The 57,671-nt window shown below is 43.5% G+C and carries 53 protein-coding genes, 1 tRNA gene and 1 pseudogene (1 of these 55 running past the window's edge); 26 read left to right on the top strand and 29 right to left on the bottom strand.

Annotation, left to right across the window (positions count from 1 at the left end; all coding sequences use genetic code 11):
* Positions 1-180: 180 nt before the first annotated feature.
* The 3 genes from ACSLP7_RS08420 to ACSLP7_RS08430 form a co-directional block, all read right to left on the bottom strand.
* Complete coding sequence (locus ACSLP7_RS08420; protein WP_435578876.1) at positions 181-1,344, bottom strand: formimidoylglutamase; 1,164 nt, start codon at positions 1,342-1,344, stop codon at positions 181-183.
* Between the two features lies 1 nt (position 1,345).
* On the bottom strand, positions 1,346-3,832 hold the full coding sequence (gene topA, locus ACSLP7_RS08425) for a type I DNA topoisomerase (RefSeq protein WP_435578877.1): 2,487 nt from the start codon (positions 3,830-3,832) through the stop codon (positions 1,346-1,348).
* Positions 3,833-3,941: 109 nt separating this feature from the next.
* Entirely contained in the window at positions 3,942-5,156 is a 1,215-nt protein-coding gene (locus ACSLP7_RS08430) for an LVIVD repeat-containing protein (protein ID WP_435578878.1), read from the bottom strand.
* Between the two features lie 309 nt (positions 5,157-5,465).
* Here ACSLP7_RS08430 and miaB point away from each other — a divergent pair, with 309 nt between their 5' ends.
* The 8 genes from miaB to ACSLP7_RS08470 all read left to right on the top strand — a co-directional run bounded on the left by miaB (position 5,466) and on the right by ACSLP7_RS08470 (position 14,490).
* Entirely contained in the window at positions 5,466-6,911 is a 1,446-nt protein-coding gene (gene miaB / locus ACSLP7_RS08435) for a tRNA (N6-isopentenyl adenosine(37)-C2)-methylthiotransferase MiaB (RefSeq protein WP_435578879.1), read from the top strand.
* Between the two features lie 9 nt (positions 6,912-6,920).
* Positions 6,921-8,201: a sigma-54 interaction domain-containing protein gene (locus ACSLP7_RS08440; protein WP_435578880.1), complete on the top strand. Its 1,281-nt coding sequence runs from the start codon at positions 6,921-6,923 to the stop codon at positions 8,199-8,201.
* A 1-nt stretch (position 8,202) separates the two neighbouring features.
* Positions 8,203-8,706: an LptE family protein gene (locus ACSLP7_RS08445; RefSeq protein WP_435578881.1), complete on the top strand. Its 504-nt coding sequence runs from the start codon at positions 8,203-8,205 to the stop codon at positions 8,704-8,706.
* A 1-nt stretch (position 8,707) separates the two neighbouring features.
* Positions 8,708-9,562, top strand: coding sequence for a hypothetical protein (locus ACSLP7_RS08450; RefSeq protein WP_435578882.1), 855 nt, complete (start codon positions 8,708-8,710; stop codon positions 9,560-9,562).
* Positions 9,549-9,884: a preprotein translocase subunit SecG gene (secG, locus tag ACSLP7_RS08455; RefSeq protein WP_272831585.1), complete on the top strand. Its 336-nt coding sequence runs from the start codon at positions 9,549-9,551 to the stop codon at positions 9,882-9,884. The genes ACSLP7_RS08450 and secG overlap by 14 nt, the downstream gene beginning before the upstream one ends.
* Before the next feature lie 141 nt (positions 9,885-10,025).
* The gene (locus ACSLP7_RS08460) at positions 10,026-10,301 is read left to right on the top strand and encodes a co-chaperone GroES (RefSeq protein ID WP_272831584.1); all 276 of its coding nucleotides are present in this window, start codon (positions 10,026-10,028) and stop codon (positions 10,299-10,301) included.
* A gap of 27 nt (positions 10,302-10,328) precedes the next feature.
* The gene (gene groL, locus ACSLP7_RS08465; RefSeq protein ID WP_435578883.1) at positions 10,329-11,960 is read left to right on the top strand and encodes a chaperonin GroEL; all 1,632 of its coding nucleotides are present in this window, start codon (positions 10,329-10,331) and stop codon (positions 11,958-11,960) included.
* A 163-nt stretch (positions 11,961-12,123) separates the two neighbouring features.
* Positions 12,124-14,490 (top strand): hypothetical protein, encoded by a 2,367-nt coding sequence (locus ACSLP7_RS08470; protein ID WP_435578884.1) that lies wholly within the window; start codon positions 12,124-12,126, stop codon positions 14,488-14,490.
* Here ACSLP7_RS08470 and ACSLP7_RS08475 read toward each other — a convergent pair.
* The 9 genes from ACSLP7_RS08475 to xrtF form a co-directional block, all read right to left on the bottom strand.
* Entirely contained in the window at positions 14,487-14,705 is a 219-nt protein-coding gene (locus tag ACSLP7_RS08475; protein WP_435578885.1) for a hypothetical protein, read from the bottom strand. The two genes, ACSLP7_RS08470 and ACSLP7_RS08475, sit on opposite strands and share 4 nt — an antisense overlap.
* Before the next feature lie 9 nt (positions 14,706-14,714).
* Complete coding sequence (locus ACSLP7_RS08480; protein ID WP_435578886.1) at positions 14,715-15,095, bottom strand: heavy-metal-associated domain-containing protein; 381 nt, start codon at positions 15,093-15,095, stop codon at positions 14,715-14,717.
* Complete coding sequence (locus ACSLP7_RS08485) at positions 15,096-17,330, bottom strand: TonB-dependent receptor (protein WP_435578887.1); 2,235 nt, start codon at positions 17,328-17,330, stop codon at positions 15,096-15,098. It abuts the gene before it with no gap.
* Entirely contained in the window at positions 17,327-18,037 is a 711-nt protein-coding gene (locus ACSLP7_RS08490; RefSeq protein ID WP_435578888.1) for a heavy-metal-associated domain-containing protein, read from the bottom strand. Before ACSLP7_RS08490 ends, ACSLP7_RS08485 begins: the two co-directional genes overlap by 4 nt.
* 69 nt (positions 18,038-18,106) lie before the next feature.
* Positions 18,107-18,511 carry an HYC_CC_PP family protein gene (locus ACSLP7_RS08495; protein ID WP_435578889.1) on the bottom strand — a complete coding sequence of 135 codons (405 nt, stop codon included), beginning with the start codon at positions 18,509-18,511 and terminating at the stop codon, positions 18,107-18,109.
* A 53-nt stretch (positions 18,512-18,564) separates the two neighbouring features.
* Positions 18,565-18,972 carry a hypothetical protein gene (locus ACSLP7_RS08500; RefSeq protein WP_435578890.1) on the bottom strand — a complete coding sequence of 136 codons (408 nt, stop codon included), beginning with the start codon at positions 18,970-18,972 and terminating at the stop codon, positions 18,565-18,567.
* Positions 18,973-18,984: 12 nt separating this feature from the next.
* Positions 18,985-19,557: a DUF3347 domain-containing protein gene (locus ACSLP7_RS08505; RefSeq protein ID WP_435578891.1), complete on the bottom strand. Its 573-nt coding sequence runs from the start codon at positions 19,555-19,557 to the stop codon at positions 18,985-18,987.
* A gap of 29 nt (positions 19,558-19,586) precedes the next feature.
* Complete coding sequence (locus tag ACSLP7_RS08510; RefSeq protein WP_435578892.1) at positions 19,587-20,024, bottom strand: exosortase F system-associated membrane protein; 438 nt, start codon at positions 20,022-20,024, stop codon at positions 19,587-19,589.
* Positions 20,017-20,565 carry an exosortase family protein XrtF gene (xrtF, locus tag ACSLP7_RS08515; RefSeq protein WP_435578893.1) on the bottom strand — a complete coding sequence of 183 codons (549 nt, stop codon included), beginning with the start codon at positions 20,563-20,565 and terminating at the stop codon, positions 20,017-20,019. The genes ACSLP7_RS08510 and xrtF overlap by 8 nt, the downstream gene beginning before the upstream one ends.
* A 121-nt stretch (positions 20,566-20,686) precedes the next feature.
* On the opposite strand from xrtF, the gene ACSLP7_RS08520 reads away from it, so the two are divergent.
* A complete protein-coding gene (locus tag ACSLP7_RS08520; protein ID WP_435578894.1) occupies positions 20,687-21,142 on the top strand; it encodes a GAF domain-containing protein in 456 nt (151 codons plus the stop codon).
* 8 nt (positions 21,143-21,150) lie between these two features.
* Here ACSLP7_RS08520 and ACSLP7_RS08525 read toward each other — a convergent pair whose 3' ends face one another.
* Entirely contained in the window at positions 21,151-22,407 is a 1,257-nt protein-coding gene (locus ACSLP7_RS08525) for an ABC transporter permease (protein WP_435578895.1), read from the bottom strand.
* A gap of 136 nt (positions 22,408-22,543) precedes the next feature.
* Here ACSLP7_RS08525 and purH point away from each other — a divergent pair, with 136 nt between their 5' ends.
* From purH to rodA, 6 genes and pseudogenes are all read left to right on the top strand, one after another.
* Positions 22,544-24,076 carry a bifunctional phosphoribosylaminoimidazolecarboxamide formyltransferase/IMP cyclohydrolase gene (purH, locus tag ACSLP7_RS08530; RefSeq protein WP_435578896.1) on the top strand — a complete coding sequence of 511 codons (1,533 nt, stop codon included), beginning with the start codon at positions 22,544-22,546 and terminating at the stop codon, positions 24,074-24,076.
* 114 nt (positions 24,077-24,190) lie between these two features.
* Positions 24,191-25,219 (top strand): rod shape-determining protein, encoded by a 1,029-nt coding sequence (locus ACSLP7_RS08535; protein ID WP_435578897.1) that lies wholly within the window; start codon positions 24,191-24,193, stop codon positions 25,217-25,219.
* A 12-nt stretch (positions 25,220-25,231) separates the two neighbouring features.
* Positions 25,232-26,056 carry a rod shape-determining protein MreC gene (mreC, locus tag ACSLP7_RS08540; protein ID WP_435578898.1) on the top strand — a complete coding sequence of 275 codons (825 nt, stop codon included), beginning with the start codon at positions 25,232-25,234 and terminating at the stop codon, positions 26,054-26,056.
* Positions 26,046-26,552 carry a rod shape-determining protein MreD gene (gene mreD, locus ACSLP7_RS08545; protein WP_435578899.1) on the top strand — a complete coding sequence of 169 codons (507 nt, stop codon included), beginning with the start codon at positions 26,046-26,048 and terminating at the stop codon, positions 26,550-26,552. The genes mreC and mreD overlap by 11 nt, the downstream gene beginning before the upstream one ends.
* Entirely contained in the window at positions 26,549-28,417 is a 1,869-nt protein-coding gene (gene mrdA / locus ACSLP7_RS08550; protein ID WP_435578900.1) for a penicillin-binding protein 2, read from the top strand. The genes mreD and mrdA overlap by 4 nt, the downstream gene beginning before the upstream one ends.
* Positions 28,417-29,674: pseudogene (gene rodA / locus ACSLP7_RS08555) on the top strand (rod shape-determining protein RodA). The gene mrdA and the pseudogene rodA overlap by 1 nt, the downstream one beginning before the upstream one ends.
* Here rodA and ACSLP7_RS08560 read toward each other — a convergent pair.
* Genes ACSLP7_RS08560 through ACSLP7_RS08580 form a run of 5 tightly spaced genes read right to left on the bottom strand, consistent with a single transcriptional unit; the run spans position 29,671 to position 33,729 of the window.
* Entirely contained in the window at positions 29,671-29,832 is a 162-nt protein-coding gene (locus ACSLP7_RS08560; protein ID WP_435578901.1) for a hypothetical protein, read from the bottom strand. The pseudogene rodA and the gene ACSLP7_RS08560 overlap by 4 nt on opposite strands.
* Entirely contained in the window at positions 29,807-30,370 is a 564-nt protein-coding gene (locus ACSLP7_RS08565) for a DNA/RNA non-specific endonuclease (RefSeq protein WP_435578902.1), read from the bottom strand. Before ACSLP7_RS08565 ends, ACSLP7_RS08560 begins: the two co-directional genes overlap by 26 nt.
* Positions 30,361-30,495, bottom strand: coding sequence for a hypothetical protein (locus ACSLP7_RS08570; protein WP_435578903.1), 135 nt, complete (start codon positions 30,493-30,495; stop codon positions 30,361-30,363). The genes ACSLP7_RS08565 and ACSLP7_RS08570 overlap by 10 nt, the downstream gene beginning before the upstream one ends.
* Positions 30,482-31,588 (bottom strand): ABC transporter permease, encoded by a 1,107-nt coding sequence (locus ACSLP7_RS08575; RefSeq protein WP_435578904.1) that lies wholly within the window; start codon positions 31,586-31,588, stop codon positions 30,482-30,484. The genes ACSLP7_RS08570 and ACSLP7_RS08575 overlap by 14 nt, the downstream gene beginning before the upstream one ends.
* Positions 31,589-31,596: 8 nt before the next feature.
* Positions 31,597-33,729: a carboxy terminal-processing peptidase gene (locus ACSLP7_RS08580; RefSeq protein WP_435578905.1), complete on the bottom strand. Its 2,133-nt coding sequence runs from the start codon at positions 33,727-33,729 to the stop codon at positions 31,597-31,599.
* Between the two features lie 171 nt (positions 33,730-33,900).
* Between ACSLP7_RS08580 and ACSLP7_RS08585 the strand changes: the two genes are divergently transcribed.
* From ACSLP7_RS08585 to ACSLP7_RS08600, 4 genes are read left to right on the top strand one after another with little or no spacing between them, the layout of a single operon-like run.
* Positions 33,901-34,191 carry a hypothetical protein gene (locus ACSLP7_RS08585; protein WP_435578906.1) on the top strand — a complete coding sequence of 97 codons (291 nt, stop codon included), beginning with the start codon at positions 33,901-33,903 and terminating at the stop codon, positions 34,189-34,191.
* A 3-nt stretch (positions 34,192-34,194) separates the two neighbouring features.
* Positions 34,195-35,307 (top strand): lipid-A-disaccharide synthase, encoded by a 1,113-nt coding sequence (lpxB, locus tag ACSLP7_RS08590; protein ID WP_435578907.1) that lies wholly within the window; start codon positions 34,195-34,197, stop codon positions 35,305-35,307.
* A 39-nt stretch (positions 35,308-35,346) separates the two neighbouring features.
* Positions 35,347-35,856 (top strand): C40 family peptidase, encoded by a 510-nt coding sequence (locus tag ACSLP7_RS08595; RefSeq protein WP_435578908.1) that lies wholly within the window; start codon positions 35,347-35,349, stop codon positions 35,854-35,856.
* A gap of 49 nt (positions 35,857-35,905) precedes the next feature.
* Complete coding sequence (locus ACSLP7_RS08600) at positions 35,906-37,918, top strand: ComEC/Rec2 family competence protein (protein WP_435578909.1); 2,013 nt, start codon at positions 35,906-35,908, stop codon at positions 37,916-37,918.
* 22 nt (positions 37,919-37,940) lie between these two features.
* Here ACSLP7_RS08600 and ACSLP7_RS08605 read toward each other — a convergent pair whose 3' ends face one another.
* The 3 genes from ACSLP7_RS08605 to ACSLP7_RS08615 all read right to left on the bottom strand — a co-directional run bounded on the left by ACSLP7_RS08605 (position 37,941) and on the right by ACSLP7_RS08615 (position 42,383).
* Positions 37,941-38,480 (bottom strand): thioredoxin family protein, encoded by a 540-nt coding sequence (locus tag ACSLP7_RS08605; protein WP_435578910.1) that lies wholly within the window; start codon positions 38,478-38,480, stop codon positions 37,941-37,943.
* A gap of 111 nt (positions 38,481-38,591) precedes the next feature.
* The gene (locus tag ACSLP7_RS08610; protein ID WP_435578911.1) at positions 38,592-40,184 is read right to left on the bottom strand and encodes a peptide MFS transporter; all 1,593 of its coding nucleotides are present in this window, start codon (positions 40,182-40,184) and stop codon (positions 38,592-38,594) included.
* A gap of 27 nt (positions 40,185-40,211) precedes the next feature.
* Positions 40,212-42,383 carry a S9 family peptidase gene (locus ACSLP7_RS08615; RefSeq protein WP_435578912.1) on the bottom strand — a complete coding sequence of 724 codons (2,172 nt, stop codon included), beginning with the start codon at positions 42,381-42,383 and terminating at the stop codon, positions 40,212-40,214.
* A gap of 153 nt (positions 42,384-42,536) precedes the next feature.
* On the opposite strand from ACSLP7_RS08615, the gene ACSLP7_RS08620 reads away from it, so the two are divergent.
* Together ACSLP7_RS08620 and ACSLP7_RS08625 are read left to right on the top strand one after the other, a co-directional pair.
* Positions 42,537-43,847 (top strand): hydroxymethylglutaryl-CoA reductase, degradative, encoded by a 1,311-nt coding sequence (locus ACSLP7_RS08620; protein WP_435578913.1) that lies wholly within the window; start codon positions 42,537-42,539, stop codon positions 43,845-43,847.
* Positions 43,848-43,849: 2 nt separating this feature from the next.
* Positions 43,850-44,773: a GYDIA family GHMP kinase gene (locus ACSLP7_RS08625; RefSeq protein WP_435578914.1), complete on the top strand. Its 924-nt coding sequence runs from the start codon at positions 43,850-43,852 to the stop codon at positions 44,771-44,773.
* A 34-nt stretch (positions 44,774-44,807) separates the two neighbouring features.
* On the opposite strand, the gene ACSLP7_RS08630 is transcribed toward ACSLP7_RS08625, so the two are convergent.
* From ACSLP7_RS08630 to ACSLP7_RS08660, 7 genes are all read right to left on the bottom strand, one after another.
* Positions 44,808-46,889 carry a peptidylprolyl isomerase gene (locus ACSLP7_RS08630; protein ID WP_435578915.1) on the bottom strand — a complete coding sequence of 694 codons (2,082 nt, stop codon included), beginning with the start codon at positions 46,887-46,889 and terminating at the stop codon, positions 44,808-44,810.
* Positions 46,890-46,981: 92 nt separating this feature from the next.
* Positions 46,982-48,235 (bottom strand): hemolysin family protein, encoded by a 1,254-nt coding sequence (locus ACSLP7_RS08635; protein ID WP_435578916.1) that lies wholly within the window; start codon positions 48,233-48,235, stop codon positions 46,982-46,984.
* Positions 48,235-48,435 (bottom strand): hypothetical protein, encoded by a 201-nt coding sequence (locus ACSLP7_RS08640; RefSeq protein WP_435578917.1) that lies wholly within the window; start codon positions 48,433-48,435, stop codon positions 48,235-48,237. The genes ACSLP7_RS08635 and ACSLP7_RS08640 overlap by 1 nt, the downstream gene beginning before the upstream one ends.
* Positions 48,425-48,973: an LPS export ABC transporter periplasmic protein LptC gene (gene lptC, locus ACSLP7_RS08645; protein ID WP_435578918.1), complete on the bottom strand. Its 549-nt coding sequence runs from the start codon at positions 48,971-48,973 to the stop codon at positions 48,425-48,427. The genes ACSLP7_RS08640 and lptC overlap by 11 nt, the downstream gene beginning before the upstream one ends.
* A 32-nt stretch (positions 48,974-49,005) precedes the next feature.
* Positions 49,006-50,376, bottom strand: a complete 1,371-nt coding sequence (locus ACSLP7_RS08650; protein ID WP_435578919.1) for a hypothetical protein — start codon at positions 50,374-50,376, stop codon at positions 49,006-49,008.
* Positions 50,377-50,395: 19 nt separating this feature from the next.
* Complete coding sequence (locus ACSLP7_RS08655) at positions 50,396-51,637, bottom strand: hypothetical protein (protein WP_435578920.1); 1,242 nt, start codon at positions 51,635-51,637, stop codon at positions 50,396-50,398.
* Positions 51,630-52,364, bottom strand: coding sequence for a type III pantothenate kinase (locus tag ACSLP7_RS08660; RefSeq protein ID WP_435578921.1), 735 nt, complete (start codon positions 52,362-52,364; stop codon positions 51,630-51,632). Before ACSLP7_RS08660 ends, ACSLP7_RS08655 begins: the two co-directional genes overlap by 8 nt.
* A gap of 150 nt (positions 52,365-52,514) precedes the next feature.
* Between ACSLP7_RS08660 and ACSLP7_RS08665 the strand changes: the two genes are divergently transcribed.
* Positions 52,515-52,587: transfer RNA gene (locus ACSLP7_RS08665), tRNA-Phe, on the top strand.
* Between the two features lie 599 nt (positions 52,588-53,186).
* Entirely contained in the window at positions 53,187-54,221 is a 1,035-nt protein-coding gene (locus tag ACSLP7_RS08670; RefSeq protein WP_435578922.1) for a bestrophin family protein, read from the top strand.
* Between the two features lie 41 nt (positions 54,222-54,262).
* Here the strand turns inward: ACSLP7_RS08670 and ACSLP7_RS08675 are convergent, their stop codons facing one another.
* The gene (locus tag ACSLP7_RS08675; protein WP_435578923.1) at positions 54,263-54,940 is read right to left on the bottom strand and encodes a hypothetical protein; all 678 of its coding nucleotides are present in this window, start codon (positions 54,938-54,940) and stop codon (positions 54,263-54,265) included.
* A 135-nt stretch (positions 54,941-55,075) separates the two neighbouring features.
* On the opposite strand from ACSLP7_RS08675, the gene ACSLP7_RS08680 reads away from it, so the two are divergent.
* The 3 genes from ACSLP7_RS08680 to ACSLP7_RS08690 all read left to right on the top strand — a co-directional run.
* Complete coding sequence (locus ACSLP7_RS08680; RefSeq protein WP_435578924.1) at positions 55,076-55,714, top strand: Crp/Fnr family transcriptional regulator; 639 nt, start codon at positions 55,076-55,078, stop codon at positions 55,712-55,714.
* 55 nt (positions 55,715-55,769) lie between these two features.
* Positions 55,770-56,570: a sulfite exporter TauE/SafE family protein gene (locus ACSLP7_RS08685; protein WP_435578925.1), complete on the top strand. Its 801-nt coding sequence runs from the start codon at positions 55,770-55,772 to the stop codon at positions 56,568-56,570.
* A 128-nt stretch (positions 56,571-56,698) separates the two neighbouring features.
* On the top strand, positions 56,699-57,671 hold the 5' portion of the coding sequence (locus tag ACSLP7_RS08690; protein WP_435578926.1) for an MBL fold metallo-hydrolase. Its footprint extends 443 nt past the window's final position; only the first 973 of its 1,416 coding nucleotides appear in the window; its start codon is at positions 56,699-56,701; the stop codon falls past the right edge of the window.

The following is a 57,671-nucleotide window of genomic DNA, read 5'->3' on the forward strand; positions in this document are numbered from 1 at the left end:
ACGATCGGTTGAATTACAAGATACCAAAAGAACAGCAAATGCAACAATTGCAAATAGCTTTTTCATAGGTGTTTAGGTTAAAAGTTCAAGATTTTAAGGGCGTAAACCTATTTATAATATTTGAAAAATACAACAAAAATGTCAAAAACCCCTAAAATCGCAAAGTCGTTAAATTGTCTGTTATACTTCGTTTTTGCGTCTTGCCTTGTACCAACGTTCAGGGATTTTCTGATTACAGGCGTCCTCATAATCGCGGTACGTGCATGGTAATAACGTATGTCTTTTTAATTTATTATTAACATTTGAAATAAATGGCAATTCTATCCACCATCTACCCGTTTTTTTGCTCTTTTTAAAGCGCAAGGTCTGATCTTCAACAGGAACGGTATAGGTGAGATATTCGCTTTCATTGGTAAAATTCCCGTCATCGATGCGGTAATTCACCCCTTCGGCAAAATACCAGACCATCTGAGCGATGAGCATGGCGGCGCGTTCGGCCTCTCTATTGCCTTCCAATTCATAGATCCCAAAAGAGCTCACCCGATTACTGATTCCGGCATAACGGGCAATGGCGCAAATTTCACGTCCGTCAAAACCATTAGGCATATAGCCATAGTCGTGAGTGAGTTCTGTACTTTTTATCGCAGAGATATCTATCGCTACGATATCGGCATCACGCATAATGGGTTCCACCGATGATATATCCGCAGCGACAGATCCCAAACGATAGGCTTCAAAATAAAGTCGCTCGATAAGATCGATTTCATCCGCAGAATTAAAATAGGTTTGATACCCTATATTGGCGTAATTGAATAAGTTATACGGTTTGTCTACCACCATCTTACCTATATATGAGGTATTGCTAATGGGCAGGTCTGCATCACCCAGATCAAATCGGGAGTCCACATTGACCATATTGACCATGGCACCGCGATCGTCATAAGCGCGGTAGTTGGCGTAAACAAGATCCTGGCTTCCACCTAATATAATAGGTATGATGTTTTGCTGATGTAATTCTAAAACTACTTGACGTAGGGCAAAATAAGTATCTTCAACGCTCTCCCCCGGCATAATGTCTCCCAGATCTGCCAGCTGTACGTGCCAGCTACCCGGATAGAGTCCGTAGAGGGCTTTGCGAATATTATCAAAGGATACTGCCCGCCCGACAAAGTCTGTTGAACGACGATTTTCCTGCACCCCGATGATTGCCAGCTCACATCCGCTGAGATCAGGGAAAGCAATTCCGGGACTGTGAATACGCATTTTGGCGCCCAAAGAATTTTCGGGCAACAATTCTCTGTGGGCTAATACGGCTTTACTGACCGGACTTAAAAAATCTGTCATCTTACTTTTTGGCGGCTGCTTTGCGTTTGGTGGTCTTCTTCTTTTTAGGGGCTTGCTTCTCAAGGATAGCTTCTGCCTCTTCCAAGGTCATCTCTTGAGCCTTGGTAGTTTTTGGCAATTCGACCTTGGTTTTCCCTTTGATCAAATTAAAGCGTCCCCAACGGGCCTTCTCTAAACGAATGCCTGCATCTTCCCAATCGTGAATGAGTTTGTCGCGCTCTTTTTGCAACTTGTCTTCTATCAGGGTCTCAATGTCTTCCCCGCTCAGATTGTCAAAGTCGTACTTCTTGTTCACGTTGATAAACATGCCACTCCATTTGATAAACGGCCCAAAGCGACCCTTACCTTTTTGCACAGGCATGTCTTGATACATATATATAGGAGCGTCTGCTTTTTTCTTAGCCTCAATAAGCTCGATAGCATCATCGAGTTTCACATCTAAAGGATCTTGTCCTTTAGGCAAAGAGATGAATTGTTTTCCAAATCGTACATAAGGCCCATAGCGACCATTGTTAACAGTTACATCTTCTCCTTCATATAAACCGAGATCTTTGGGCAACTTGAATAGATCCAAGGTTTCCTCCAAAGTGATGGTGGTTAATTGCTGATCCGGTCTTAGACTGGCAAACTGCTTCTCTTCATCATCCGGAGCTCCGATCTGGGCCATAGGCCCAAATTTGCCCAGGCGTACCAAAATTGTCTTTCCAGTATCTGGATGTGTCCCTAGGATGCGCTCCCCGCTTTCGCGTTCTGCATTCTCTGCCACATCTTTTACCTGCGGATGGAAGGCCTTATAGAAATCACGCATCATTTCTGTCCACTGCTCATCTCCGTCAGCGATCTGGTCAAAGTCCTCCTCTACCTTAGCGGTAAAGTTGTAGTCTACAATATTGTCAAAGTGATCTACCAAAAAGTCGTTTACGATCATTCCGATATCGGTGGGCACCAGCTTACCTTTATCAGAACCGACCATTTCCGAGAGTTCCTTAGAAACAATATTCCCATCCTTTAAGGTGATCTGTTCGTATTTACGTTCGTTGCCATCAACGGTACCTTTCTCCACATAGTTTCTGTTTTGAATGGTCGAGATAGTCGGCGCATAAGTAGAAGGACGACCAATGCCGAGCTCTTCCAACTTCTTCACCAAAGATGCTTCAGTATAGCGATACGGCGGACGCGTAAAGCGTTCGGTAGCCGTAATGTATTTGTTTCCTAAGACATCGCCTTCTGTTAATGCAGGAAGCATTCCGTCTTGTTCTTCCTCATCGTCATCATTACCTTCCAGATACACTTTCAGGAATCCATCAAACTTGATCATCTCCCCATTTGCACTGAAAAGTTCGCTGTGCGTATTGGCAGCGATCTTCACCTGAGTGCGCTCCAATTGGGCATCACTCATCTGAGAAGCAATGGTACGCTTCCAGATTAGCTCGTACAAACGCGCTTGGTCTCTATCAATATCCACCGCATGACGCGACATATCGGTTGGACGAATGGCCTCGTGCGCCTCTTGAGCACCTTTAGCTTTACCTTTATAATTACGCGGCTTGGAATACTCCTCCCCGTATGATTTGCTGATCTCTTGTTGTGCTGCGGACTTGGCTTCCTCAGAAAGGTTTACACTGTCCGTTCTCATATACGTAATAAGCCCTGCCTCATACAAGCGTTGAGCAAGGGTCATGGTTTTACTCACCGAGAAATACAACTTACGCGAAGCTTCCTGTTGTAAGGTCGAGGTGGTGAAAGGAGCTGCTGGAGATTTCTTCGCTGGCTTTTTGGTCAGGCTGGCAATGGAGAAATCTGCATTGAGGTTCTTTTGTAAGAAGGCATTGGCTGCTTCTGAACTGTCAAAGTTCTGCGGCAACTTAGCTTTTACACTTTTACCGTCCGTAGTTTCAAACATGGCATCCACACGATAAGAAGCCACTGGATTGAAATCCATGATCTCACGTTCGCGCTCTACAATGAGTCTTACAGATACAGATTGAACACGTCCCGCAGAAAGTCCGCCTTTTACTTTTCTCCAAAGTACCGGTGAGATCTCATAACCCACCAAACGGTCCAAAACGCGACGCGCCTGTTGTGCGTTTACTAAGTTGTAATCAATGGAACGTGGATTGGCAATTGCCTTTAAAATGGCAGACTTGGTGATCTCATGAAATACGATACGCTTGGTCTTGTCTTCTGTAAGTCCTAAAGATTCAAACAAGTGCCAAGCAATGGCCTCTCCCTCTCGATCCTCATCACTAGCCAGCCATACGATCTCTGCCTTGGCAGCCATATCCTTAAGCTCCTTGACCAGTTTCTTCTTGTCTGATGGAACAACGTATTTCGGCTTAAAATCGCCCTCAACATCTACTCCTAACTCCTTGGACGGAAGGTCCACAATGTGTCCAAAACTCGAAGCTACCTTGTACTCTTTTCCAAGAAACTTCTCAATCGTTTTGGCCTTTGCAGGAGACTCCACAATAACCAAATTCTTCGCCATATATCTTTTTATTTGGGCTACAAAAGTAGCGCAAATTTTTTTTACCCGTATTTCCGCATTAAAAAAGCCCCGTGTAAAACAGGGCTTTTAGAAGGAATTTAAAGCGAACTTAATTTAAACTAAAACTTGCTATAAGACCGATTCCTTCATCGGTGTACTCATAATTATATAAGGTATTATTCCCGATCATAATGATCCATTGTTCCATAGGAATAACATCAAAAATTTCTAAATCGTTATAGGTAATGATACGAGAAGCCTCAAGCGGATCACTGATATCATATACCGCTAAACCAAAGCTCCCATCACTTACGTAAAGGCGATCCCCTTTCACACCGAGACCATAAGGCTCGTTCATGGTTTCTGATTTTAAAATAAAGGGGTTGGAACGATCCGTCACGTCAACCACATCCAACAAACTATCTGGCTGTCCACACCAGTTTCCACCGCGAACAGTCACATAGGCAATATCGTCTTGTACCACTACAGGGTCACAACCGGTAATGTGTGTTACTTGAGAAAGGTATAAAGGATCTCCAGGATTGCTCAAGCCATAAATGAACATTCCAATTGGGCTACCTATATATAGGTAATCTCCATCACTAAAGATGGTTTCCACACCAGCACCTACTGATGTTTCACCTCTCAATTGTGGGTTGTCCAAGTTGCTGATATCAAAAGAGAAGATTCTAAAGGAATCTACCACATAAAGATAATCTCCTGTAATATTAAAACGCGCTAAAGATCCTCCTGTTCCCGTTCCGCCGCCGCTATCGTTAGCAGATTCCAAGACAAAATCATCATTACGTTCAAATTGACGAAGCTCCGTACGGTATTCCCAACCCACAATCACCTCAGAATCTGGATCAAACTCGTTGTAATTTACTTCCCAGATATTTCCTTCAAAATCTGGCGTCCGCTTGGGAAGTACTTCTTCCAATCTATTTATTAAGGTAGGATTTGCTGGATCGGTAAAGTCAAAAACATACAGATCTAGCCAACTATCTACATATAGTATATCATTCTTAACAGCCATGTCTACATTCCCTGGGACATTGATAAAACCGATTTTAGCAGGATTGGCGGGATCACTATTGTCAATAATATGAATCCCTTTGTATTTATCGTTGACCAGTACGTATTCTTGGTACGCATAGATCTTACCAGATTCTGAGATCTGTTGCACTGGCCCAGGACCAACACTGGATCTAAACTCGGCAATAGGAGTGGTCACAGGAGTGGCAATGAGCACTTCTTCTGTATAGGTATCGTCAGAGCAGCTCCACAGCGCTGCAAGAACAAAAATTAAAAGTAACTTTTTCATCTATTTATAAATTTTTATTTATCCGATAATCAAGCAAATAAAAATTATCTGCGTAGATCAACCGCTTCGCTTTCGCACAAAAAATTTAATATTCCGGTTGGTATGCTAGTAATTAAATTTGTTTGTGCTCATTTCATTAGGTGGTGTTTGTTTAGCAGTCAATTTTATTTCTAGACGCGCTTATTGTTAAAACGTTGCGTTTGATTAATGATTATTTATGAAGGATTTAGCACCCTGACACTTTGTCATAATTTGGATTAAATTCTATCTTTGCACACTAATTGATACCCAAAAGGGCCGTACCCAATTATGGAGAAGATCATAGACGAAAACAAGCAGGGAACTACCCTAATGACTGAAGGCACTGCCTCTAACTCGCGTAAATTATTCATTGAGAGCTACGGTTGTCAAATGAATTTTAGCGACAGTGAGATCGTAGCTTCTATTCTTGCCAAAGAAGGATTCAACACCACTCAAAACCTAGAAGATGCTGACTTGGTTTTGGTCAACACGTGTAGTATTAGAGACAAAGCAGAACAAACCGTTCGCAAGCGCTTGGAGAAATACAACGCAGTGAAAAAGATCAACCCAGGCATGAAAGTGGGCGTTTTAGGCTGTATGGCCGAACGCCTCAAAAGCAAGTTCTTGGAAGAAGAGAAAATTGTAGACCTGGTGGTGGGACCGGATGCCTATAAAGACCTGCCCAACCTTATTGCAGAGGTTGATGACGGTCGCGAAGCAGTAAACGTTATCCTTTCTAAAGAGGAGACCTACGGAGACATTACTCCGGTTCGCTTAGGAGGAAACGGAGTGACTGCCTTTGTGAGTATTACCCGAGGCTGTGATAATATGTGCACCTTCTGTGTGGTGCCATTTACCCGTGGACGCGAGCGCAGTAGAGATCCTAAAAGTATTTTAGACGAGGTCAACGATCTTGCAGCTAAAGGTTATAAAGAGATCACCCTCTTGGGGCAGAACGTAGACAGTTACCTTTGGTATGGCGGCGGATTGAAAAAGGATTTCAAAAAGGCCAGTCCCATGCAAAAGGCAACGGCCACAGATTTTGCTAAACTCCTAAGAATGGTGGCGACGGCACAACCTAAATTGCGCATTCGCTTCTCTACTTCCAATCCACAGGATATGACAGAAGATGTGCTCCACGCCATGGCAGCACACCGCAACATCTGTAATTATATTCACCTGCCGGTACAAAGCGGAAGCACCAGAATTTTAAAGGAAATGAACCGTCAGCATACTCGAGAAGAGTATATGGCGCTTATAGATAAGGTACGTGAGATCATTCCGGATTGCGGAATCTCTCAAGACATGATCGCCGGTTTCCCTACGGAGACTGAAGAAGATCATCAGGACACTTTGAGTCTGATGGAATACGTCAAATACGACTTTGGCTTTATGTTCATCTACTCAGAACGCCCGGGCACTATGGCTGCGCGTAAAATGGAGGACGATATCCCTGAAGCGATTAAAAAACGTCGCTTGACGGAGATCATTGATATGCAGCAAAAGCATTCGGCCTACCGCACCAAGAACTTTGTGGGCAAGACCGTTGAGATCCTCATTGAAAAGGAATCTCGCAGAAGCGACGCTCATTGGAGTGGTCGTACCTCACAAAACACCGTTGCAGTATTCCCAAAAGAAGACTATAAGGTCGGGGATTTTGTAATGGTAAAGATCAACGACTGTACCAGCACCACACTATTGGGTGAGGCAGTTGGGTATAGTGAGAATCAATAGAGAATTAATATGGAATCAATTCAAGCCACAAAACAGCGATTTGGGATCATCGGTAACGATGCCAAGCTCAACCGCGCCATTGAAAAGGCCATTCAGGTGGCCCCTACCGACATTTCGGTATTGGTGACGGGAGAAAGTGGTGTTGGTAAAGAGAGTATTCCAAAGATCATACATTCCCTCTCCCATAGAAAGCACGGTAAATACATTGCTGTGAACTGCGGAGCGATCCCGGAAGGAACTATTGACTCTGAACTTTTTGGACACGAAAAAGGAGCCTTTACGGGAGCTACGGCTACCCGCAGCGGTTATTTTGAAGTGGCTGACGGCGGTACCATCTTCTTGGATGAGGTTGGTGAATTGCCCCTGCCCACTCAAGTGCGTCTACTGCGTGTTTTAGAAAATGGAGAGTTCTTAAAAGTAGGATCCTCCAAGACTCAAAAAACCGATGTGCGCATTGTAGCGGCAACCAATGTGGACATGTCTGATGCGATTGCAAAAGGAAAGTTTAGAGAAGACCTTTATTACCGTTTAAGTACGGTAGAGATTGGTTTACCGCCCTTGCGCGAACGCTCAGAGGACATTCATTTGCTCTTTAGAAAGTTTGCTACGGACTTCGCTCAGAAATACAAAATGCCGACCATCCGCTTGGATGAGCACGCCACGCAATTGCTCTTAAAATATCGCTGGGGTGGGAACATCCGTCAATTGAGAAATATTGCAGAACAGATCTCGGTATTGGAGCAAGATCGCGTGATCAGCTATGAAACGCTGAAGAGTTATTTACCAGATGTGGGTAGCAATCTGCCCGCGGTGATCAATACTAAAAAGTCAGAAAGTGATTTTGCCTCTGAACGCGAGATCCTGTACAAAGTACTTTTTGATATGCAGCGCGATGTCAATGACCTTAAAAAATTGACTTTAGAGTTATTGCGCAATGACGACTCAGAAACAGTACAACGCGAACATTCAGGACTAATCAACAAGATCTATTCAGAGGATGAGCCCGAAGAAACCTTTACAGAAGCTGTTCCCGCCAGACGCGAGCTCATTGTTCCAAGTGACGTAGAGGTTATTGGTTACAACGATACTCCTGCGGTGACCAACGTGGAAGACAAATACCACTTTGCCGAGGAAATTCAGGAAGAAGAGACTCTTTCCTTACAGGAAAAGGAGCTGGAACTGATCAAAAAATCATTAGAGAAATACAACGGTAAACGCAAGGCGGCTGCAGAAGAATTGGGCATATCTGAGCGTACCCTCTACCGTAAAATCAAACAATACAATTTATAAGATGCGGATAGTTCAATGGGTATTGCTTTTAGCAGTTAGTCTGAGTTTCAACAGCTGTAAATACTACTCCTTTACGGGGGCGGATGTTGGAAATGCCAAAACCTTTCAGGTGAATTTCTTCCAGAATCAGGCGGCCATTATTGAACCGGGAATTGATTTGAAGTTCACCAATGACCTGCAAGACCTTATTGTAAATCAAACCAGTTTGGAATTGGTTACCTCCAATGCCGATCTGACCTACGAAGGCGAGATTGTGCAGTATTATATTGCACCAATTACAGCTACATCTCAGAATACAGCGGCGCAAAACCGTTTGACCATTTCTGTGCAAGTGCGTTTTTACAATAAATTGGACGATACCAAAGACCTGCAGCAACGTTTTAGTTTCTATTTTGACTTTGATGGAGATGCAAACCTAACCGGGTCCAGACGTGATGATGTGATCGATGAGATCTATTTGCGTTTGACTCAAGATATTTTTAACGCTACCTTGGCGCGTTGGTAATTTGAACACACAGGAATTTACATACCTCACACAGCGCCCTGCAGAAGTTACAGCAGCGCATCAGCAGCAACTCGACGAGTTATTGCAGGACTTCCCGTATTTTCAAGCGGCACGTGCGCTCCAACTCAAAGCCTTAAAGAACAGCGGCAGTTACAAATACAACGATGCCTTAAAACGCACCGCCGCCCATACATCAGATCGTTCCATTTTGTTTGACTACATCACTTCTGAGATATTTAAGCAAGATGAGGTTGCCCATAAGATCAAGCATCAACACACCAATTTGAAGGAGATTGAATTGGTAGATGCCGAGGTGGTCAGCGCCTCACCGCTTGAGCTCGAACAAAAACTCAAAACCGAACTCCAAAAGGCCAAAGCGGTTTTAGATCCCGATCTGTTTTTGAAGATCGGCACTCCAGAACCTATAGAAAAACTTGAAGACCAGCCTTTGGAATTCAAAAAGGAAGACAAACACTCCTTTGCGATTTGGCTGCAACTTTCCCAAGTGGAACCTGTGGAACGCGAAGAAGAATTACCCGCGGCTATCACCCCTGATCCTAAAGAAGAACGCTTTAAACTCATCGATGCCTTTTTGAGCAACAGCCCAAAGATCGATCCGCAGGAAGAAGCACGCTCTTCAAAGAATTTAGCGAAACCATATACAAAGTCTTCAGACGCCTTGATGACAGAGACTTTAGCCAAGGTTTACCTCCAACAGAAAAACTATAAAAAAGCCATTCAAGCTTACAAAATTTTAAGTTTGAAAAATCCCGAAAAAAGTGGTTTCTTTGCAGACCAAATTCGGGCAATAAAGAAAATAATGGCCCAAAACTCAAAAGACAATGACAGCGTTTAATATATTTCTGATCCTGATCATCTTAATTGCATTCCTACTGGTAGTAGTAGTAATGGTACAGAACCCAAAAGGTGGCGGACTTTCTTCAACCTTCGGAGGCGGAGGCGGTCAGCAGATCGGTGGTGTAAAAAAGACCGGAGACTTCCTTGACAAGAGTACTTGGACTTTGGCTGTACTGCTTTTAGCATTGATTCTGCTTTCTAACATTCCAATTGCCGGTGGCGGCGGATTGGGAGAGTCTAAAGCGATTGATGGTGATGCACCTGCACAAACAGAGCTTCCTGCCACAGACGGGTCTCCAGTGCAGACAGATGAGCAGTAAACTCTGATCAACAATATTGAAATGCCAGCTTTTATGACAAGCTGGCATTTTTTTTTGCATTGTGTCAGGGAGAATTCCAATGGCACAATTTCTGCCTTAACGCAAGCGTAATTTTATTAAACCAAAAAAACACAAATAGATATGGGCTTAAATATTCAACCCCTGGCTGACCGGGTTTTGATTGAACCACAAGAGGCCGAGACCAAAACTGCATCGGGTATCTACATTCCTGATTCTGCTAAAGAAAAGCCACAGCAAGGTAAAGTAGTTGCTGTTGGTAAAGGCAAAAAAGATCACGATATGACTGTACAAGTTGGTGATACTGTGCTCTACGGAAAGTATTCGGGTAGTGAACTCAAGTTGGACGGCCGTGATTATTTGATCATGCGTGAGGACGACATTTTAGCAATTATCTAATCCACAATAATCTAAAGAACCAAGACAATGGCAAAAGATATAAAATTTGATATTGAAGCAAGAGACAGCATCAAACGCGGTGTTGACGCGCTAGCCAATGCAGTGAAGGTAACCTTAGGACCAAAAGGTCGTAATGTGATCATCAGCAAGTCCTTTGGCGCTCCACAAGTCACTAAAGACGGAGTAACTGTAGCCAAAGAAGTTGAATTAGAAGATGCTCTTGAGAACATGGGAGCTCAAATGGTAAAAGAGGTTGCCTCTAAAACCAACGATCTAGCCGGCGACGGTACTACTACCGCAACTGTTCTGGCTCAAGCGATCGTAAAAGAAGGTCTAAAGAACGTAGCTGCCGGTGCAAACCCAATGGATCTAAAGCGCGGAATTGACAAGGCTGTTGAAGCTTTGACCGCTGATCTTGAAAAGCAATCTACCAAAGTGGGAAGCTCTAGCGAGAAGATCATGCAAGTAGCATCGATCTCTGCCAATAACGACACTGTGATTGGAGAATTGATCGCTGAGGCTTTTGGAAAAGTAGGTAAAGAAGGTGTGATCACTGTTGAGGAAGCCAAAGGAACGGAAACTTATGTGGACGTTGTAGAAGGTATGCAGTTTGACCGCGGATACCTTTCTCCATACTTTGTAACCAACAGCGACAAAATGAACGCTGAGTTGGAAAACCCAATGATCTTGCTTTGCGACAAGAAGATCTCTTCTATGAAGGATCTACTCCCTGTGTTAGAGCCTATCGCGCAGCAGAGCCGTACCTTATTGATCATCGCAGAAGATGTTGACGGAGAAGCACTAGCTACTCTTGTAGTAAACAAACTGCGCGGATCATTGAAGATCGCTGCTGTTAAAGCTCCAGGTTTTGGAGACCGCAGAAAAGCAATGCTAGAAGATATCGCTATTCTAACGGGAGGAACCGTGATCTCTGAAGAGCGCGGATTCACTCTTGAGAATGCGACTATCGATATGCTAGGTACTGCAGAGACCGTAACTATTGACAAGGACAACACAACCATCGTGAATGGTGCTGGTAAGAAAGCAGACATCAAAGCACGTGTGAATCAGATCAAATCTCAGATCGAAACTACCACAAGTGATTACGACCGTGAGAAACTTCAAGAGCGTTTAGCCAAATTGGCTGGTGGTGTAGCTGTACTTTACGTAGGAGCTGCCTCTGAGGTTGAAATGAAAGAAAAGAAAGATCGCGTTGACGATGCACTTCACGCTACACGCGCAGCAGTAGAAGAAGGAATCGTTGCTGGAGGTGGTGTAGCCTTGGTACGTGCTAAGAAAGTATTGGACAAGCTTACCACAGAGAACTTGGATGAAACTACAGGTATTCAAATCATCGCTCGCGCTATTGAAGAGCCATTGCGTCAGATCGTTGAGAACGCTGGTGGTGAAGGTTCTGTAGTTGTAAGCAAAGTAATGGAAGGTAAAAAAGCCTTTGGTTACAACGCCAAGAATGACACTTACGTGGACATGCTTAAAGAAGGAATCATTGATCCTAAGAAGGTAACGCGTATCGCTTTAGAGAACGCTTCTTCTGTGGCTGGAATGATCCTTACAACAGAATGCGCCTTGGTAGACATCAAAGAAGATGCTCCAGCCATGCCTCCAATGGGCGGTGGCGGAATGCCAGGCATGATGTAAGCAATCACATCGAAAATTTTAAAAAGCGTCTCCATTTGGAGGCGCTTTTTTTGTTTTACTGCGGATGGAATTGAAGCTCAAGTACAAAAATCGAGTTAGCTTTTATAAAGTTTTACGCCTTAAGCGCGATCCGAATCGTATCTTTAAAATAAAACTTCGGGGGATGAGAAACTTTACTTTACTGGCATTACTACTCTGTACCTTATTGAACTTCGGACAGACCCAAGACAGCCAAACGGCAATATCAGGAGCCTTACAAAACTATTTAGCAGAGCGGCAAAATATTCACCTGCATTTAAACAAGAATCTGTACTTCCCAGGAGAAACCATTTGGTTTTCCGCCTACCTCTTTGAGATCAGTGATGGTTCTCTCAGTACCAACGACGCCAACTTAAATGTGATCCTTTACGATCAGCAAGGGCAAGAGCTTAGCAGTATACTCACAGTGACTAAGGACGGTCGTGCCCACGGATCCATCCTGATCGATCAAAAACAAGAAGGCCAATTGTTGTTTATCAAAGCGTTTACCTCTAGAATGAACGGTTACTCAGAGGATAATTCGTTTATGGCTGCCATTGCATTATTGAACCCATCCGAAGAAACCTCAGCAAACCTCAATAGAAGTCAAGTCTTAGACGTTCAGATCTTACCAGAAGGCGGGCACGCCCTAACCAACGCTAGCAATACCTACGGAATCAAGATCATAAACCCAACGGGCCTGGGAGTCGCTGTTAGAGATATTTCCCTAGTAGACGCAAACGGTCAGGTCATGCAGACGGGCTTAAGAACCAATACCGTTGGAATGGGCAAATTTGTATTCAACCCAGAAATTGACCAACAATACAGCCTTCAATTCACTTATAAAGATCAAACCATAAAGCAAGATTTGCCCAAAGCCGATAGAACCGGGATTGGGATGCACCTGCAACAGAACTTTTCAAATTCCAGCGTTCAGTTGACGGTTTACACCAACGAACAATCCTTGAATTTGGTCAATGACAAAGCGTATAAACTCTATATCCACAACGGAGAGAGCTTTAGAGAATACCCAGTTGAATTTGAATCTGGTTATACAGAATTGACCATGGTTTTCCCAGCGACAAAGCTATTTGATGGAGTCAATACCTTCACGCTTTTTACCGCGGATAATCAACCTGTATTGGAACGGCTGATCTACAAACCTGAGACACTTGTGAGTAGCGAGATACAGGCTAACATCAATCGATTTGACCAAGACACGGTCATTGGTAAACTACAAATCAGATTAGATGATTCTATCAAAGTCAAGACAGCGAGTATCACCGTGGTTTCCGATCAGTCCTTGGCCCTTCAGGATTCTCCCAATATTCTGGTATCTAAAAACCTCAAGCCTTACATCAACGGTTTTATTGAAGATGGGAATGCCTATTTTACCAACTTCAACAGCAGAAAACACTACGCCTTAGATCTACTCATGCTGAATCAAGGTTGGAGCAAATACAAATGGCGCCATGTATTCGCGGCAACAGACAATGCGGCGAAAGAGGATTATTATTTTGATGGTCCCGGAATTAAATTAAAAGGCTATGTACGGGCAAACGATCCTGAAGCTGTTCCCGATCAGTTGCTGTACTACTCCAACGTAAACAAGGAGATCCAGTACGTAAACATTGATAAAAACGGAGATTTTGAGATCAGTGAGATCAAAGGCACCACAGGAACAACCTTTGAATTGGCGGCCATTGACAAAGAAGGTCTCCCAGTACAATGCCAATTCTTTTTTAGCTTGGCACCAACCTCTAAGGACTTAAAATCCAATTTTCAATTAGAAACAGCCAATCCCTTTGCCAAACGTGAGCTGGATGACAGCTTCAGCAATTTTGGGTTTGATGCTAATGCCGAGCAACTCGATGAAGTAGTGGTGGTGCAGAAACCCACTTTGAAATACGAAAGCTATTTTAAAGGCTGGGAAGGCCGCAAAATGACTCCTTCAGAAAGGTCTTACGGAAACTTGAAGGTCTTTATGGGTACCTACGGCTACTATTCGGTATTCTTAGAGAACAACCCGGCGCCAGTTTTTGGTAAATGGGTCATGAATCCCAACGGAAGAGGCAGCAACTTTATCCGTCCCTCTGTTATTGTTGATGGTGTTCCATATGATCCTTTGACGATCGGTGAAATGCTCTCACTTCAAGATGTAGATGAGATATACACGGATCGTATCGGACGCGTGCATACCTTCATTGTTTTCACCAACAGAGAGTGGCAAACACGCAATCAGATCAAAACGGCCAAAACCTTTACACTGGAAAAAGGTTATGCCTCATCCAAAGAGTTTTACACCCCAAAATACCAGTATACAGCAGCGAGCTTTAAAGCCTACGGCTGTTATCATTGGATTCCTCAAGCAGAGGTTGATCTGGCTGGAAATATCGGGTTGAGTTTCGCCAACCCAGAAAAGGATAATGTGAAAATATTGATAGAAGGTATTGACCAAATGGGCAGAGCTTTTAGCACCACCCATTTACTCACTGTAAGCGGCACAAACTAGGCGTTGCGCTGCTTATAATCTTTATAAAGCGAATAGGCGCTAATAGCAACAAGGGTGAGTACCAAAGGGTATAGCACCAACAGATCGGTTCTAACCACCATTTCAGGATCGTCTTGAGTGGCCATCCACTGTTCTACTCGATTATTCCATATAAAAGCTCCTATAGTGACCACTATGGTCAAGGCATATAGGAGTACGCGTTTGGTCAATTTCATAAGTCGAATTTAGCGTCTGCCGCCGTGTTTGCCTTTCATGTTTTTGTGATCTTCTACCACTGCAGGATCACGATACTGACAACATGGATCCAAAGTACCATAGGCAGCATCCGTGGCCTTTTGATTTGGGGTATCATGGCCCACAGCAGCGACACTCTTTTCAATAGCATCGATAGAGGTTTTCTTCTCATTGAAGATCAGGCTCAACTGATGAGTCTCCATGTTCCAAACCGCTCTTTTCACTCCGATAGTTTGAACCGCAGCTTTTTCTATGCGCGCCTTACACATACCGCAAACACCATCAACTTCAATGCTGGCTTTAGCGTTCTTATTTTGAGCGTAGGTCAATCCAACACTCATTATTGCTAATACAAATAGTAACTTCTTCATTTAATTCATTTTTAAGCGTAAGCCCGCATACACCATTCTTCCAAAAATCGGGCCGTAAACAAAAGTGGTATCAAAATTATCTCCAAAGGGATTCTCCGCACTGATCACAGGATCTGTTTGGCGTTGATCCGTAATGTTTTCGCCTCCCAAATATACTTCAAAAGACTCAGAAAACACCTTGGTTATCTGTCCGTTAAGGGTTCCGATGGAGGGAGAACGCTCCGGACGTTGGAATTCTACAGGATTTTGCGAGGTATTCGCAAAACGCGCCTGATCCAACCAATTATAGGTCAAATCGAACTTCCAAGAAGGGCTTTGATCTGCCTTGTTGATCTCATAACCTAGATTGGCAAAGATCCGATTTCTGGGCGTTAAAGGACGTTCCAATCTTCCGGAATCATAGTCGATCTGCACATCATAGAATTTATAGGCCGATCTGAAATCCAGATTATCAGCCAACTCGTAGTTAAACTCAAACTGAAAACTGTTGGCATAACTACTGCCCTCTAAATTGTAAAAACGAATGGCCGTTGGAGTTTCCCAATCCACGACCACTTGGTTCTCAAAATCGGTTCGGTAAAAGTCCAAAGCAATATCCGCTTTACGCCCAAAGAGCTCAAAGCCTTGTATAAAGGATACGCCATAGTTCCAGGCAATCTCAGGATCCAGGCCGTAAATACTTCCGCCCTCATCATTAATGGCAATGGTTCGGTTGGTCGCAAATAGCTGTTGATTCTCTGTAAAAATATTGGCCGATCGGATTCCACGACCCGCAGAAATTCTAAACACTCCTTTGTTCCAGACCTCATAGCGGGCGTGCAATCGCGGCGTGACAAAAAAGCCAAATCGGTTGTGATTGTCTACACGCAATCCAGCGGTCAAAGTAAGCGCATCTAAATTGTCAAAGGCATACTCAAAGAATCCACCAACGGAGTTTTCAATACGATCATAGTTAGTGCCTTCAACCAATTCATCATAGGCATCATGGGTAAAACCGATCCCTGTTTTGATCTTATGTCTGGAATCACTGATGATGGAATTGTAGATCACGTTTCCGTAAAAACTCTGATGAGTGATGTCATAATTACGCAAACCAAAGTAGGATTCTTGCTTGTGATAGCTAAAGGCTCCTTGGATTCCCAAACTGCGCCAAGGCAGTTCTGTGTTGACAAAACCGAGCTTTCCAGAGACATCAAAACGCTGGGTATCTATCTCAGAGCCCCATAGGTTTGTCGTACCCCTATCGCGACTCGGGTCAAAGTCCTTTTGCCCAGTTTGTTTACTGTCATTCAAAAATCTAACATTGATAAAGCTCACTATGCCTTCTTCAGTATCCGTGTATTGCCAACGATTCATCACGTTGATCTGCTCCTGCAAAGGCATATCTAAAAAACCATCATCATTGCGATCGTTCTTTTGATTACGGATATTACCGTGCACATAAAGCCCCGTTGACCATTTATCAGTCACTTTTTGGTTCCAGTGGAAATTCCCTTCCAGGCGTCCACTTAAATTTCCATAGAGATTTAGGAAAAGTGGAACATCTGTGGTGGGTTTTTGAAGTTCTGCGTTGATCTGTCCGGTAATGCTCTCAAAACCGTTGATAACGCTTCCAGAACCCTTAGTGATCTGGATGCTCTCTACCCAAGTTCCTGGAATAAAGCTCAAACCATAGGTTTGGGCAGCCCCTCTAATTGCTGGAATATTCTCTGTAGTGATCAGTATATAAGGACTGGTAAGCCCCAACATTCTGATCTGACGCGTTCCTGTTACGGCATCGGAGAAGTTTACATCAATGGACGGATTGGTCTCAAAACTCTCAGACAGGTTGCAACAGGCCGCCTTGAGCAACTCATCACTGCTCACCAGAACTACATTTTGTGCTTGAATAAAGGATCTAGAAGAGGCCTTTTTCTCCACACTGACCGTCACAGCATCTAAGCTGCTGTCTGGCTCCAAAGTGTGGACAATTCTACCAAGACCAGAAACGGTCAAGGTATCGTCTTTAAAGCCAACATAACTGATCACCAATTGCTTGTATTCTGGCTTATAGGGCAATTCAAAATTACCTTCAAAGTCTGCAACTGTGCCTATTTTCGTGTCCAACCAAATAAGGTTGACACCTCCCAAACCAACTTCTGTATCAGCACTACCATCAAGGATCTGTCCGGTAAGCATCTGCTGTCCAAATAGACTGAGCGGCGTCAATAGTAAAATTAAAAACCACTTTTTCATAAGACTACTGTTTGGGTGAGCATATAAATAGCCATGATGATCATAACCGCGTTTTCTATCAAAGTAGCCTCAGTCATTGGGAGGTTAAGCCACGTACCTAAACAGGCGCAGCGGATCTCTCTCTTGTCCAAAATAGACCGTAAGATTCCAACAGTTGTTATGCTTAGCAAAACCAAAGTGGTCACAAAAACAGGTACAAGCCCGATTTGTAATAACAGTAAAGTTCCCAAAGTCAGTTCAATGAATGGATAGGCCCATCCATAGGGTCGAAACGCCTTGGCTAAGGGATCATACATTGCAAAACTGTCAGGAAATCCTTTTAGGTCGAGGAGTTTAAAGAATCCGAAGACCAAAAAGAACAGCCCCATAAAGTCCATCATAGCTTCCTTAAGGGAAAATGATTGATAATTCAATAAAGCGGTAGCTACTAACAGACCCGCAAAAATGATTAATAGCGGTCTGAGTTGTTTGAGCTTTGAGGACTTAATGGGTTCTACCTCAGAAGATGGGTTTAAACGGTACCGCTCACCTAAAGCTTGTTGCAGTATCATTTGCGGCTGCGTTTTGGATACCTCCAATAGAGCGGTGCCGTCTTCTAAAGAGACGTTTGCCTCGCTAACTCCTGGCAATGCTTCCAAGGAGTTCTTGACGCTTTTGACACAACCCATGCAAGTCATGCCTTTTATATGTATTAATTGTGTTGACATTTATAATGTATAGTGATTAACAATAGATCAAGGGATCATCGTTAGCGCCCGCGCATGCAGGCCTATACATCAAATGAGGTAGGTCTCGTAAAGAATAAATAAAGGAGTATCATCAGGCGGTGGCCTATAATAGGGCAAGCCAGAGTGGGCTTGAGCAATTTCTTCAAAATGGAAATGCGAGTAAAGAACGGGGGCAACCCACACATAGTCTAACTCAAAATCGAAGTCAAAAGCAACTTTGGAGTAATCATCGTCCAGTTCGATCTGCAAGTATTCGTTATCACAACAATCCATGATAGGCGCTGTGGTCTCGCAATCAGAAGCTGGCATCACCATACCACAGCTCAAAGCCGCATGACCCAAGGTGATCTCACCCATCATTTTATGCTCCCCACAGTAGTGTTCAGCATAAGTGAGTCCGGCACTGCTCAGCAGTATCAAAACAGATAATATGGTTGCAATTACTCTTTGCACACTACAAAATTACAAAAACTGAGTAAAGTGGTGGAAACCTAACAATACTTTAACTACTCTTGTTTGAGCGCGTCAAAGACTGTTTGACCATTTTCTATAGCACTGAGCATCTGCTCTTTAAGCGCTTCAACGCTTTGTGCATATTTCTTTAGACTGTCTGTTTTAGCAGCATTAAGCGGCTTTCCTTTATTGATCTCTTCAAAATCAAAGGCACCACCAAATGCACGCATCCAATCCATCATGGCTGTATTGGCCGATTCAAGATCATCAAGCACCTTTTGCTGATCTGCCGTTCTAAGACTGTCCGGAACAGCTTCTGAGATCTGCTCTTGTAGCCTGGATATATCACTCATTTTAGGCATGAGCTCATCGTGCACGGCAACAACGGCTTCCATCTCATTATTACACGAAACCAGAAGTATTCCTATAAGAAAGAGCATGATAGATTTTAGGGTTCTCATCTTTGGTCTTTTTTAGTTAGCAGCTGCAGCTTCAAAAGTATCTGAAACGCGTCCGCAGTTGAGCATTACGTCACCAAAATAAGGGTTGTAGATCTCCTCACTGTTAGATAACCAATAAGCTCCCGTGTTATTGAAGGCCATTGGGCAGTATTGTTTGTAGACCGCACCGCCTTCAATATTGTCAATTACCAATTGCTCCACAATTGGCGTTAAACGGTTAAAACCTTCTCTTTGCGAAGCAATCTCTTTGGATTCCATCACGAACTGAGCTGCCATAAAGGTCTCTTCATCAACTCCCATATTTGAAAAAGCCGTCAATAAAGCGTCTGCTGCCTTGGAAGTTGCCGCTACGTCTGAATTAACCAAAGTGGTCTTAAGAGCAATATAAGCGTCAAAGATGGGTCCAACTTTTGGATCTTTAAACTTAGCTGTGGTAGCAGCTGCCTCATATTTAGGTTTTGCAGTCTCAGTGGTTTGAGCCTCTGCAGATTCAGTTTCTGAATCTGGAGTCTGTTTGGTCTCATTTTTACAGGCAGTGAAGCAGATCACTAGCAACGATAGGATCAAAAAAGATGGGATTCGCATACAGTTGAATTTTATACTACAAATATACTTTAAGCCTCCGCATCTTTGGTGTTGTTTTCATAATAAAATGCGGGAATCAGCAAGATAAGAAGCAAGGGCTGGATCAGAAAACGTCTAATGTAGAATAACCCCTCTAGTGGCGGTTGTTTTAACGCAATTAACACCCAAAAGCTGATAAATAGTAGTAAAAAAGCAGCAAGCAGTATCCAAAAGGTCAATCGGGTTTTGGAAGCGTTGAGAAACCAAAGTTGAATGATCGCTATGGTGATCGCACCAGTAATCCAAAAGCGCAGGGCCATAACTCCTAATAGTTTACCCATAGCCAAAGTTGGCAAAGCTTGGCCTTGGTATTGCCCCTTAAAGAAGGCATCCAAAGGATCGTAGAACCAATCTGCGGCGTACATCCGCAGCGCAACTAAAGCGCCGAACAGCAATACAATTGACCCAATACGCAGACCTCTACCCATTAGTTTTACGTTTTTTAAAGACTCCAACCCAAAGCATCCACAAGAGCGCCACAAGGCCGTAAATCAAGGCCGGAAAGACCACTTGATGCAAGAGCGGTTCTTTCTCTGGATGGTGATAAAGGGCAATAGCTAAAATTCCAATGCGCAGTAAATTAATTCCGTAGATCAAAACGGCTCCTGCGAAAATAAAAACCAGTGTCTTTTTGAGTGCCTTTTTGAAAGCAACCACAAAAGCTGCAAAAAGAATAATTATGCTGACCGCGTTACAACCTTCAATGATCCGTGCCACCAGATCTCCATTAATAAAGAGTTGCAGTTCTGGCTGGCCACCGGAAGGAAGGACCTGCGCTTTATATCCCCAACCATTGATAAGTGCCTGTGCTTGTTTGCCCACCAATCCCGTAAGTGGATCCGCAGCATTTTCTGCAGTAGTTAGGCTGATGTAGATCAGATAGATTAAAGACAGCAGCAAATAGGTCCCAAAAAAGAGTCCTAAGAATTTAAAAACTGCTCGATGTTCTGTAAAGAGTTTGCGAAGCATCCGACTGCCTATTGGTCAAATTTAGACAAAATGTTTGAGCTCGAATATTTTAAAATTAAGCCACAATCGCACTATTAAAAATCCAAAGTGCTTCTTACCTTTGACCTTTACAATTTTTGTTATGAATTTATCTGCATTACAACCCGCCGTTAGCACGATCATTGAAACTCATAAAGACAGTCCCGATACTGCCATGCAAGGGATTTGTGACCTGTTGCAAGCTGAAGTTTCTTATTACGATTGGGTGGGATTCTATTTTGCTGATCACGACAAACGCTTGCTGCATTTAGGAAAGTTTGCCGGTGAGCCGACGGATCACACTACTATCCCATTCGGTAAAGGTATTTGCGGACAAGTAGCAGAGTCTAATGCCAATTTTGTGGTGCCGGATGTAAAAGCGCAAGACAACTATATTGCCTGCAGCATCACGGTAAAGGCAGAGATTGTTGTTCCTTTATTTAAAGACGGAGTTAATATTGGACAGATCGATATTGACAGCAATACCATTGATCCTTTTAGCCCTGCGGATGAAGACTTTCTAACCTGGGTTAATACTCAGTTGGCTGAGATACTGTAAGGCAAGAGTTACATTCCCGTACGGATCGCCTCTACTGGATCGAGTCGTGACGCAGAGATCGCTGGAATGATACCGGAGATCAAACCGATGAATACGGAAATACCGGTTCCAATAAACATATTCCAAGGAGAGAGAATAAACTCAAAGTCACCTGCGACTTGAGAAGCCGCGATGGACGCTAGGAATACAAAGAAGAGTCCAATTGCACCACCAATGATGGCCAAAATGATCGCTTCAAAAAGGAATTGGAATAGAATGAACTTGTTCTTCGCTCCTAAGGATTTTTGAATTCCAATAAGATTGGTGCGCTCCTTTACACTCACAAACATGATGTTCGCGATACCAAATCCACCCACCAAGAGGGAGAATCCACTAATGATCCAGCCAATTACATTGAGCTGGCCGGTAATATTGTCAATGGCATCTGAAAAGCCTTGTAGTTGATTTAAAAAGAAGTTGTTGGTGTCGTCTGAACGGAGTCCTCTAAAATTCCGCATTTTAGCGGTAAGTGCTGCATTGAATTCGCCTTGATCAACACCTGTCTTAGGTTTGATCACTATAAAAGGGAATACGGATTTGTTGTTGTCTCCAAAGATCCGACGGCCAATGTTCACAGGCAAAAATGTCGCTACATCTTTACTATTACCGAAAAGTCCGCGCCCTTCCTTTTCCATAACTCCAATCACACTCAATCGACGCCCGTACACACGTAAACGTTTGCCCAGAGCTTCATCAGCTCCGCCAAACAGCGTGTTAGCTACCTCATCGCCAATAACGATCACTGGAGCTCCGCGAACGGATTCTGATTCGTTAAAGAAACGACCCGCTTGCAGTTTCACATCTTCAATCCGCGTTTGCTGATCGGTAACAAAGATCATTTCTACATTCTCAATGAAGTTTTCTTCAAAACGCACCGTCTCAGGAGCCACATTGATCTGATAAGAGGCTCCGTAAACGTCCGGCACCTGTCTGAGAATCATTTGATATTCCTCATAGGTTACATCTGGGAACTGCTCGCGTTTCCAGATCGGGATGTCTGTCGGCCCAAAAGAAAAACGCGCCAAGAATAGGGTGCGATTATCTAGGGAAGAAATGCTGTCTTCAATGTCTCGTTTTAAAGAATCTACTGCCGCCAATACCGCGATGATCGAAAAAATACCAATGGTCACTCCCAAAAGTGAAAGGAAGGTTCTGAGCTTGTTGTTCTTCAGTGCGCTGATAGCGAACACAAAGCTTTCTTTTAGGATGCGGAAGTATATCAACATGAGATGATCAGCGCTTTTTAAAAACCCTTGAAATAGCGGGTTTAATTGTAATACGAAGATAAGACGTTTTCAGTAAGGATATGTTACAATTTTGCTAATGAAATCCGTACTTTTGCCCTTTAAAATTTTTACTTCAATGAGCGGCACAAAACAAATTCAATCGGCACTAATCAGTGTATTTCACAAAGACGGACTGGAACCTATCGTTAAAAAACTCCACGAGTTTGGCGTAACCCTTTATTCTACGGGAGGTACAGAACGATTCATCCAAGACCTGGGAATCCCCGTTGTGGCGATAGAAGATGTGACCAGCTACCCTTCTATTTTAGGTGGACGCGTAAAAACGTTACACCCAAAGGTTTTTGGAGGAATTCTAAACCGTCAAGACCATGAAGGTGATATTGAAGAGATGGCAAAATTTGAGATCCCACAATTGGATTTGGTGATCGTAGACCTCTACCCTTTTGAAAAGACAGTAGCTTCTGGTGCTAGCGAGCAAGACATTATTGAAAAAATTGACATTGGAGGAATTTCTTTGATCCGTGCAGCCGCCAAAAACTTCAAAGACACCGTTTGTGTTTCTTCTATGGAAGACTACAACGACTTCTTGCAGCTCATTACGGAAAGCGGCGGAAGCACTACTGTTGCAGACCGCAAACGCTTTGCAGCACGCTCATTCAATGTATCTTCTCATTACGATACAGCGATCTTCAACTACTTCAATGCCGATCACGAGATCGCTGCGCTAAAAGTGAGTGAAACCCAAGGGAAGGTGTTGCGTTACGGAGAGAACCCACACCAGCGTGGATTCTTCTTTGGTGACTTCGATACCATGTTTGATAAACTTCACGGCAAGGAACTCAGCTACAACAACCTTCTGGACGTGGATGCTGCAGTAACTTTAATGCTAGAGTTTTGGGGTGAAGCGCCAACCTTCGCCATTTTAAAACACAACAACGCTTGCGGGATTGCACAGCGCGATACGGTTCATCAAGCCTATGTAGATGCATTGGCGGGTGATCCTGTTTCTGCCTTTGGAGGAATCTTGATCTGTAATACCACTATCGATGCAGCTACTGCGGAGGAGATCCACAAACTCTTCTGTGAGGTAGTGATTGCTCCTGATTTTGATGCGGATGCCCTGGAGATTCTCAAAGGCAAAAAGAACCGCATCATGCTTAAAATGAAGCAAACAGCCCTACCAGAGACTATTGTTCGAGCTTGTTTAAACGGCGCTTTGGTACAGGATAGAGATCACAAAACAGACACTGCAGAAGATTTAACACAAGCCACTGACAATAAACCGTCAGATTCTGAGTTAGCAGATTTACTATTCGCTAGTAAAGTGTGTAAGCACACCAAGTCCAACACCATTGTTTTGGCCAAAGGAAAACAACTTTGCGCCAGCGGTACCGGACAAACTTCTCGAGTAGACGCCTTACGTCAAGCGATTGACAAAGCAAAAAGCTTTGATTTTAACCTCAACGGGGCGGTTATGGCTAGTGATGCTTTCTTCCCGTTTCCGGACTGTGTGGAGATCGCTGATAAAGCCGGAATCAAAGCAGTGATTCAACCGGGTGGATCCATCAAAGACCAACTCAGTATTGACTACTGCAACGAGCACGGTTTAGCCATGGTTATGACGGGAACGCGTCATTTTAAACACTAGAGGGAAAATCGGCGCGACAAGTGCGGTAAAAGTCGATTCTGCTTCATTAATTTTATTACTTTTGTGTGACACTGATCTTCAGGCCACTAATTTTAAAGCTGCACGCACAATTTTATGGGATTTTTCGACTTCTTAACAGAGGAAATAGCAATCGATCTGGGCACTGCTAACACCCTGATTATACACAATGACAAAGTGGTGGTAGACGCGCCTTCTATCGTGGCCAGAGACCGTTCCACAGGCAAAATCATTGCCGTAGGTCGTGAGGCCAATATGATGCAAGGAAAAACTCATGAGAACATCAAAACGATTCGTCCGCTTAAAGACGGCGTAATTGCAGACTTTGACGCCTCAGAATCGATGATCAATATGTTCATTAAAGACATCCCGGCTATTAAGAAAAAACTCTTCAAGCCTGGATTGCGTATTGTGATCTGTATTCCGAGTGGTATTACAGAAGTGGAGATGCGTGCGGTAAAAGAATCCGCAGAAAAAGTAAACGGTAAAGAAGTCTACCTGATCCACGAACCTATGGCCGCCGCTATTGGTATTGGAGTTGACATCATGCAGCCTAAAGGAAACATGATTGTAGATATCGGTGGGGGAACCACGGAGATCGCGGTGATCGCTTTAGGCGGAATTGTCTGTGACAAGTCTGTGAAGATCGCAGGTGATGGATTCACCAACGACATCATTTACTATATGCGTACCCAACACAACCTTTACGTTGGGGAGCGCACAGCAGAGAAGATCAAGATTCAGATCGGAGCTGCTATTGAGGACCTTGAATTACCGCCAGACGATATGGCCGTTCAAGGACGTGATCTGCTAACTGGGAAACCGAAGCAGATCCAGACCTCTTACCGTGAGATCGCCAAAGCTTTGGACAAATCGATCTTGCGTATTGAAGACGCCGTGATGGAGACCCTTTCTCAAACTCCTCCAGAATTGGCTGCCGATATTTACAACTCCGGAATCTATTTGGCCGGAGGTGGTTCTATGCTTCGCGGATTGGACAAGCGCTTGTCTCAGAAGACAGACCTGCCTGTTTATATCGCAGAAGATCCGTTGCGAGCGGTAGTTCGCGGAACCGGAATTTGTTTAAAAAACATAAGCAAGTACAAAAGTGTGTTGATCCCGTAATAGTCACCAAGCATGCAGCAGCTAATTAATTTCTTTATTCGAAAGAGGCATTTTCTGTTGTTTTGCGTGTTGGTGCTGCTCGGACTCTATTTCACCTTTCAATCCCGATCCTATCATTCTGGAAAATACCTCAGCGCTGCCAATGGCATTAGCGGAACTCTATTTAGTTGGACCTCTGGAATAAGCGACTACTTGAACCTTAAGACGCAAAATGAGTTGCTCCAAATTGAGAACAGTCAATTACGAGAGGCTGTGGGCAATGTGGATTCCGTTTTTCAAAGTCAAGCTTCGCTGAGTTCTTTATGGGGAGCCGTAGATTATATTCCGGCTCGAGTGATCAACAACAACTACAGCAGAACAAAAAATTACTTGACCATTAAAGGCGGTGAGAAATTAGGTATACAAACCAGTATGGGGGTAGTAAGTCCCAACGGAATTTTAGGAATCACAGATAAGACTTCCAACGGCTATGCAACGGTCTTGTCGATCTTAAATACTCAATCCAGCATAAACGCTAAACTCACTAAATCCAATCATTTTGGCACCCTGCAATGGGACACCAGAGATCCGAATATTGTACAGCTAATAGATGTACAACGCCTCGCACCTTTAGCCATAGGCGACAGTATAGTGACGGGAGGGCGTTCTACCATTTTCCCGGCAGGAATACCCATTGGGGCCATTGAAAGTTATGAACTGGATCAATCTGGCAATTACTACGTGGTGCAAATCAAACTGTTTAACGATATGACCAATTTAGGTCCGGCCTATGTCATTAAAATGCCAGACGCGTCAGAGATTCAGGAACTAGAAGAAACCATCCCCGATGAAGAATGAGGTGATCTCCAATAGTATTCGGTTTGTGCTGCTCCTGCTCTTGCAGGTGTTGGTTTTGAACAATGTGGCCTTGTTTGGCTATATCGTTCCATTCCTATATGTGATCTATATTTTGAGGTTCCCGGTTACTGGAAATCGATCGGTTTTGCTCGTTAGTAGTTTTCTTTTAGGATTATTTGTAGACATCTTTAGCAATACCGGAGGGGTTCATGCCGTTGCTAGTGTAACGATGGCTTACAGCCGCCCGCTTTTTTTAAAGACCTCTTTTGGAATAAGCTATGAATACAATGTGGTAAAGATCATTGAAATGCCTTTAGGCGGGATCATTACTTATGTTTTGGGCGCTGATTTTGTACATCATTTTATACTGTTTAGCTTGGAAGTCTTTAGCCTGAGCCAATGGGCGCTGGTTTTAAAATCAACCTTGTTCTCGGTACTGTTTAGTAGTTTGTTGATCTTAATAAGTTTCATCCTTTTAGGCTCCAGAAAACGATGAGAAAACTCTTGCTTTTAGGACTTACCCTGTGCAGCGGATTGGTATTCGCCGCCCGCCTCTTCTATCTGCAGATCTACGATTCCAGTTTTCAGAAGCTCTCGGAGAACAACGCCATTAAAATGGTTTATGACTTTCCCGAGCGCGGATTCATCTTTGATAGAAACGGAAAACTCCTAGTGGCCAATCAACCTGCCTATGACATCATGGTCATCCCGCGAAACGTTAAAGATTTGGATACACTTTCCTTTATTGAGGATTTGGGAATCAGCAGGGAAGAATTTGACAAAAAGCTGAGCAAGGCCTGGACCTATTCACCTCGAATTCCTTCGCCTTTTATGCCGCAGCTCACCAAGGAAGAGTTTGCCGCCTTGCAGGAGAAGATGTATCAATACAAGGGCTTCTTTATTCAGAAACGCTCTTTGCGAGACTATCAGGTAGCCCATTCTGCTAATGTTTTAGGATTCATTGGAGAGGTTAATGACGGCATCATGAAGCGTAATCCTTATTACCGTTTGGGAGATTATATCGGTATGACGGGTATAGAAAAGCAATATGAAGAAGTCCTTCGCGGAGTTAAAGGTGTTAAGTACATTCAAAAGGATCGCTTCAACAAAGACATCGGTCCGTATAAAGAAGGAATCTTTGACACCATTCCGGTTTCTGGACGCGATATCGTGTTGACCTTAGATTCTGAACTTCAAGCGTATGGTCAATTGTTGATGCAAAACAAACGCGGCGGCATTGTTGCCATTGAGCCTAAGACCGGAGAAATCTTATCCTTGATTACCGCGCCTTCTTACGACCCGGATTATTTAGTAGGCCGCAAGCGTTCTAAAAATTATACCGCGCTTTACAACGATTCCATTGCCAAGCCACTTTTTGACCGTGTTTTAGAGGGACAATACGCGCCTGGTTCTCCATTTAAGGCCTTGACCTCTTTGATCGCGCTAGAGGAAGGAGTGATCACCGCAGATGAGCGGATCAGTTGTAGTGGAGCTTATTATTACGGCGGACGCAAACCACTTGGTTGCCACGCCCACCGCGGACCCTTAGATATGGTTGGAGGTATTGCTAACTCTTGCAACACTTACTTTTGTACAGCTTACAGGCGAACCATTGAAAAATATGACAGCCCTCAAGAAGGAATAGACGCTTGGCACAATCACTTAGAAAGTTTTGGGCTTGGAAACTATATGGGCTATGACTTACCCAGTGGCCGCAAGGGCTATATCCCAGACTCTGATTTCTACAACCGCAGTTATAATTATCCGAAGTACCGCTGGTACGCAACAGCAACCATCTCCAATGCCATTGGTCAAGGAGAAGTCACTATGACACCCATGCAGATGGCTCATACCGCATCTGTGATTGCTAACAAAGGTTGGTTCTATCGTCCGCATATCATTAAACAGATCAAAGGCGTAGATACCTTACCACAGAAATACACGGAAAAACACTATAGCTCCATCTCTCCAGAGCACTTTGATCCTGTTATTGAAGGCATGTTTGACGTGTACAATGAAGGTACTGCGGAGTATATTCAGATTCCTGGTATTGAGATCTGCGGAAAGACCGGTACAGCGGAAAACTTTACCCGAATTGATGGAGAAGTTGTTCAATTGACGGACCACTCCATCTTTGTGGCCTTCGCTCCAAAAGACGACCCTAAAATTGCCATTGCTGTTTTTGTAGAGAATGGTTATTGGGGATCTCGTTGGGCAGGACGAATCGCCGGACTGATGATTGAAAAATATTTACGCGGTGAGATCTCGCGCCAAGACATGGAGGATTTTGTGATTAACGGCAGCTTGGAAGACGAATACGCCAAACCATTCTTAGGAGAGCCTTTTTTAATCAACCAATAATGCAACGCAACAGCACGCTTCAAAATATTGACTGGATCACCGTGATCCTCTACTTGCTTTTGGTTGCTGCAGGCTGGATGAATATTTATTCAGCCTCACTTTCAGATACCGCAGTTTCCTTTACGAACCTCGACAACATTTACGCCAAGCAACTGTTCTTTATTGGTCTGAGCTTGGTGCTCATTGTGTTCATCTTGGCTGTAGATGCTAAGTTCTATGAACGCTTCTCCAGCGTCATCTACTTGATCGCTTTAGCCAGTTTACTTGGGCTATTTATCTTTGGAAAGGACATCAATGGAGCGCGCAGCTGGTATTCTTTCGGCTCCTTCGGATTACAACCGTCGGAATTCGCTAAAGCGGCGGCGGCACTTGCCTTGAGTAAATACCTCAGTGATATTCAAACCAATATAAAGCTGTTCAATCATCAATTAAAGGCCTTTTTGATCATCCTTTTACCCGCCTTGTTGATCGTGCCACAGCCCGACCCCTGGGAGTGCGTTAATCTTTACTGCTTTGATCTTTCCGCTCTACAGAGAAGGTTTGCATTTCATTTACCTACTCTTGGGCTTTATTGCTGCCTTTTTGTTCATTTCAACCCTGCTCATCGGCGCTTATTGGGTAGCCGCAGCCGTGGCTGTAATTGCTCTTTTGCTTTGGTTCAAGAACAGAAAGAAGAAACGCAACTTGGGTAAATATGTCATCATTACCGGAGCCTGTGTGGGCTTCGCATTTTCTGTGAGTTATATTTTCAACAATGTGTTTGAACAGCGCCACCGGGATCGTTTCAATATTGTATTGGGGAAAGAAGTAGATACGCGAGGCATTGGATACAATACCAATCAAAGTGAGATCGCTATTGGTAGCGGCGGATTTTTGGGTAAAGGTTGGACCAAAGGAACTCAGACCAAAGGAAACTTTGTCCCGGAACAGCACACTGATTATATTTTCAGTACGGTAGGTGAAGAATGGGGCTTTTTAGGAAGCATCTTTGTGTTGATCCTCTTTCTGTGGTTGATCATTCGCCTGCTGATCTTAGCAGAAAGGCAAAAGCAACAGTTTGCCCGCGTATATGGTTACAGTGTAGCAGCTATCCTCTTCTTTCACTTCTTTGTAAACATTGGAATGGTTACAGGTTTATTCCCAACAGTGGGAATACCACTCCCCTTCTTTTCTTACGGAGGATCTGCACTATGGGGCTTTACGATCTTGCTGTTCATCTTTGTTAAGTTAGACTCCAGCAACTTTATCAATCGCTAATCTATATTGTAATACAGTCGGTCTATTCTGGATTGTAGTTCTTCCTGCTCAGCGGAGGGAAGTTTCGCAAAAAAGTCGATCCCTGTAGCCTGCTCGATCTCATCCACAGATACGATATAATCCGAATAGCGGCTAATGTCCTCTCGATGGGGAATCAAAAAAGCAATAACGCGATACTCCCCGCGATAGGTTATCCACAACAATTTTATAAAAAGCAGCAGGAACACTCACCTGTTCAGAACCAATAGCATCTATGGGGTTTTTAAGCACGCCACCTGTAATGACAAAGACATCATCATTTTCCTTGGCCCAGCGACGCACACGCTGCTCCAAATAATTCCAAACACCGCTATTAAAATCGTGCAGTTGCGGACTGATATTACTGGTAAAGAAAGTGTCCTTAAAAGCGTCGTAACTAAATTCCATATCGGCTGCAGCTACTAAATGTCCACGGTCGTAACCCGAATTCTTATAGTTCCGCCAATGTGCGGACTTGGATTTCACCTTGGGATCTTGCTCAAAATACGGACGGTCAAAATCATTATTTACCACCTGCTCTTCTCGTAAGGTATACGCTACCCAATTGGCTTGTTCATGAGTTTCATTGTAGGATAAAGTGTAATAATCATGACTTACCACAAGCATCTCCGGCAGGGTATAGCACTGCTCCAAAAGTATCAGAGCTGTTATCGACATCCACTTCTGTTGCCTCCCACAGGGTTATTATCGATATAGCCCTCCAAATAATACAAGGCAATGGTTACTACAACGATCAGGATGGGATATATATATACTTCCGATTCATTTTTACATCTTGACATCAAGCGCATCTCTAAGCGCATTACCAATAAGCATAAAGGCCATTACTAGGGTCATAATGGCCAACCCGGGTACTATTGCTAAATAGGGTTTGCCCAAAACTATATAGTTGTAGTGATCCTTGATCATTCCACCCCAGCTCGGCATGGGCGGTTGCGCACCTATACCCAAAAAGCTCAAGCCACTTTCAATGAGAATGGCAGCTGCAAAGTTTGCTGCAGAAATAACGATCACTGGAGCCAAAATATTAGGGATGATGTGCTTGGTGATAACTCGCCAATTGCTGTAACCCAACGCCTTAGCCGCAGTAACATATTGCATATTCTTAACGCTCATTACTTGCCCGCGCACTACACGGGCTACTTCTACCCACATGGTGAGTCCAACAGCAATAAAAACCTGCCAAAAGCCTTTCCCCAAAGCCAAGGTTATGGCAATAACCAAAAGCAAGGTAGGAATGGACCAAGTCACATTGATGATCCACATAATGGCGGTATCTACTCGGCCCCCAAAATAACCAGCAATGGCTCCAAGAGACATCCCGATCAATAAGGAGATCAACACAGACACAAAGCCAATGGCCAAGGAAATGCGAATACCCACAAGCATTCTGCTCAACAGGTCTCGCCCGTATTTATCCGTGCCTAAACTGAACTTCTGATTCCGAACGTAATACGTAACAATTTCTTCTGGAGTGCTCGCTTTGGGAAACTTCTTTAAATGATATTCCTTTTGCAATCCTTCTAGGCCGTCTTGGGCGTATTCGGTGATCTCTATGCCGGAATCAGTTAGCGAGTAACCGGAAATTGGAATCTCTGAATCACTGGTCTTACGACCCGTAAAAAAGGCACTGATAGCCGATTGCTCTTGCACAAAATCAGACGGAAGCGTTAATAGATCCACTGCAAAGCCAGGTGACTTTGAATGGATAGAAACGTGCATCTGATTGGCATTCTGGGAATTATCTGGCGCCAGCGCGTAGGCAAAGATCGCCACCAGCACAGCAAGCACCAATATGGCTAAACTAAAAACGCCCCAAAAATTCTTTTTGAATTTTCGGAGCGCTTGTGCTGTTAAGGAATCAGATTTCCCCATAAATGTCTTTAGTCTTTGATCTTGGCAAAGCTACCTTGTCTAATGTTGTTTAACTTCAGGTCTTCCAGTACGCTAACAGCCTCTTCTACATAAATGTCGCTTCTGAGGTTTTTATGCCAGCGCTGTCTGTTCTGCCCTAAGGTAGTATCTTTCTCAATCAATGCCAACTCTGAAGGTAAGGAGGTGTAATCCAATCCAGACTCATAATCCTCCAAAACATCAAATCTCTTGGCATACTCTTCACGATCCTTGATTGCTTGTGTATATGCATTCAAGTTTAGAGAAACCACGTTTTCATCTTGACGCTGCTTGATCCACTTGGCATTCTCATCAATCAATTTGAGCTCAGCACTTTTGGCCATACGCTCATTACTGCGCTTGATAGTAGCCTCATAGTCAATATAACCGTCATAAGGTGTATAGTCAGCAGGAGTGATTTTATCATAAGGAAGCGGATTGTCATATTCCTTCTCCCCGATGTCTAGATAGGCATAGCGCCCAGGCATAACCACATCACTCTTTACCCCTTCTAATTGAGTAGAACCTCCATTAACGCGGTAGTATTTCTGTGTGGTCAATTTTAAGGCACCCATATCGCCCATATCGTTGTTGCGCAACCACTGGTTTAAATCCAACAGATTTTGAACCGTTCCTTTGCCGTAAGTTTGCTTACTACCGATGATCACGGCACGTTTGTAATCTTGCATGGCAGCTGCCAAGATCTCTGAAGCTGATGCTGAAGCATCGTTCACCAAGATCACTAAAGGTCCATCCCATACTACCTCGCTATCGCGATCTGAAAGGACTTCTTTACGCTTTCCGTTAGAAGCTACTTGTACTACCGGTCCATCTTTAATGAACAATCCAGCAATATCCACAGCAGTTCTCAATGAACCTCCACCGTTATTTCTTAAGTCTAAAACAAGACCTTCCATCCCTTGTTGCTTTAAGGCGATGATCTGTTTTTTAACGTCAGCAGCAGCATTGCGCTCTTCATAATCTTCCATAGTGAAGTAGAAGGCTGGCAGGTTGATCAAACCAAACTTGCGATCCTCTTTTTGGATCAAGGCCGATTTGGCGTAAGTCTCTCCAATCTCAACAACATCACGAGTAATGGTCTCTTCTTCAATAGTACCGTCAACACGTTTGATGGTCAAGGTCACCTTAGTTCCCTTTGGGCCTTTGATGAGCTTAACAGCATCATCAACACGCATTCCAACAATACTTACAGGATCATCCTCATCTTCTTGCTTCACTTTCATGATGATGTCACCCGCTTTGATGTGCTCGCCTCTCCAGGCAGGACCTCCGTTGATGATCTCCACCACTTTGATGTAGTCGTTTTGCTTTTGAAGACGCGCACCGATCCCTTCCAAGCGTCCAGACATTTGTAGATCAAAACGATCGCGATCTGGCGGAGCAAAGTAGTTGGTGTGCGGGTCAAACTGCATCACCACAGAATTCAAGAAAACGGCAAAGTAATCTTTGCGCTCTAAATCATTTACAAAACTGTAGTTGTCGTTAAAGCTGTTTAAAGTAGTCTCACGCGCATCAGCCTCAAGCTGTGCTTTAGACTTTGGCGTGTAGTCTTCTTCATTCTCAACTTTAAAAAGGTTGTCTTCAATATTGTCATAGTAGGTAGAAAGCGTAGTGTACTTCAACTGCTTTCTCCAACGATCCTTTAAGGCCTTCTTGCTATCTGCATAAGGCATATTGTCGTAATCTACGTTGATCTCTTCGTCCTTTCCAAAATCAAAAGGCTCCTTCAAGATCTCCGGATAGTAGGTTTGTGCTTCTTGAATTCGCTGATCCAAACGGCTATACACCAAATTGAAGAAATCCAATTCTTTGGCTAAGAGTTGGTCATCAATAGAGGTTTTGTACTGCTCAAACTCAGCAATATCAGAAGCTAGGAAATATCTTTTGATCGGATCCACATTGTCGATAAAGTCTTCATAAACCGCAACGGAGAAATCGTCATCCAAGGATTTAGCGTCGTAATGTCCTCTTTCCAATACGTAAGTGATCAGGTCAACGAGGAGTTTATCTTTATCGGGATCTTCAAAACTTTTAGTAGTAAAACTGCAAGATGCAGCGGCCACAAAGACGGCCAACATCAACAGTTTAAAATTCTTTTTCATTAATCGCATTACATCATCTTTTATAAGCTCTCTAAATTATAGAAAAAACCGTGCCATTCCGCAGTGTTGGTACTAATTTTTTGTTAAACCAAAATGGCCGTAAATCGCGCTTAAAATGCTTACTTTAGCAGGGATAAACTAAGTTCGGATTTAATTCGATACGCCTGATTTATGAAACAACGAATCCTCAAAGGGCTGCTCGCCGGATTGGCGACCAACATCATTGGAATCAGCCTTTGTATTTTCATTATTGCACAGGTAAAAGGTCGTGGTTTTGCCTCTACTTTTAGGGTATTTTGGAATTCTGATGCCTTTTGGATGATCCTTGCTCTGGGAGCGCTTCCCAACCTGCTGCTGTTTTTCGGACTTTTAAAACGCAACAAAGAATACGAGGCTCGCGGGGTAGTTATGGCGACTTTTGTTGCCGCAATCACCACTTATATCCTCTACTTTATAGCCTAACCGATGAAGTATTATATCATTGCTGGAGAAGCTTCTGGAGACCTACACGGCTCTAACCTGATCAAAGCCTTACGCAGGGAAGATCCTCAGGCGGAGATCCGTTGTTGGGGTGGTGATCTGATGGCTGCAGAGGGAGCTACAGTGGTGAAACACATCAAAGAACTGGCCTTTATGGGGTTTATCGAGGTGGTTGCCAATTTGGGAACCATTTTAAAGAACATCAAGTTTTGCAAAGCCGACATTACGGAATTTGCTCCGGATGTTTTGATCTTTATTGATTACCCCGGATTCAATTTTCGCATTGCCGAATGGGCCAAGAAAGAAGGTTATCCCACGCATTATTACATCTCTCCACAACTTTGGGCTTGGAAAGAGGGACGGATCAAAAAGGTCAAGAGAGATGTGGATGCCATGTATGTAATCCTTCCTTTTGAAAAGGATTTTTATGAGCAAAAGCATCAGTTTCCTGTTCATTTTGTTGGTCATCCGCTTTTGGACGCCATTGCGGACAGACCTACTGTAAACCCTGAAAAATTTAGAGCGGATCACGGTTTGGACAGCCGTCCAATAATTGCCTTGCTGCCCGGAAGTCGAAAGCAGGAAATCACCACCATGCTTGACGTGATGTTGAATCTTGTGCCCAAATACCCAGACCATCAATTCGTAATTGCGGGAGCTCCAAGTCAGGATGCTAGCTTTTACAAGCAGATCGTCAAAGGCAGAAATGCAGCCTTTATTCAAAACAAGACCTATGATTTGCTCAGTGTGGCAGATGCAGCTTTGGTAACTTCTGGAACAGCAACCTTAGAAACAGCTCTGTTCAAAATTCCACAAGTAGTTTGTTACAAAGGCAGTTGGATCTCCTATCAGATCGCCAAACGCCTGATCAAACTAGATTATATCTCACTGGTCAATCTCATTTTAGATAAACCCGCCGTGACCGAACTCATCCAAGGAGAATTCAACAGCAAAAAATTGGCCCAAGAACTCGACAAAATTTTGGATGAAGACCACAGAAAAGAACTGTTCTTAGACTACTACAACTTGGAGCAAAAGCTCGGTGGAACGGGTGCTAGCGCGAAAACAGCGGGCTTAATTTATAAATCCATTGAATAATTTTACGTAAGTTTAAGCAGCCCAAAATCTTAACCTTACATGAAAAAATACTACTTGCTGCCCTTGTTGTTGCTCATGATCGCCTGCGGATCCAAGCAAAACACAAGAACCTCTCGCACTACAAAAACCACTACCCGTACTACTAGCAGTGCCACAAATTCTAACGCAAAAGCGGAGCAGATCATTAGTTACGCCAAGAGTTTTGAAGGAGTGAAATACCGTTATGGAGGCACCTCAAGATCTGGAATGGACTGTTCTGGTTTGATCTTTACTTCCTTCCAACAAGCCGGTTTACAGCTGCCACGAGTATCCCGAGATATGGCCACGCGCGGGAAGGCGATCTCACTCTCAGAGATCAACCCTGGAGATCTGCTGTTCTTTCAGACCAATAAAAGCAGAAATGTGATTAACCATGTGGGACTCATTGTTTCCAATAGCGGCGGTGAGATTGCTTTTATTCACGCTACGACTTCCCGTGGGGTAATTGTTTCTAAATTGACAGAGAATTATTGGCGCAGTGCCTTTGTAGGCGCTAGGCGCGTGCTTTAATTCATTAACTTAATACAGCCCGTAGCACTTCCCAAAATGGCGAACTGCTATGGAGTTTTTAAACTTTCCTTTAGTCCGACTTGGACTTTTATTTCTCTGCGGAATCCTGCTAGGAGATTACATTCAATTACCCATAAAATCGATTACAGTTGTTACTGGCTTACTGTTTGTACTCCTTTGGATTTCAAGATCAATCAGCTACGCACCTAATCTAAAAAAATGGAGCTTCACCCTACTGGCTTATAGCTTGACTTTTTTCTGCGGAGTCCTTTTGATCTCCAATGCCTACCAACGATTTGAACAAAGTCAGACGCACCACTCCAAAACCTATAGCAAAGGAAGTGTTGTTGACCTGCAAATAGAACAGCTGCTTTCTGAATCCCCTTATTACCTCAAGTATAAGGCGAAAATCAACTATTTCGGTTCCCACAGAAACCTCCCAGTTCTATTGCGCATTAAAAAAGACGAGAGCTGTTTTTACTTTTTAGAAGGTGCTGTATGGCAAACTACCGCTTTGGTTAAACCCATTGAAGCACCCAAAAATCCAGCAGACTTCAATTATGCCAACTACCTAAAATACCAGCATATAGCATTTGGTATAAAAGCTACAGCAGATCAATTCCTTCCGTTTGGCGAATTCAAACCTGCTCTGAAGCATTATCCCAAACTCTGGCAGCGTTATTGGGTGAATCTCCTTGAATCCAAACTAACTCAATCTGCCAATTATGAACTGTTGGCGGCGCTGCTTTTAGGCTACAAGGCACAACTTCGACCAGAAACAAAAGCACAGTTTGCTCATGCGGGAATTGCACATCTGCTAGCAGTTTCAGGTTTGCACCTTGGAATTGTTGCCCTTTTTGCTGGATGGGTTCTAGCATTCTTAAAAAGATTGCCTCATGGAAAGATCATCTACGCGCTTTGCTTATTATTATGCCTTTGGGGTTTTGCTTTTATGAGTGGTGCCAGTACTTCTGTGCTGCGTGCAGCAACCATGTTCAGCTGTTTGATTGTGGGCAAGCTCTTGGGGCGTTATCATGGAATAAACAGCTTATTCACCTCGCTTTGGATCTTACTCTTGATTGATCCCTTCTACGCCTTTCAGGTTGGATTTCAACTCAGTTATACCGCCGTATTCTTTATTCTTTGGCTGTTGCCCAAATGGAATCTGTACTGCCCAACAAAACACTCCATTGGCTTGCGTATTTGGCAATGGATAGGTCTTTCTCTGCTTGCGCAATTGGGGACTGCCCCACTGAGTTTGTATTATTTCCACGAATTCCCATCCTATTTTTTGGTAACCAATCTAGTGGTTGTGCCTGCGATCGGGATTGTAATGATCGGTGGACTTTTAAGTCTCGGAATATTGGCCGTTTGGCCCGATTTTACGCTTCCCATTAAAGCATTAGAATGGGCAATAACTATGCTTCGAAGTTTCACGACTTGGATTGCGGACTTACCAGCATCGATTATAGATACACCTCATTTTGGGAGCTACACTTTGATAGGCCTTTTATTTTCAACACTCGTTTTGGGTCACCTCTTATTTAGGCGAAGCAAACGCGCTTTTCCAGAATTAGCTTTTATTGTGGTTGCAATTGTTGGTATCTGGCAATTGGAACTCCCGCGGGAAAGGCATGAACTGATCCTGAGTGATCAATTCGGGCAGACCACACTCTGGCAGATCAATGGAAGATCTTTAGCGGTCTTCAGTACTTCGTCTCAAAAGGAATCCTACAGCCTACAGGCCTTTAAACGAAAGAACAGAATTGAAGAAATCACTGAACATCAATTACCATCTATTTTTTATTACCGCGGATGTAGCATTTTAGTTGTTGATGGAAGCTATCCTATAGATGCCTCCATAAAATCGATAGATATATTACTGCTGAGTCAAAACGCAAGAATACACTTGGATCGCTGGATCAGGCACTATCAGCCTCAAATGATCCTAGCCGATGGCAGTTCTTATGCTAGTTACAAAGCGCGCTGGGCGGCATCCGCCAAAAAAGAAAGGCTCCCGTTTTACGATACGTCGCAACAAGGAGCCTTTGTATTTGAGTAATGGAAAATTTTGCTAATAAATACTACTCAAATGTGCCTTTAAAGTTTTTTTGATAGTCTGCCCAGGCTTCGGCCGTGGTGAGCTCTTTATAGTCGTCATTAGCGATCATTTTCAAAAAGATCTCTATCTGAGCAGGTGATCTAAAGCCCGGTAAGGCTTGGATCAAGGTTCCATCCTCTTCAAAGAAAACAATGCTCGGATATCCTTGTAAACGCAAAGCATCGGCAAAAAAGTGTGTAGCATTGCGCCCACGACGTCCTTCTTTATAATTCGGATTGGTATACACAAAGCCTTGATAGTCCACAGGCTCTGTACCTTCAGCATTGAATTTTACAGGATAGTAATTCTCATTGATAAACTGCGCAACTTTAGCATTGCCAAAGGTGTCACGATCCATCAATTTACAAGGTCCACACCAGTTGGTATAGACATCCATAATGATCTTTTTGGGTTCTTCTTTTTGTGCTGCAAGGGCTTCATTCATGGTCATCCATTGAATTTTGTCCTGAGCAAATGTTGTTGCAGCAAGCAATAGAAGCAATAGGCTAAGGTAATTTTTCATCACACAGTCATTTCTCTTTCAGTCGTAAAACTTGGGGTTCTTTACAAACATAACAAAAAGCGTTCCGTTTAAGGGGAACGCTTTTTTTATTTATGTATTGTTTAACAGAACCTAGCGGATGCCGTGCATCATTCTGATCAAGGTCTTGTTTAGGATCAGCATAACGATACCCGCTCCAACAGGGATCAGGGTAAAGATCAAGAAGAAGGTACTCATTCCATACTCTTCTACAATCGGATCGATATAACTACCGGTCCAACCTGCAGTAAGGTTAGCGATAAAGTTGGCCACAAACCAAACTCCAAACATCAATCCAACCAACTTCAGAGGAGCCAGTTTACTCACATAAGACAGTCCCACAGGAGAAATACACAATTCTCCAAGGGTGTGGAACAAATAAGCCAGTACTAAGAAGATCATGCTCACAGAGGCTGTTTTAGCTCCTAATGGGATTCCCATGGATCCGAAGGCCAAAATGGCAAATCCGAAGCCTAGAAGCATCAAACCAATGGCAAATTTCACAGGTCCTGAAGGATTGTATTTACTGGTCCAGATCTTAGAAAACAGCGGCGCAAAGGCAATGATGAAGAAGGAATTCAGAATTCCGAACCAAGAAGCCTTTACTTCTGCAATGTCCTTAGAGAATTCAAGATTCAACATCCAAATGATGATACCCCAAATGATCACAAAACTGGATCCCAATAAAATATTGGAAAGGGCGTATTTCTTGAACGTTTGTTTGAACAGCAAGTAAAGTACATACGTAATGATCATCATTGGCACTACGGTCAGTAATGCGTTAACGATCTTAAAGGTTGTAGCTCCGCTTCCTTCCAAAACGCGATCGGTATAATCTGCTGCAAAGATGGTCATAGAACCACCGGCCTGTTCAAAGGCCCACCAGAAGAATACCGTAAAGAAGGCAAATACTCCGATTACTTTCAAGCGGTCTGAAACCACTTTAGACTTGGCAGCTTCATCCATGACGTCTTCTACGTCGTCTTTCATGTCTTCTACAGCATCTTCAACAACATCGTCAAGATCGTCTGTTTGATTTGGCTTGAGTCCGATGTTTCCGAAGATCTTCTGTGCAAAGTAGAACTGAAGCATTCCGAAGAACATAAAAATTCCAGCCAAACCAAATCCATAGTGCCAGCCTACAGTTTCTCCAATATATCCACAAAGCAAAATACCTAAGAAAGCTCCTGCGTTGATTCCCATATAGAAAATGGTGTATCCCGCGTCTTTCTCCTTGCCTTGGGTCTTGTATAATTGTCCAACGATAGACGAGATATTCGGCTTAAATAGTCCATTTCCAATAATCAAAAGACCCAAGCCAGCGTAAAAGAACAAGTCTGCTGTGACCTCTAAGGCCATGGAAGCGTGCCCCAAGGTCATTAAAAAGGCACCTAAAACTACCGCGTTGCGATAGCCCATAATCTTATCCGCAATGAAACCACCTATGATGGGGGTAATGTATACCAAACCAGTATACCATCCATAAAGTAACAAGGCCTCTGAGCGTTCCCAACCCCAGCCGCCTTCGCCTATTATTGCCGCTGTTAAGAACAGAACAAGCAAAGCGCGCATGCCGTAATAAGAGAATCGTTCCCACATCTCTGTGAAGAACAAAACAAACAGTCCAGAAGGATGTCCTAGAACCGTTCTTTGGTTGGTTTCCGAGCCTCCGTATTTAAATTCCATAAATCTCGTTTTAGTTAGTTTTTCGTTTTATAGGTTATCCAAAATGAAGTTGGTCATTTTGGTATATAGATGCAAACGGGTATTCCCGCCGTATATGCCGTGATTTTTGTCGGGGTACATGGCCCAATCAAATTGCTTGTTGGCCTGTACCAAAGCCTCTACTAAACGCGTGGAGTTTTGCACATGAACATTATCATCCGCAGTACCGTGAACCAAAAGGAAATCACCTTTTAGTTTGTCCACATGAGAAATTGGTGAGTTGTTGTCATAACCTCCCGGATTCTCTTGAGGCGTGCTCATATAACGCTCTGTGTAAATGGTGTCGTAAAAACGCCAGCTACCTACAGGAGCCACTGCAATAGCCATGCTAAAGGTGTCAGCCCCTTGGAATAAACAGTTGGCAGACATGAATCCGCCGTAACTCCAACCCCAAATTCCAATACGATCTCCGTCAATATAGGGCAACTGCGCCAATTGCTGGGCAGCTCCGATCTGATCCTGAACCTCGTATTTCCCGAGCTCCAATTGCGTGACTTTTTTAAAGTCGCGTCCTTTCAAGCCCGTTCCGCGGCCGTCAACACAAACCACAATAATGTCTTGTTGCGCCAACATATTGTGCCAATAATCATTAGATCCTCCCCAGCGGTCTGCTACATTTTGAGACCCTGGTCCTGAGTATTGATACATAAATAGCGGATATTTTTTCTCTGGATCAAAATCAGAAGGCTTGATCATATACATATTGAGCTCATTCCCATTGACCTCAATGGTTGAGAACTCCTTTGGAGACATATCGTATGCGAGGAGTTTGGTTCTGAGCTCTGTATTGTTCAAGATCTCGCGAACCTTTTCTCCGTCTAAAGCGTTGTGCAAAGTGTACACTGGCGGCACCATAGCGCTAGAGAAGGTATTTATGAAGTAACTAAAGTCCGCGGAGAATGAAGCCGAGTTCGTTCCAGGACGGCTAGTCAATTGCACTTTGTTCTTTCCACTTGGAAGAATTGAATACACATCTCGATACATGCTTCCACGCTCAGAACTTTGGTAATAAATGCGACCTGTTTTAGTATCAAAACCGTAATAACGGGTTACTTCCCAATCACCGTCGGTTACTTGGTTGAGCAACTTTCCATCCTTATCGTAGTGGTAAATATGATTCCACCCGTCTTTCTCACTGGTCCAAATAAAACTGTTGTTGGCTAAGAAGGTTAGATTGTCCGTGATGTCTACATAGGCAGCGTCTGTGTCTTGAAGCACCATTTTACTGCTGTTGTCTTTGGCGTTGACCAAAACAAGATCTACTGTGTTTTGTTTTCTGTTAGTCAATTGTACAGATAACACCTCTGGATCTTTAGTCCATTTAATTCGAGGGATATAATACGAGTTATAAGCAGAAAGGTCAATTTTTGAGGTATTGCCACTGCTGAGCTCATGCATATGCAAACTCACCTTAGCGTTAGCCTCTCCCGCTTTTGGGTACTTAAATACTTGTTGGGTCTGATACAGATCTTTACCGTAAACGTCCATAGAGAATTCAGGGACGTCAGTCTCGTCAAAACGAATAAAGGCAATGTGAGTTCCGGCAGCGTTCCAATCAAAGGCTCTTACAAATCCGAATTCCTCCTCATAAACCCAATCGGTGATGCCGTTAATAATTTTGTTCTTTTTACCGTCCTTAGTGACTTCGGTTGTTTCACCACTAACCAAATCTTTTACGTAAATATTGTTGTTGTATCCATAAGCCACTTTAGATCCATCCGGACTAAACGTTGGCTCCTGAATAGGCATGTCTGCAACCAATTCTAGAGATTCCGAATCCAGATCATAAACATAATAAGTTCCCAAGGTTGATCTACGGTAGATGGATTGAAGTTGCGTAGCGATGAGCATTTTGGTCTCATCCTCACTCAGTTCATAACTGATGATATAATCCACACCTTTTAAAGACTGTGTGTTAACCAGGGTACGCACCTTTTGCGAAGTGGCGTAATCATAAACATCAACGGTAGAAGCTCTGGCCTTGCGGTCATAATTTAACACTACGTATTCTTTCCCATTATTGAGGGATTGCAGGCGATCCATGTACTCGGTTCTGAACGAGCCTTTCCAAATGTCTTCTAAGGTTATTTGTTTTTTTTGTGCAATTCCGAGGGAGGCGCAAAGTAGAAAAACGCCCAAGATCCATTTTGAACCCTGCATAGTCTAAGGAGTTAAAAAATTGTAAGGCCAAGTTTACTAAAAATTCATCAAAAAAGGGGCTGTTTTGGTGTTAAATACGCAGAAAACCCGCTAATTTTCTAAGAGTCCTCCATTTTCAAAATAGTATATTTGCAATGGAATTATTACGCACTTATGAGTACTCCAATTTCTGGCTTTTCCAAGCTGAGCAAAAGTCAAAAAATCAGCTGGTTGGCTGAAAACTATTTTAACGATCCTCAAGCAGGAGTAGCAGTTTTAGAGCAGTATTGGAACGCCGATACGAAGCTTCAGCAACTCCACGACGAGTTCATAGAAAACACCCTGACCAATTATTACTTACCCTTGGGCATTGCGCCCAACTTCTCCATTAACGAGAAACTCTACGCTATACCGATGGCCATTGAAGAGAGCTCGGTAGTTGCAGCAGCGAGTAATGCGGCCAAGTTTTGGTTGGACAAAGGTGGCTTTAAAGCAAGCATCATCTCCACTGTAAAAAATGGTCAAGTTCATTTAAACTACTACGGAGAACCAAAGCGTTTACAGCAGTTTTTTGATCGAGTCAAACCGATACTGCTTTCGGACTGTGATGAGATCACTACCAATATGCGCAAACGTGGTGGAGGAATTGTAGACTTGGAACTCCGTGACAAAACTGCGGAGCTCAAGGGTTATTATCAATTGCATGCCACTTTTGAGACCTTGGATGCCATGGGCGCAAATTTCATAAACAGCTGCTTGGAACAGTTTGCCACCTCACTACTAAGGGAAGCGGCTGAATCTGACCTAATCCTTGAAGACGATGGTCTAGAGGTGGTAATGAGCATACTTTCTAATTATGTACCGGAATGTTTGGTTAAAGCAGAAGTGAGCTGCCCGATAGACCATTTGGCACAAGCGGGAATGAGTGGCCAAGAATTTGCGACCAAATTTGTTCGTGCTGTTCAAATCGCACAAACAGAAGTACGCAGAGCAGTAACACATAATAAAGGTATTATGAACGGCATTGATGCCGTTGTATTGGCCACTGGAAACGACTTTAGAGCAGTTGAAGCTGGGGTACATGCTTATGCCAGTAAAAATGGTCATTACGGAAGTTTGACGCATGCCAAAATTGAGGGAGATCGCTTTCACTTTTGGATTGAAATTCCCTTGGCAATTGGAACCGTAGGCGGCCTTACTAAGTTGCATCCTTTGGTGCGTTTGTGCTTTGAAATGCTCGGTAATCCTGGAGCTAAGGAACTCATGCAGATCATGGCAGTCGCTGGTTTGGCTCAGAACTTTGCTGCCTTGAGATCTCTAACCACCACAGGAATTCAAAAAGGGCATATGAAAATGCACTTGATGAATATCCTCAATCAACTCAATGCCACTCCACAAGAGAAAGAAGCAGCCGTGGAACATTTTAAAGCCAATACAGTGAGCCATGCAGCTGCAGTGGCCTTTTTAGAAAGTCTAAGAGCATAAACATGCAAGCGTCTTTTCACAGTAACGGCAAATTACTTTTAACCGGAGAATATATGGTGCTGGATGGCGCTATGGCTCTGGCAGTTCCGAGTCGTTATGGGCAGACGTTAACTATTAAGGCAAACTCTGGAACTAACCTAAAGTGGCAAAGCTTTACCCAAAATGGAGATCTTTGGTTTGCTGCGGAATTTGACTTGGATCGCTTGGACCAAGCTTTGGAAGATCCTATCCAAGAGCAGCTGAGAAAACTACTAAACAGCTGCGTTGATCTAAATCCTGATTTTAAGGAAGCACTAGTTGGTAAAGAGGTATCAACGCATTTAGAATTTCCCAGAGATTGGGGCTTAGGCAGTTCTTCTACCCTGATCAACAACCTGGCCCAATGGGCAGAAGTTGATCCTTTTGAACTTTTGGATCGCGGTTTTGGCGGTAGTGGTTATGACATTGCCTGCGCATTTAGCGATGGCCCTATCTACTACAGAAAAAACGCTGACAACAGCAGGACAATCCAGCCTGTTGAATTGGATTGGCCGTTTGCGGATCAGCTCTTTTTTGTTCATCTCAATCAAAAGATGGACAGCAAGTTGGGTATCCAACGCTACAGAAGCCAAAATAAGCCTGATTCTGCCGTTTTTAAGACTCTTGACAAGCTTAGTCATGAACTGGCACAAACAAGTGCTAAGAGCGATTTTGACCGCCTTATGGATGAGCATGAATCCATCATTGCCCAAGTGATCGATCAGCCACGGATTCAGACCACGCTCTTCCCAGATTATCAAGATGGCGTCATTAAAAGTTTAGGCGCTTGGGGTGGAGATTTTGTTTTGGTCAGCGGCACTGAAAACAGTCCGCAGTACTTCAAATCCAAAGAATTCAAAACCGTAATCCCCTTTTGGGATATGCTCATAAAAAAACCCCGAAGCTAAAGCCTCAGGGTCTTCCATCTTAAAAGTATTCGACTTAATAAAAAGTCGCGCGGTTATCTTCAATGTCAGCGGCTTTCTTAAGCGCGTTGTACGCGTTCAAAGCAGCTTGAGTACCTTGTGTCTGACGAGCACGAGCTACAAATGCACTGTAATCTTCTAGGTCAGGAGCAACGTTCTTTGCTGTTAATCGCACCACGAACACTCCTGTTTTTCCGTCAATAGGTCCTGAAACTTCTCCTGGCTTCAATCCAAAAGCAGCACCTACAACTTTAGGCTCTGTTCCTCCACCTGCAATGGTTGGAGATTTTCTGTTGATTGCCTGAGCAGACTGAACTGTCTGAGACTGGCTCTGTGCGATCTCCTCTAGGGTAGATCCACTCAACTGCTCGCGAATAAGTTTCGCTTTTTTCTGAGCGCGAAGGATAGGGGTTACAATTGCAGATCCTTCTGCATTACTCATTAAGGCTTCCTCTAGGTTTCTGCGAACCAACTGTACAACAGCGAATCCATCACCAACGTCAAAACGCTTGATATCTCCTACTGCCGTCTCTTCATTAAAGGCCCAGTTCACTAAAGTACGCTGAGGACCAAGACCTGTGATATTCTCATCCAACTGTCCAACAGCATTTACTGGACGAACTCCATAAACGCTTTCTTGAGCAACAGCTGCAAAGTCTCCCTTGCGCGCAGCCAATTCAAAATTAGTCGCGTCAGAGAATAGGTTGTTAATAGTTTCTTGTGAAGCGCGTAATGGCTTAGCAATAGTTGCAAGCTTTACTACTTCTTGTGGGTTTTTCTGATCCAACACCTCAATGATGTGGAATCCGTAGTCTGATTGAACAACGTCTAGTGATCCAACTTCTTCTTCAAAAGTAAAGTCACGGTATACCGGCGTCATTCTGTTGTATGGATACCAGTCGTACAATCCGCCGTTTGGAATAGAGTTCACATCGGAGCTGTAAGCAGTAACAAATTCTTCAAAGCGAGAAAGATCAGACTTCAAGATAGTCAAAAGGCTATCTGCCGTTGTGCGCGCTTGCGCCTCATCACGTACTACATTGTCTGTAGGGTTGCTTCCGATTGGAATCAAAATGTGACGAGATTTTACAGAATCTGGAAGTGTACGTCTTTCAACAATACGCGTAGCCATTACATTTCCACGTTCCTTATAAGGACCGTAAACAGATCCAGCCTCTCTCGCGAAGATAGAATCAACAATCGTTGATGGAACCTGGTTCTTAAATAAGAAGCGGTCTTGGTAAGGAACTTCAGAGTTTGCGTTTACTAAAGCTTCAACATCTTCGGTAATGGCCAAACCGTTGATGGTATCGTTAACCAATTGGTTTACTTCTTCTGTAGTAGCCAATTCATCAGCAGCCGAAGCATTTCCTGCAAACAACACATATTGGATATCTACACGTGGATCTACAGTAAAGCGATCTTGGTGATCACGCATATACGCTTCGATCTCCGCATCAGTGATTACAGCTTGATCGTCTGGAATGCTGCTGTAAGGCACCTGTACGAATTGAATGTCTACTTTGTCATTTTCTAGGTGATATTCCCACTTACCATCAATGGTAGAAGGAGAAGCAGATCCTTGAATCATGTTCAAATAAGCTTGCTCCATGGCTTGAGAAACAATTTGATTCTCTTGAGCCAACCAGTTTGCATAGGTAACGTCATTTTCTTGTTGGAATCTGATGTATTCTTCCAATTTAGCATAATCAAAAACTCCAGCTTCGTTGAAGAATTCTTGCTGATTTTGGAATGCATTGGTAAGGGCATTTCTAGTGAAGTTTGATTCTGCAGAGAATCCAAGTTCTTCTAACTTCCCTTCAATGATCGCTTTGCGAACTTGCTGTTCCCAAACAATGTTGCGAACCTGTGACTGACTAGCCGCTCCACCGTATTGTCTAGATTGAGCTTCAACCAAGTTATTGAATGCCACACGGTCAATGTCTGTGCCGTTCACAGTGGCTACACTATTGCTAACTGTTCCGCCTTTAAGGCCACCGTTATCAATGATACCAGAGATCACAAATGCAAACAAGGCCATAGCGATGATGATGATCAAAAAGATACCTCGTTTACGAATACTATTTAAAATTGCCATTTTACTCGAAAATTTATAGGGTGCGAAAGTACTGTTTTTGATGGATTAATAAAAGCCTGATTACCTAAAATTCATGGCTTTTTAACCAAAAATCAGTCTTCCTCAAGGAGTTTTATTTCAACCAGTTCAATTTTGGTGTTAGACACCTCCAAGATGTCTACTTGAAATTGCTCGATGCGCAGGCTGTCTCCCTGCTGTGGAATCCCTTCTGTGTAGTAAACGATCATACCACCTAGGGTTTCATAATCGTCGTGTTCCGGAAGGCCGATCTTATGGGTTTCGTTGATATAATCAACCTCTAAGCGCGCCGAGAATTTGTAGTGATCTTCCGCCAAGATCTCCTCGTGTAAATCGTCACTATCGTGCTCGTCTTGGATCTCGCCAAAGAGTTCTTCTACGATATCCTCAACAGTCATCATTCCAGAAGTACCTCCGTATTCATCTAAAACCACAGCGATACTCTTGCGCTTTTTAGTCAGAATGTTCAAAACGTCTTTGACCAACATGGTCTCTGGCACAAAGACAACAGGCATCAACACTTTTTTGATATTCTGCGGCTTTTTAAAGAGATCAAAAGAGTGCACATAACCTACAATATTGTCAATGTTCTCTTTATAGATCAATAGCTTAGAATAGCCTGTATTGACAAAGGTTTCTGTAAGATCATCAGTAGAAGTCGAGATGTCTACCGCTTCAATTTCTGTACGCGGCACCATGACTTCTCTGGATTTTACTTCCGAGAATTCCAGGGCATTTTGAAAGATCTGTATTTCCGTGTCGATGTCGTCATCTTCATTGACGATCTCCATCTGCTCGGAAATATAATTGCCCAGTTCTGTTTTGGAAAAACTCATCTGAACCGCATCGCCCTCCGTTCTAAAAACGTACTTCAGCACTAAATCTGAGATCCAGATCACAAATTCAGAAATAACCGAGAAGAGTAAGTAGAAAATATAGGCAGGTAGCGCGAAGAGTTTTACAAAGGTATTGGCGTAAACTTGGAAGAACACTTTGGGTAAAAACTCCGCAGTGATCAAAATCACGATGGTAGAGATCAGCGTGTGTAAAAGCAGTTTCCCCGGCCCTTCAATTGGGACCAGTTCCACCAACAGGTCACCCATATAAAATCCGTAGACCACCAAGGCAATATTGTTGCCCACCAGCATGGTCGCGATGAATTTAGAAGGTCTTTTGGTGATGCGTTTGAGCAGCCCGGCCATAAAGTCGTTCTGCTTCTTTTCTATCTCAATGTGAATTTTGTTCGATGAAATATAGGCGATCTCCATTCCTGAGAAGAATGCAGATAGCAAGATCGAAACAAGAATAATGAGCAGTGTGATCTCCATTATTGGTTGCGCTTGTGGTCTTCCATCTTACGCCTGAACTTGCGTCTGAAGAAGAACATAAACACCGCGACAACAGCAAACATTCCAAATAGATACGCGCGGCCTCTATCTACCTCCCAGTTGATAATTACCAGGTAAATTGAAAAGGCAGCCATGGCCAAATACACGTATTCAAAAAGTTGAAAGATTTTAGATCCCATCGTCTTCTGGAGGATTTTCGTTTTCTATGAGTTGTACGCCAGTGTTCTTACGTGACAGAAAGGTCGTGAAATCTTTATTAGAATCAAAACTGCTTCCGTCATTGTAGGAACCGTCGTTGAATTTAATGCGGTAGGGTTGATCGGAGAAGATCCAGTTGTCATTCTGGTCCCAGTAAACCTGATCTGCCAATAATTGTGTACTGTCTGAGGTGAGTAGCACGACATTGCCGCGCATATCTACCAAACCGGTCTGATCATAACGGATGGCGTAATCCGCGGTAATCGTACTCTTTTTATCGTCTTCATAAAAGTAGACGGTCACTCCATCTGGAAATTCTGAGTAGGAGAATTTTCGATTGCTGTAGTCCAGCAATTTAGGCGCCAAAAGATTGGCCACCACTTTTCCAGAATCGGTGTGGATGGCATTGGCATTCTCACCAATACCCACAGGATCTTCACTGGCCAGATTGATGTTTCTGACCTTGTCGAAGTCTTCCTGACATGAAAAAAGCGCGATCACAGCAAACACTGCGATCACGCCTCTTAAATTTTTATTTGTCAATGACATCCTTATAGACTAGGAACTTTCACTGATCCTCCCATCCAACATCCAAAAGAGATGGTCTCTCCCGCACGTCCGCTGGTGAAAATATCTTGCTTGCTCGGTGCACGTCCTTGGTAAGAAGATGCAGTAGCATTTGCTGTTCCAGCTAATGATCCGTCTACACGGCCGGCCTTACGGGCCATATCAGCAGCTTTCCAGTATACAGCACGCTTAGAGAATACATCAGTACCACAGTTGTTAGCACTGTCTGCGTACATCTTTGCGATACGCAGGTAACAGATTCCCATAGAAGGCTTCACCTCAAGGGCTTTGTTATAATAAGATCTCGCTTTACCGAAACTTCCTTTCTTACGGAAGTTCTCAGCGATCTGGTAGTATACTTTAGCCTGGTCGCTTGGGTTGGTTTCCAACTCAGCAGACTGGTTGTAGTATTCTAATGCCTGAGCACTGTTTCCATCCTTCTCTGCCAATTTACCTAAGTAGAATGCAGACTTAGCAGAAGGCTCCAAGTTGTGCAGCTGTTGTACCAATCGGAAGAAGATATCTCCATCGTTACAATCTTTAGCACTCAAACGACCCGCAGCAACGCGTACCCATTTGATATCTCCTTTGCGCTCTTCAAATTGCTTTTCATATAGTGGAACCAGGTTCTCACAATCTGCACGCTGACCCAACAAAGTGTTGATAGATCCTTTGATCTTTCCGTAGCTCTCTGAGTTCTTGCTAGCAGCTTTTAATTTCTTAGCTTCTTTAGAAGTAATGGTACCGGCTTCTTCCTTCTCTCCTAAAGTGGAGATGATCTTAGCCATATCACTTTCCTTACCTTCAATCTTAGAGATCAATAGATCGTAAAGTTCAAAGTAGTCTTCCAAAGGCATTTCATTCTTATCAACTAGCTCCGTAGCCAAGTTGAAATAGATGTACAATTGCTTTGGACTGGTGAAGTTTTTAGAGTCAGTCTTCTCTGCCATATCAAAGGCTTTGAACTGCTCCATAGTCGTTCCCATTTTATTGTCGTACTTCAATTGAGCGATATCTCCCATAACGTCACCTTTCTTGGTCTTAGATGGGAAATGCGTCATACGCTCTTCATACAACTTCATAAGGTCAGCAACATCTGCAGCCTTATTAACTCCTTTTTTAATTCTATCCTTCAATAGCTTCTCACCCAATTGGTAAAGGGCCAAACTCCATTTTGGACAGTCCTTACGCAATTGCATAAAAGGCTCGTAAGCGGCATCGTAGTTCCCTACTTTTGCGCTTTCATAAAATACAGATCCAGTAGTGGCGCAATCCTCAGCACTTAGCTGTGCATTTACGCTCAAGCTACTCATAGTAAGTAACGCTACCAACGCTACTGTTAGTCTTGTTTTCATCGCTCTTTTATTTCTCTGGTTAATCATATTTTCTCTTAATGAACCACTTATCGTTCAAAGATAAGCTAATAAACACATTTACGAAATTTTCCTGAACCAATTGGAAGTCGGTAGTACCGCGTCTTCCAAGCTCTACTCCGAGGTTTATATTCGAAATGCGTCGTCCAACTGGGAATCCTAATCCAAAAGACATGCCAAACTCATTTATGCCTTCTCCAGCCACAACAATACCCGTGTCCTCAAAACGAACACCAGCGCGGTAGGTCACTCGGCTCCAATAGCTTGTCAATGAATTGTATTTAGGAACGTAAAATCCTCCCAGACGAATCTTATTTGCATCTTGGTAGGTGATGTTTGGTAGGTCAAAACTTCTGTTGTTGAGTACTCCGGTTCCTTGGCTGATGTATTCACCACCCACAAACCATTTGTTCTTTTCTCCAACACCGGCACCAAAACTTATACGGCTTGGGAATTGAATTTCGGAATCTTGAACGCTCACTTCCGTGATCTCTGCGCCTCCAATTCCTCCGGCCTCAGTTACGAGTACTGTTGCGATCTCTCTAAAATTAGAAACGGTTAGGTCGCTACTTGGTGTATAGGTTAAACTGGCTTGTAATTCTAGCTTCTCATTAATTGCCTTGGTATAATGTGCACCGAGCACAAAGTTCAAACCAGAGATATCCGATCGGTTCACCTCTTGGGTTCCAAACTGAATACTGGTATCGTTGAACAGACCTTGGTTTCTAATGTTTCCAAAATTATACTGAGCCTCTACACCCACGTTCAAACCTTCAAAGACATTGTAACCGATACCGAGGTAAACCTTAGTCAATCCACCGGTTCCGGTAAATCTATTGAGCTGGGTGTCTGTCGTGTTTTCCAGATCGTATCCTACGGCACTGTACGGATACAAGCCAAAGCTCGCTCCAAATTTCCCCATAGGTACGCCAATGATCACATAATCTAATGAGGTGATCTGTGTTTGTTCTTTATTTCCGTTCTCTTCCAGGTTGGTACTGTTAAACTGCCCACCTACAGAATAGTTGGTGTAGCGCAGGTTAGCATAGGTCGCTGGATTCATTACGTTGGTGTGAATGCTATCAGAAAACACACTCATGCCCCCCATAGATTCCAGATCAACAGTTCCGCGGAACTTGATCAAACCAATTCCACCAAATGAATAAGGAGAAGCAGTGTTGTTTTGAGAAACAGCACTAAAGCTAAGCAGCAAACAAACTGCTATTAGGAAGCATCTAATCATGTAAAGCATTCAATTCGAGAAGGAAGTCTAGGCCTTCCAACAAAAAATTTGAGTTGGCAAATATGCCATTTTTTAAGTGATCTCGCAAGATTTGAGCATCTCCTCCTGTTAAAATCACTGTTAAATCGTCAAAGCGGGCTTTAGTCTCGTCTATCGCCCCGTTCAATTCATGAACAAGACCCCGAAATGCACCCGCGTGCATCGCATCAGCTGTAGAGCTGCCTTGGTAAGTCTCTAGGGCCTTGGGCTCCAAAAGCGGAAGCTTGGCCGTAAAGTGATGCATGGCCTCATAGCGCATGCGCAGTCCAGGAGCTATTGCCCCGCCGTGGTAACTACCATCGGCCTCAAGTATATCAAAGGTCACACAAGTACCCGTATCAATCACCAACACATTTTGCCCCGGAAAATGCTTCACGGCAGCAGCCATAAGCGCAATACGATCCAAGCCCAAGGTCTCTGGAGTTGCGTATTTGTTTTGAAAAGGCAAAAGTAAATGGTGACTCAGCGGAATAAGCGCTAAGGATTGATTGAGTTTATTGTAAAGCGGATCCGGAATATGTCCCGTGGCAGAAAGTATGGCTTTTTCCAGCTGCGGATAGTTTTCCAACAGCTCATCCAGAACCTTGCTCTCTGTTCCTTGGTCTGCGAATTTCAACTCTTGCAGGGCTCCATCTTGGAACACAGCAAATTTAGTTCGCGTATTTCCTATGTCTACAATAAGATTCATTGTGAGGACTAAAGCGGTAAATGTACAATTCTGATACAGAACCAACTGTTAATCCATTGCTAAAAACCTCAGCCCAAAAACGTCAAATTTTTTAACTTTATGTTTTGTACAATCCAAATAAGGATTATATTTGCCTCCGCTTTTAGCGATGGTACCTTAGCTCAGTTGGTAGAGCAACGGACTGAAAATCCGTGTGTCCCTGGTTCGATTCCTGGAGGTACCACAACAAGCGTAAAACCCACTCTGAGAAGAGTGGGTTTTTTTATGCTCGCACGCGTCGCAAGCTCGCTTGCGTAAGCGGAAGAGTATAAAAAAACTCAACGCCGAAGGCGGTGGAGTTTTGTATTTGCAACTTTGGCTACCAAAGGAAGTTTTGCGAAGCAAAACAATCCTGGTACTTCGTTAAAGCAGAAAGGTGTAAAAAAAACAACACAGCCGAAGGCGGTGGAGTTTTGTATTTGCAGTAGTGGGAACGAAGGAACAATCGCGAAGCGATTGAATCCTGGAGTAATAACCGCGCTAGGGATAGCAGCGGCATCCTTTCTGCCTCGCAGAAAGATATAGCGGATAGCCCGACCTGAACGCAGTGAAGGGAGCGCCTAAAAAACAACTCTTCAAATTAAAATGTCACCTCGATACAATTTTCATTTCATGAAAATCACTCGATGTCCGTAAGTAGCCCGCCCTGAACGCAGTAAAGGGAGCACCTAAAAAGATCTTCCTCTCGAATTGACCTAAAGCGAGTTTTGTACAACACAAGCGACTTGTTTGTTAATTTTCACTAAGTTTAAATCATAGTCACTCACAAATTTTCAGCACAAGATGCAAACCGCAAAATCAGTCAGTCTAGCAAAGATTATCGCCTGGACATGGATTCAAATGGTAGGACTCCTTGTTTTTACAGGAGGAATTGCCCTGCTCTACCACTATAAGCTTCTTGAATTTACCATTCCCTGGCTACCTATTTCCGTTATTGGTACCGCTGTAGCTTTTTACGTAGGTTTTAAGAACAACCAATCTTATGACCGTATGTGGGAGGCTCGCAAGATTTGGGGTGGAATTGTCAATGATAGTCGTACTTGGGGGATGTATGTGGATGGATTCGTTTCTAATTTGTTTGCTGATAAAAAACGACCTGATACTGAGATCAAAGCCATTAAACAGCGTTTAATATACAGACATATCGCTTGGTTATACGCCCACCGAAGCCAACTGCTTGTTCCTACCTCTTGGGAACATATTAGTCAAAAAGGTCCTGTAGCCAAAAGAGCTCGATACTATCAACGCAAATTTGGAGTGGGTCTTGTGGATGATGAGTACACCAGAACCGAACTCAAACATTTTCTACCTCCTGAAGAACACGACCGTTTGGTAGCCAATGTCAATACAGCCACTCAAATCATCAACGAACAATCGAGAGATCTTCAAAAATTGCGTGAGCAAGACCTCATTGAAGACTTCAGGCATATGGAAATGGCCAATATTTTAAAAAGCTTCTACACCCTTCAAGGAAAAAATGAACGGATAAAGAAGTTCCCTTTGCCCCGTCAATATGCAAATATGAGTCGCATTTTTGTTTGGATTTTCATCTTCATGCTTCCTTTTAGTATGATGCCCGAACTGATGAAAATTAGCACCGGCGTTTTCTGGTTGTCTATACCCGTGACTGCATTAATTGGTTGGGTCTACGTAATGATGGAGCTAGTTGGCGACTATTCTGAAAATCCTTTTCAGGGTATGGCCAATGATATCCCGATGTTATCCTTGTGCCGAGTCATTGAGATCGATCTAAGAGAAATGTTAGGGGAGACTGACTTACCCCCTAGCGTTGAAGCGAAAAATGATATTCTAATGTAGAAGTCTGTTTTAGACACAAGCCCGACAAACGGTCTAAAAAGCTACTCCCTCAAAGCCCTAGCCACGCTGCGCGCATAACCGTTGGCCACGTCAGCAGCGCTGTCCGGGTCTTGTAAACTAGAGGTCACCTGCCCAATTAATTGTTGCTTAGCCGGCTTTTCAAGATCAAAAACAAGAGTTTCCACTACATAAGTTATGGAGCGCTCTTCATTGATACTCGGCTCCACATAGTTCCCAGAATAACGAACTGTTGGCGCAGAATTCGGGTGATTGTAATAATTGTAGAAGGTATATAGATAAGGATCTATGGAACTGGAATACGTCGCTCCCGAATAGTACCCACCTTCTTTGGTAATATTCACCGTTTGTTTTTTGTCCTTTAATACTGTTATCACCACAGCTTCAAAACCTTTATCACGGATCATCTGCTTAGCCGCCTCTATTTCAGCTTCACTGAGTTGTTTGTTGGGCTTGAGATCTTCCATAAAGTCATAACTCACCATACCTTTCATTTTGTTGTTGCGCAACTCTCTGAGCATGGCATCTTCAAATGCTTTGCGGACGGTTGGATTATCTGTACGAGCGATCACTAAAAAATTCTTCGATTTGACATCTCCAGCGTCTGTAGCCTTCCAGCTTTCCAATACCTTAGTAGAAGAACATCCAGAAATAAGCAAGGCCAAAATGGGCAGCACAATTAGGTTTTTCAATTTGGTCATGGTGTAAGTTGTTTTGTTTGAATGGTTAAGCTACAAAAATACTCCTAATAATCCTCAGGCGCAATGATTGCGCATTAACCCACCACCCCGATAGGATTTAAATCCGCATAAGAATGTACCTTAGTGCTAGCAAAAATGGAAGAATTACTCATTGATTTATACGGCGGGCAGTTTGAGCGCGAACTCCTCGCAGAGATCGCAGCAGTTGGAATCTATAAAGACATTCCTGCCGATACGATCTTGATGGATTTTGGTCAATACGTGAAATCCATGCCGCTTCTGCTCCAAGGTGCTATTAAGATCATGCGAGAAGATCAGCAGGGAGACGAACTCTTGCTGTACTTTTTGGAGAAAGGCGACACCTGTGCCATGACCTTGAGCTGTTGCATGGGCGCTACAAAAAGTGAGATCCGAGCGGTTACGGAAACAGACACCCAATTGATATTAATCCCCGTCCAACACATGGAAAGTTGGTTAGGGAAATACAAAAGTTGGCGGGGATTTGTCATGGATAGTTATCACGACCGAATGATGGAAATGCTGGACGCCATAGACTCCATCGCCTTTATGAATCTAGAAGATCGGGTGATGAAGCTTCTGCAAGAGAAAGCCCAGATCGTTCAGAACAAAGAAGTTTACAATACCCACAAAGAATTAGCGCAAGAACTGCACACTTCTCGTGTAGTGATCTCCAGAATTCTAAAAAAGCTTGAAAACGAAGGCCGTATCAGCCTGCACAGAAGTCACATCACTTTAATTGAAGCTGATGTGTGACTTTAGTTACCAAATCTCGGCACTCGCCGATCTAATTTTGCCCTGTTAATCAAAGATGGAACTCGTGGAGATTTTAGGGTATATGGCAGCCTTAGTGGTTGGTTTGGTTTTAGGCCTGGTAGGTGGCGGCGGATCCATCCTCACCGTACCAGTTATGGTTTATCTTCTAGGCTACAACCCCATACTAGCAACGGCTTACTCGCTATTCGTTGTTGGAGTCTCTGCCTTGGTGGGAGCTTTTAGAAATATGCAAAAAGGCCTGGTGGACTTTAGAACCGCCATTGTCTTTGCTGTTCCTGCGTTTATCGCGGTTTATGCAACGCGCAAATACATCATCCCTGCAATTCCTGATACGTTAACTACTATTGGCGAATTTGTGGTTACTAAGGACATTGCCATTATGATCTTCTTTGCCGTGATCATGCTTTTGGCTTCGTTTTCAATGATTCGTTCTAAGAAAGGCGACCCTGATGAAAATGAGCAGGTCCAATACAACTATCCGCTTATTATCATTGAAGGATTGGCCGTGGGTGTTTTAACCGGATTGGTCGGAGCTGGTGGCGGATTTCTCATCATTCCCGCTTTGGTATTGCTGGCTAAGCTCCCTATGAAAAAAGCGGTAGCCACTTCCCTCTTGATCATCGCAATTAAATCTTTAATAGGTTTTATTGGCGATGTTGAGAATTTGGACATCGATTGGGGCTTTCTGCTATCCTTTACTGCGGTGTCTGTGATTGGAATCTTTTTGGGGATTTGGATCGGAGGGTTCATCGACGGCAAAAAACTCAAAAAAGCCTTCGGTTGGTTTGTACTGGGAATGGCATTCTACATCATTTTCATGGAAATTTCTGCTTAGAGCGACTCGTTTTCCTTCAATTTCATCACTTTTTCTAAAAATAAATGAGCTAAGGTAACATTGGTCACTTTTTAGCTCGATTCGCCGCCCTAATTTTGAACTATCAAACTCTTAAAACGTTCAAAACGATGCGAATAGAACAGATATATACCGGATGCTTGGCCCATGCTGCCTATTATTTAGAAGACCAAGGCGAGGCCGCTATCTTTGATCCTTTACGAGAAGTTGGTCCTTATATAAATCGGGCTAAAAAAGATAAGGCACAGATCAAATACGTCTTTGAAACACATTTCCATGCAGACTTTGTGAGCGGGCATTTGGACCTTCAAAAGCAAACAGGTGCTGAGATAGTATTTGGTCCGTTAGCACTTCCGGGATATAAAGCAATACTAGCAAAAGACGGCCAAGAATTTAAGGTAGGACGCTATACCGTTCGCGTAATTCACACCCCGGGTCACACTTTAGAGAGTACTACTTACCTCTTGATAGATCAAAATGGGGAGATGCATGGCATCATCACCGGAGACACTTTGTTTATCGGAGATGTAGGCCGACCTGATCTGGCCCAGCATGTAGTTGCAGACCTTACAGAAGAAAAACTAGCAGCCTTGCTGTTTGATTCCCTCCGCAATAAAATCATGACACTGCCCGATCATTTGATCGTGTATCCGAATCACGGAGCCGGATCCGCTTGCGGTAAAATGATGAGCAAAGAAACTACGGATACTTTGGGGAATCAGAAAAAAGTAAACTACGCCCTAAGAGCAGACATGACCAAAGAGGAATTTATTGATGAATTGCTTACAGGTCTTACTACGCCACCGGGATACTTTCCGCAGAATGTACTCATGAATCTCAAAGGATATGATTCCTTGGAAAACGTTATGCAACGCGCCGATAGACCACTAGGGCCTGAAGCTTTTGAAGCTGCCGCCAATGAGACGGGTGCCTTGATGTTGGATGTTCGAAATCCAGAGGAATTTGCCAAAGGCTTTATTCCCAACAGCATCAACATTGGTCTCAACGGAAACTTTGCACAATGGGTGGGAGAACTGATTCCTAGTGTAAAACAAGAGATTCTACTGATTACAGAACCAGGCA

The organism is Gilvibacter sp., from assembly GCF_965601605.1.
GTDB lineage: Bacteria > Bacteroidota > Bacteroidia > Flavobacteriales > Flavobacteriaceae > Gilvibacter.

Bases quoted from the DNA above. Each gene is read 5' to 3' on its own strand.
- ACSLP7_RS08420 (WP_435578876.1), bottom strand. From the start codon at position 1,344: ATGACAGATTTTTTAAGTCCGGTCAGTAAAGCCGTATTAGCCCACAGA.
- topA (WP_435578877.1), bottom strand. From the start codon at position 3,832: ATGGCGAAGAATTTGGTTATTGTGGAGTCTCCTGCAAAGGCCAAAACG.
- ACSLP7_RS08430 (WP_435578878.1), bottom strand. From the start codon at position 5,156: ATGAAAAAGTTACTTTTAATTTTTGTTCTTGCAGCGCTGTGGAGCTGC.
- miaB (WP_435578879.1), top strand. From the start codon at position 5,466: ATGGAGAAGATCATAGACGAAAACAAGCAGGGAACTACCCTAATGACT.
- ACSLP7_RS08440 (WP_435578880.1), top strand. From the start codon at position 6,921: ATGGAATCAATTCAAGCCACAAAACAGCGATTTGGGATCATCGGTAAC.
- ACSLP7_RS08445 (WP_435578881.1), top strand. From the start codon at position 8,203: ATGCGGATAGTTCAATGGGTATTGCTTTTAGCAGTTAGTCTGAGTTTC.
- secG (WP_272831585.1), top strand. From the start codon at position 9,549: ATGACAGCGTTTAATATATTTCTGATCCTGATCATCTTAATTGCATTC.
- ACSLP7_RS08460 (WP_272831584.1), top strand. From the start codon at position 10,026: ATGGGCTTAAATATTCAACCCCTGGCTGACCGGGTTTTGATTGAACCA.
- groL (WP_435578883.1), top strand. From the start codon at position 10,329: ATGGCAAAAGATATAAAATTTGATATTGAAGCAAGAGACAGCATCAAA.
- ACSLP7_RS08470 (WP_435578884.1), top strand. From the start codon at position 12,124: ATGAGAAACTTTACTTTACTGGCATTACTACTCTGTACCTTATTGAAC.
- ACSLP7_RS08475 (WP_435578885.1), bottom strand. From the start codon at position 14,705: ATGAAATTGACCAAACGCGTACTCCTATATGCCTTGACCATAGTGGTC.
- ACSLP7_RS08480 (WP_435578886.1), bottom strand. From the start codon at position 15,095: ATGAAGAAGTTACTATTTGTATTAGCAATAATGAGTGTTGGATTGACC.
- ACSLP7_RS08485 (WP_435578887.1), bottom strand. From the start codon at position 17,330: ATGAAAAAGTGGTTTTTAATTTTACTATTGACGCCGCTCAGTCTATTT.
- ACSLP7_RS08490 (WP_435578888.1), bottom strand. From the start codon at position 18,037: ATGTCAACACAATTAATACATATAAAAGGCATGACTTGCATGGGTTGT.
- ACSLP7_RS08500 (WP_435578890.1), bottom strand. From the start codon at position 18,972: ATGAGAACCCTAAAATCTATCATGCTCTTTCTTATAGGAATACTTCTG.
- ACSLP7_RS08505 (WP_435578891.1), bottom strand. From the start codon at position 19,557: ATGCGAATCCCATCTTTTTTGATCCTATCGTTGCTAGTGATCTGCTTC.
- ACSLP7_RS08510 (WP_435578892.1), bottom strand. From the start codon at position 20,024: ATGGGTAGAGGTCTGCGTATTGGGTCAATTGTATTGCTGTTCGGCGCT.
- xrtF (WP_435578893.1), bottom strand. From the start codon at position 20,565: ATGCTTCGCAAACTCTTTACAGAACATCGAGCAGTTTTTAAATTCTTA.
- ACSLP7_RS08520 (WP_435578894.1), top strand. From the start codon at position 20,687: ATGAATTTATCTGCATTACAACCCGCCGTTAGCACGATCATTGAAACT.
- ACSLP7_RS08525 (WP_435578895.1), bottom strand. From the start codon at position 22,407: ATGTTGATATACTTCCGCATCCTAAAAGAAAGCTTTGTGTTCGCTATC.
- purH (WP_435578896.1), top strand. From the start codon at position 22,544: ATGAGCGGCACAAAACAAATTCAATCGGCACTAATCAGTGTATTTCAC.
- ACSLP7_RS08535 (WP_435578897.1), top strand. From the start codon at position 24,191: ATGGGATTTTTCGACTTCTTAACAGAGGAAATAGCAATCGATCTGGGC.
- mreC (WP_435578898.1), top strand. From the start codon at position 25,232: ATGCAGCAGCTAATTAATTTCTTTATTCGAAAGAGGCATTTTCTGTTG.
- mreD (WP_435578899.1), top strand. From the start codon at position 26,046: ATGAAGAATGAGGTGATCTCCAATAGTATTCGGTTTGTGCTGCTCCTG.
- mrdA (WP_435578900.1), top strand. From the start codon at position 26,549: ATGAGAAAACTCTTGCTTTTAGGACTTACCCTGTGCAGCGGATTGGTA.
- ACSLP7_RS08565 (WP_435578902.1), bottom strand. From the start codon at position 30,370: ATGTCGATAACAGCTCTGATACTTTTGGAGCAGTGCTATACCCTGCCG.
- ACSLP7_RS08570 (WP_435578903.1), bottom strand. From the start codon at position 30,495: ATGTCAAGATGTAAAAATGAATCGGAAGTATATATATATCCCATCCTG.
- ACSLP7_RS08575 (WP_435578904.1), bottom strand. From the start codon at position 31,588: ATGGGGAAATCTGATTCCTTAACAGCACAAGCGCTCCGAAAATTCAAA.
- ACSLP7_RS08580 (WP_435578905.1), bottom strand. From the start codon at position 33,729: ATGAAAAAGAATTTTAAACTGTTGATGTTGGCCGTCTTTGTGGCCGCT.
- ACSLP7_RS08585 (WP_435578906.1), top strand. From the start codon at position 33,901: ATGAAACAACGAATCCTCAAAGGGCTGCTCGCCGGATTGGCGACCAAC.
- lpxB (WP_435578907.1), top strand. From the start codon at position 34,195: ATGAAGTATTATATCATTGCTGGAGAAGCTTCTGGAGACCTACACGGC.
- ACSLP7_RS08595 (WP_435578908.1), top strand. From the start codon at position 35,347: ATGAAAAAATACTACTTGCTGCCCTTGTTGTTGCTCATGATCGCCTGC.
- ACSLP7_RS08600 (WP_435578909.1), top strand. From the start codon at position 35,906: ATGGAGTTTTTAAACTTTCCTTTAGTCCGACTTGGACTTTTATTTCTC.
- ACSLP7_RS08605 (WP_435578910.1), bottom strand. From the start codon at position 38,480: ATGAAAAATTACCTTAGCCTATTGCTTCTATTGCTTGCTGCAACAACA.
- ACSLP7_RS08610 (WP_435578911.1), bottom strand. From the start codon at position 40,184: ATGGAATTTAAATACGGAGGCTCGGAAACCAACCAAAGAACGGTTCTA.
- ACSLP7_RS08615 (WP_435578912.1), bottom strand. From the start codon at position 42,383: ATGCAGGGTTCAAAATGGATCTTGGGCGTTTTTCTACTTTGCGCCTCC.
- ACSLP7_RS08620 (WP_435578913.1), top strand. From the start codon at position 42,537: ATGAGTACTCCAATTTCTGGCTTTTCCAAGCTGAGCAAAAGTCAAAAA.
- ACSLP7_RS08625 (WP_435578914.1), top strand. From the start codon at position 43,850: ATGCAAGCGTCTTTTCACAGTAACGGCAAATTACTTTTAACCGGAGAA.
- ACSLP7_RS08630 (WP_435578915.1), bottom strand. From the start codon at position 46,889: ATGGCAATTTTAAATAGTATTCGTAAACGAGGTATCTTTTTGATCATC.
- ACSLP7_RS08635 (WP_435578916.1), bottom strand. From the start codon at position 48,235: ATGGAGATCACACTGCTCATTATTCTTGTTTCGATCTTGCTATCTGCA.
- ACSLP7_RS08640 (WP_435578917.1), bottom strand. From the start codon at position 48,435: ATGGGATCTAAAATCTTTCAACTTTTTGAATACGTGTATTTGGCCATG.
- ACSLP7_RS08650 (WP_435578919.1), bottom strand. From the start codon at position 50,376: ATGAAAACAAGACTAACAGTAGCGTTGGTAGCGTTACTTACTATGAGT.
- ACSLP7_RS08655 (WP_435578920.1), bottom strand. From the start codon at position 51,637: ATGATTAGATGCTTCCTAATAGCAGTTTGTTTGCTGCTTAGCTTTAGT.
- ACSLP7_RS08660 (WP_435578921.1), bottom strand. From the start codon at position 52,364: ATGAATCTTATTGTAGACATAGGAAATACGCGAACTAAATTTGCTGTG.
- ACSLP7_RS08670 (WP_435578922.1), top strand. From the start codon at position 53,187: ATGCAAACCGCAAAATCAGTCAGTCTAGCAAAGATTATCGCCTGGACA.
- ACSLP7_RS08675 (WP_435578923.1), bottom strand. From the start codon at position 54,940: ATGACCAAATTGAAAAACCTAATTGTGCTGCCCATTTTGGCCTTGCTT.
- ACSLP7_RS08680 (WP_435578924.1), top strand. From the start codon at position 55,076: ATGGAAGAATTACTCATTGATTTATACGGCGGGCAGTTTGAGCGCGAA.
- ACSLP7_RS08685 (WP_435578925.1), top strand. From the start codon at position 55,770: ATGGAACTCGTGGAGATTTTAGGGTATATGGCAGCCTTAGTGGTTGGT.